Here is a 57671-nt window from a genome sequence, read left to right as displayed (position 1 = left end):
CACTTCACCAGCCCCACGAGGTAGGTCATCAAGCGGGCAATCACGGCCTCATCCAACGCCAAGCCCATCGCTTGGATGCCTTCGCGTAAACGCGCTTCCGCTGCATTTGGCCAATCCGCCGCTAACCGTTGCTGCGCCATAGTTCGCCCTTAGACCGTTTGGGGCGTGCGCACACGCCCGTGCTTTTTCAGCGTAATTAACAACAGTGATACGGCGGCGTGGGTGATCCCCGGAATACGACCCGCTTGCGCCAAAGTTTCCGGCCTGGCGGCCTTTAACTTGGCGCGCACTTCGTTCGATAGGCCTTGCACAGCGTCGTAGTCAAAATCGAGCGGCAAAGCCAAGCCTTCTTGAGCACGCAGACGAGCCACTTCATCACTCTGGCGATCCACATAACCGGCGTATTTCACCGCAATTTCAATTTGCTCACCGATCGCTTCACGCATTTCCACGGCTTCTACGGCCATGGCACCCGGATCGGCTAAGCCGCCCGTGTCTGGCACTAATTCAGCCAACTGCGCGTAGGTCACTTGCGGGCGCTTGAGCAGATCATGGAGATTGCTTTCGCGATTCAATTCCTGGCCGGTCAATGCCGTAAAGGCCTGCGCTCCGGTACTGCCCGGATGCAACCAAGCGCTTTTCAAACGCTGACTTTCGCGCTCAATGGCTTCCTGTTTCGCGCAATAGGCAGCCCAGCGCACATCGTCCATCAAGCCCAAGGCACGGCCCTGCTCGGTCAAGCGTTGGTCCGCGTTGTCTTCACGCAGCATCAGGCGATATTCGGCTCGCGAGGTGAACATGCGATACGGCTCTTTCGTCCCAAGCGTGATGAGGTCATCCACCAACACCCCGAGATAGGCCTGATCACGCGTCGGGTACCAGCCCGGCTTGTCCTGCGCACGCAGTCCCGCGTTAACGCCCGCGAGCAAGCCCTGCGCGCCAGCCTCTTCATAACCCGTGGTGCCGTTAATCTGGCCCGCGAAAAACAAGTTATGAATCACGCGAGTTTCTAAGGTGTGCTTGAGGTCACGCGGATCAAAATAATCGTATTCAATGGCATAGCCGGGGCGCGTGATGTGCGCATTTTCCATGCCGCGTATTGAGCGCACCAAGGCCATTTGAATATCAAACGGCAGGCTCGTGGAAATACCGTTGGGGTAGAGCTCGTGTGTACTCAGGCCTTCCGGCTCGATGAAGACCTGATGCGAATCTTTGTCGGCGAAGCGATGGATTTTGTCTTCAATCGATGGGCAGTAGCGCGGCCCCACACCCTCGATGACGCCGGTGTACATCGGCGAGCGGTCAAGGCCACTGCGAATGATGTCGTGCGTTTGCAGGTTGGTGTGGGTGATCCAGCAGTTGACCTGCTCTGGGTGCATGGCACGCGTTCCGAGGAAAGACATGACCGGGCACGGCGTGTCGCCGGGCTGGGCCTGCATCACCGAGAAATCCACCGACTTGGCGTCGATGCGCGGCGGCGTGCCGGTCTTCAGGCGGCCAACACGCAGCGGCAACTCGCGCAGACGATTGGCCAGCGCAATCGATGGCGGATCGCCGGCACGGCCACCACGATGATTTTCCAGGCCGATATGAATCGTACCGCCCAAGAAAGTGCCGGTGGTCAGTACCACGGTTTTGGTGGTGAAGCGAATACCGGTTTGTGTGATCACACCCTTAACGGTGTCGCCCTCGACCACCAAGTCGTCAGCGGCCTGCTGGAAGATGTCGAGATTGGGCTGGTTTTCCAGCACGGAACGAATCGCCGCCTTGTACAGCGCTCGATCAGCCTGGGCTCGCGTGGCGCGCACGGCGGGCCCCTTGCGGCCATTGAGCACACGGAATTGGATGCCGGCGCGGTCGGTGGCCAGCGCCATGGCGCCGCCAAGGGCATCAATTTCTTTCACCAGATGCGACTTGCCGATACCGCCGATGGCCGGGTTACAGCTCATCTGCCCCAGCGTTTCCACGTTGTGGGTGAGCAGCAAGGTTTGACAACCCATGCGTGCCGCGGCCAAGGCTGCTTCGGTGCCGGCGTGGCCACCACCGATAACGATGACATCGTAAGTCTTGGGATAATGCATGGCGGTATCCACTCAACGTGAGCCGGCGCAAGGCCAAGCGGCGACCCGAAGGCCAAGAAAAAGGGACGCGATTATAGGGCGACGCTCCAGGCCTCGCCAGTACAAATTTTAAGCGCCTTGGCGCTTAGGGCGCTGCAAACTGGGCTTTTGCTTCTCGCGCTTTTACCTGCAAAACAATCTGCATTTCATCGCCAACAATGCCCAGCATTTTGTTCATGCCAAAATCGCTGCGACGAAAACGACTTGTCGCCGTTAGGGCGCCGGAACTTAGTGGATTGCCCTGACCGTTGTGTGCCACCTTTGCACTCAGCACGACCGGCCGCGTGATGCCATTGACCGTTAACTCGCCGATCAAACTAAATTCTCGCGTGTCCTTCTTCAAATGCATCATTTCAGTACTACGAAAATGCATATACGGAAACTTATCCGGCTGAAAGTAATCGCCTGTTCCGAGTAAGGTGCGGTCAATCACCGGCATAAAGGTCTTCAAGGTCGCCACCGGAATGCGCACATCCACTTTCGCCGCCTCTGGCTGATCCAAGTCGCAGAGAATGGTGCCGGTGGCTTGGCTAAACTGGCCTCGCGGACTCAGCATGCCCATATAGGTCCAATGAAATCCGATACGCGTTGAGTCTGAGTCGATGACATAGGTCACCCAACGCTCGGCTTGCGCAGAGCCAATGCCGAAGGCCAGTGCCACCGCCAGTAGCCAAGGAGCGACAACGATGGCTCGCGGGCTCAGGCTAGCGCCACTGACTGGGGCGTACTTCAATTTGACGACCATCCACACTAATCCACGTCGTACCATCTTGAATGGTGACTTGCCAATCCAAACCGCGAGACGCAGAGCTCGCTAAGTCCATCGTGACCGCTTCGGGCAGATGCAACACCGTGAGATTTTCAAATCGTTGAACGCTGGAGCGTAATTTTTCCCACCAGATTGGCGGCGCACGATCACCATAGGTCACTACAGTGCAGCGCTCGGCACGATTGCAGCCTTTACGAATGCGCGTTTCGTCGGGCATGCCCAGAATAATCCAGTGCTTTACTTCGCCAGTCAGGTCTTTCTGCCAAAGATCAGGCTCGTCTTCACTGCTTAGGCCACGGGTAAACTGCATGTCATCACTGGCAAACAGGGCAAACGTCAGTAGCCGAACCATCAGCCGCTCCTCGGTTTCCGAAGGGTGGCAGGCCATGGTCAACACGTGATCGGCATAGTAGTCACGATCCATGTCCGCCACATTCAGCTGGACTTTATAGACCGTTGATTTAAGCGCCATGATGACCGCCTTTACGCCAGCACGCGGGCTTTAAAATTGCGGCCCTTCACGCCCGCCTCAGCAAGACGTCGCAACGCCGCAGGCGCCACTTCGCGATCCACGGCCACATAGGTGTGGAGATCGAAAATATCAATCTTGCCCACGTTTGCGCCGGGCACACCGCCCTCGCCAGTTAACGCGCCCAAGACATCACCTGGGCGCAACTTATCTTTACGACCGCCGTTGATTTGCAAGGTAACGCGGCGCGGCGCCGGGATTTTCGACAACACATTAATCGTCGGCAAATCCTGCCAAATCGGCGTGATGTCTTGGTATTCGGCGATGGCTAAGGTGCGATGCGACTCCGCAGGCACACACAAGCTCAATGCCAATCCGGTTTGACCCGCGCGACCCGTACGGCCGATGCGATGTACGTGCGTTTCGGGGTCAAAAGCCATTTCCACGTTAATCACTGCGGCCAAATCCTTCACATCAAGACCGCGCGCGGCCACGTCCGTAGCCACCAACAGCGGACGACTCCGGTTCGCAAACTGCACCAACACTAAATCACGATCGCGCTGATCCAAATCGCCATGCAGCGCCGAAACGGGGAAGCCCTGCTCGCGCAGTGCCGTCAGTACCTCTTCACAGCGCTGCTTGGTGTTACAAAAGAGCACGGCAGACTCCGGCTGATAGCGTCGTAGCAACGCCATGACCGCGGCCACACGCGCCTTTGGATCGACCTCAAAAAACACTTGTTCAATAGGCGAAACGGCTGCTTCGGAAACGACGGTGACTTCCACCGGATTGCTTTGAAAGCGGCCACTCAAAGCGCGTACTTCTTCGCTATACGTCGCCGAGAACAACAGGGTCTGCCGTTTGACAGGCACAAACTCTAAGACTTCAACCATGCTGGCATGAAAGCCCATATCGAGCATGCGGTCGGCCTCATCCAGCACCAGTGTTTTCAGCCCGGTTAAAGACAAAGAGCCTTGCTTAAGGTGCTTAAGAACACGGCCAGGTGTGCCCACAATGACTTGTGCGCCGAACTCTAAGGAATTCAGCTGCGGGCCCATGGCCATGCCGCCGCAGAGCGTCAGCATTTTAATATTGCCAAAGCCACGCGCATATTGACGCAGGGCTTTGGTGACCTGATCGGCGAGCTCACGCGTAGGGCAAAGCACCAGTGCTTGCGGCGTAAAGTCACGCACCACCAATCGGTTTAACAGCGAAATACCAAAGGCGGCGGTCTTGCCGCTACCGGTCATGGCCTGCGCGATGACATCGCGGCCAGCCAGCAACGAAGGCAGGGTTTCAGCCTGTACAGGGGTCATGTGCTCATAGCCCAGTTCGCTCAGCGTGGTGAGCAACTCAGGCAAAATGGCGAGCTTGTTAAACAGCGGTAATTTCGATGACACGGCACATAGACCCCTAAAAACGAGGCGCTATGTTAACACTGACGCCTCTTATCCGCGGCCTTCGTTTATATCGTCCGGAAACCAGCGAAGATTCGGGAAGAAAATAATGCGGATAATGCCGATCAGCATCCACAAGTAAGCCCCACCATAAACGGCGCCACAAAACATGGTGACGTAGTCGAAGTTGGGTGAAATGTACTTAATGCCCCACCATGAAATGATATCGGTGAGTGCGGCAGCCAAGCCCGCAGGAAACACCCACTGATACGTTTGTACGCGGTGAAAGTGCATGGAAAACGGAATACCGATAATAAAAAACGCCGTGGTAAAGCCAAACAGATGCGCATGAGTAAAGGCAATCAACTTGCCTTGCGTCATGTTTTCAAAATACGCGTCTGTACTTCCGTGTACGCCCAGCTGGTAATGCACCTCTGCTAAACCAAAAAAGAAAGCGATTCCAAAAAGTATCGTGGATAAACCAATGCCCCGCTGTGCCGCTACGGGTAAGTCTCTGAGATTGAAGTGCAACGGGGTATCGCGAAAAGGAATAAACCAACGCAATAAGAAGCAAATCAACAGAAAGAAAAACACTAAGCCAATCGGCCCGCCCAATGTCAGCCACGCGGATGGCTCAGCCGCAACTTGCACTATGGCGGGATCTACCACCGGGGCATCGCTGAAAAAATCAAATTTCTCGGACACAACTATGCTCCTTTGAGCCGCACATAGAGCAGTGCACTCGCCTGCTTCACGGCCATGGAAATGGCTCCGTCTAAGGTGCTGGCATTTGACACCGGTAGCGTTTGTACGGTTTTGCCGACAAAGCTGCTAAAAATTTTGCTGGATTTAGCGCTAGGCATGGCATCGGCATGAAGTACCGACACCGAAGAAATAGACAGCATTCGGTCCGTGGTCATCAGCAAAAAAAAGGTCTTGCCCTGATAGCTTGCCGGAAAAATAAGCGCCGTACCTGCTGGACGTTGGTTTTCCAAGGGAATGTAGATGGTGTTTTCGTCACTGGCCTTGAGCGTGGCGCCCAGTGCTTTTGCGGCGGCGATGTCGGCACTGGTTAACAGGGCATCTTTGGGCAGCCACGTCAGGACTTTGGGAAATTTTGCTCGGACTTCGCGAGGAATCAAGCTGGCCATATCCAGCCAGTTGCCTGGCTTGGATGGCGTCGATAGCTTATCGGACGGATTGGATTTAGCCGCAGACTCGGCGCTATTCGGGACGCCATCCCCATCGCTATCTTGGTCCGCAATTTTGCTAAACGCCGCGAGGTTTTTACCGGCTGCTTTAAACGACTTGCCGTAAGTATTAAGTGTCGACCCGCCGCCCTGGCTATGACAGGCATTACAGGATGGCATATAGCCATACTCGCTTTTATACGCCCGTGCCAAGGTTGGTGTGGCTTGTGCTAGCCCCGGCAACATGGCACCGACTAGCCCCACAACGGCGGTCATTTTTTTAAGATTTACTGCCGTCATAATTTTTCTCAGTATTAAAACCCGAATAAGTTGGGCACAACATCGCGCATTCGAGTCAGCACTGCAGCATCTTTTGTTACAGCCTCTTTCATGGCCTGATACTGCACAGAATCTTCGGGCGGCATCAGCTTGCTGGCTTTCTCCGTCCCGGCGTAGCGACTCCAATCTAAAGCCTCACGAATTTCTACCTTATTTTGTATATTCGCCAGCACTTCATCTTCCGTTGCACCTGCCATAAAGTTCAAGCGTTTCGCCGGATTGCCCCGATGACAGGCAAAGCAGTATTCCTCATAGGGCTTTAACGCGGGGTGCTTCTTAATGGCTAAGGGCGGAACGCCAGTGGCTACAGGCGGCGACATCTCCGTGGTGTCCAAGCAACAATAGTTAGTTGGTTGGCCTAACAACGCTCGCATCATGTTTACGCGAACAAAGGGCTTGGCATCGAACAGCGCGCTAGGCAGTACATCCACTTTACGCTCGAGCGTCGCCCCATTAAAGCCAGTAACCGCACCCAGGCTGGCTAAATCCGCCTCACTGAAATAACTCGCTAGGCCATAGACGCCCGCCAGTTCATTACTTTTTATGATTTGCTTGGGCGGTCTTAATGTCAGCGGATCTAATCGCACGGGCAGCTTTGGCAGTTGGTCAAAAGCGGATAAGTCTTCGTTATCTTTAGCGCCTTCTCCGAACTTAATGTCACGAGTCCACAGGCTCCGCCACCATCCTTTTAAACCCTGTTTCTCTGCCATTGGGTCTCGATTGAATAAGTCGGATTCGGGCACCGAAATGCCCTGAGTCGGGAAGGTCTGGGCTTGCAGCTTCAGCAGTTGTTTAGCGTCCACTGAGTTCACGTCGAAGCTACCAGGACTATCGGCATAGCGCAGGGCCAACTTCAGCATTAAGCGACGGCAATCATTGCCTTTCACGCCACAGCCGTCTAACCAAAGCTTTTGCGTGACGTTAAAGAAATTACCCAAATCCGTGAGCTGGTCAAAACGCTCGGGTGAAGACAAGGGCTGCTTAATGGTTAGGCCCATGTAGTTAACCGCACCAACACGAGCTGCCTGAATCGCGGCGGCTGTTTCCGCCTGGCCATTGGTTTCATTCCACGGACGCTGCGGGAAAATGGGTCCGCCGCCTTGATGGCAGGTGGTGCAGATCTCTCGCCGGGCATACACGATCCGCGGCACACAGCCCTTGCAATAGTTTTGCACGAGCTGGAACTCAAATCGCCCCGCCGCTTCGTTGAAACTTAAAACTTCAATTTCATTGGCTTGCTCAACAAATCCAAGAAAGAGCTGGCCCCGCGGTGTTGCCCCTAAGCTATTGGCCTTGTTCTCGCCTTGAAAGTCCGCCGCAATCAATACCCGAGGATGCTGCTCATTGGCTTGCGCCTTCAGCAAAGATCTTCCGTGCGGAATCATGACGGAAATCGGATCCTCCGCTTTGGGGTCTTGGTCTTGAATCAGTTTTACGAGCTTTTCAAACGGATAGGGCAAGCCATCATTTTGTGCCATTAGGTGGTCGAACAACGAGCGTGTTCCGGCCGGTGGTAAGTCTGAGGCCGGCACTAGTTGATCATAGAGCCCCGACTTTTTGGATGTCGTCGACGCGGCTAATTGGCTAATTTCGGCGTCGCTATGCTGAGGCTTTAACCACAGCACCATCGCTAAAGCGATGATCGATACCATCAGGCTTAGCCCGATTTTTTTGGTTATACGCACCCTGCCCTCCACGACAAAGGCCGCCCGCAGGCGGCCTTTGACAGCTCAGCTAGATCACATCATTTTCAAAAATTCACGTAGAGCGTATTTGTCTTCTTTCGACAAACTCACGCCAAATTGGTGACCCTTGTTTTCCACGGGATCGTCACAGCCCATAAACAATGGGTTATGTGGATTCTGCGATGCGAAATTCGCAACGGGCGTCCCTTTCTTCACCGGAATCTTAGGATAGCCCTGCATATCTTCCCGTGGCGTGACATGCATATCTTCCGTCGTTTTCAGCGTCTTCTGTGGGCGATGGACGGCGTCTTTTGGGTTATCCGACATCATCAACTCGTCATAGGCCATTTCAAACTGCTTAATACGACCCGCCACCGTGTAATCCGGCGATCCGTCTGGCAAGTAAGTTACTTCCCCTACGGCATTGTTATGCAGGAAAGGGGCGGTAGCCCAAACCGATAGCAGGGAGATATTGCGCAGATAGCCAGGACCGCCCTCTACTTTACGCTCGCCCAGTTTCGTGCCGCCAATAAACGGAATCATGCGATTCAAGACATTAGGTATTGAGCCGGGAGAAGGCGTTTTCTTGTAAGTTTCTGAAGAGAACTCTTCCCAGATATGACCCTGGTTGTGGTTATTGTGCAGCGCACGGCACATGTTCGTTCCGACAATATTGAACGGCACGCGCTCGTCATTGCCTAACCAGTCTTGACCAAAAATTCCCTTTTCGGCGAATTGCTTAGGACGAAGCTGGCCCTTTGCATCCTTCGCCATAAAGCGTGCGATGAACTTTGGATCTTTGCGCTCAGCTTCGCTGTACTCAAACGTCCAATAGTCTTCTTTACCGAAGATATGGCCTTCGTAGAACTTGCCCAGCGCATTTTTATCGTTACGAATGTTTTCCGGCGCCATCAAGGTACTGTGGCAAGCGGCACATTCACGAGCAAATACCTGACGACCTTTTGGTACGACTTTGGTGTCTACAAATTGACTACCGGCGCCTGTCGAATCCTTTGCTGCCATAACGTAAGTTGGACCGCCAGTGATGAGGAAAGCTGTTAAGTCCTCCATCTTCGCATCAGCATAGTTCCAAGGATCGCACTGTGCGGCGCACTGCATGATTCGCATTGGGCTTTGCTTTGTTCCACGACCAATGAGACGGCCTGGATATGGGAAGTTCGGCGTCCAGCACTCTTCCGTACACATACCGATGTTCACGTAAACTCGAATCAGCGCTAAATGCTCGCCCACGCTGTCTTCACCGCCCTTCAAGACATGACGCGTATTTGCTGTGCTGATTTTTCCTGTTACTGGATCCTTCATCTCATGCGAGAACATCCGCTTGTTATGGAAGTCCATGATGTTGTTCTGCGTGCCTGGGTTGTGCATCCAGTCCGAGGCAACCAACGAAGTATCAATCGTGCCTAAGCGTCCACCTTTCAAGATTTGACGCGCAGGACTATTTGTTGGGGCGCCATGGAAAAAGGCATCAGGCTGTACGATGTGTTGGTTGCCTATCGTGGCATTCAAGTTAGCCCACGTTGGTTGATTCGGGTTTTTTGGCGCGTTTGTCGGATCAAAGCCTACGTGACACTGAACACAAGGGTGTCCGATAACAAAGCGCTTATTTTGCTTAATTTCATTGACATCATACGGCGCTGTCTTAGGGTCATAAATAACCTTGCCTGACGTATCTTTGATGGGATCCGCATAATATTTACGGTAACCGAGAACGCCAGAGGAATGCGGATCTTGGCACTTGTCGTACCAGTTTGTGGAAGCATCGCCTTGAACACAGTCCGGGTCATTGATCAAACCCCATTTGCTAAAGCGATACGGCCGTGTGCGCGTATCCAGCCATGGGTAGTTCATATTTTCCTTACCAACCACACGCGATTGCAGCAGGTAATTTTCATCTTGATTGCCAAAGGTGCCTTTGAACCAAACATCACGTCCTCGGCGGACTTGTTCACGTAATGCCGTAGCTTTTGCAGGATCTTTCGCTTCAACGTCTTTAAAGAGCTGCAATACATAACGGCAGCCTTCAGCGTCATAGCCGGTTGGCTGTGCTTCGGTGCAGGGCGGTGGAACGTATTGCGGAATAGGTTCTGATGTCCACGTAACGGGGTCTCCCCGCTTGTGGGTATCTGGGGATGTTCCATCCTTCCACACTTTGCGTGAGGCTAAGGTGTCGTAAAAATGATCCTTAAACCATTGTTCGCGCTGTTTCCAGTAAGGAGTACCAGAGTAAACGCCCGTGTTTAGATTTCGCTCGGATAAGTCTTCGAGAGAAACACTACGGAACGTTGAAAAATAGGGCTCGTTACTCACGGGCACGTTACCCGTAGGCATATCGTAGGCCGTTAGTGCCGGAGGCTTAGGAAGCGGAATGGTTTCTGGAACCGCAGGAATCTCAAACGGTTTAGGTGGCAATGTAGCTACCTGAAAAACCCCCAAGACTGCGACCACAACGAGTGCGCCAATACCTAGCTGCTTTTTGTTCATTATTGCTCCTGCTTGAGCCTTTTTTTAAGTCTAGTCCGGTTGGGTCAGGCTCACAACTTGTACTATAGTACCAATTAAAGATATGGTCAATTTCTAGTCGAATTTCTCTATTAAAAATCCGATGAGTGGAAAATTGAGTTACTTACCGATGCAAAACGAGGAAAAGATTCTGCCCAACAGATCATCCGAGCTAAACGCGCCAGTGATCTCCGATAAACACTGTTGCGAGATACGTAAATCCTCGGCAGCAAGCTCTCCTGCTCTGTGCAATCTGAGCATTGTTTCGGCATTTTCTAAGGCTTGCTGAGCGCGTTTCAGGGCATCCACATGTCGCCGTCTGGCTGAAAATTGACCCGTGCCTTCTGCTTCATAGCCCATGAGTTGTTTCAAGTGCTGCTTAAGTTCGATTAAGCCATCACCTTCTCGTGCAGAAACTACTATGAGTGGATGGTTTTGGCCATGTAGTTCATACGCCCTTTTACCCGGAAGCCAAGCGCTGGCATCACACTTATTAGCAATTAGAGTGAGTCGTTCAGGGCAGTGAGGGAAAAATTGCTTGAGCTGGGAGATGGGATCACTGTCTTCACGGCTGCAGTCCCAAACAAATAAAACCTGATCGGCTTTCTCAATTTCGACTAATGCACGGCGTATACCTTCACGCTCAACTACATCGGGACTTTCGCGCAAGCCTGCGGTATCAATAACGTGTAATGGCATGCCATCGATTTGAATTTGCTCTCTTAACACATCGCGTGTTGTGCCGGCGATGTCCGTCACAATGGCAATTTCTTCGCCTGCTAAAGCATTTAATAAACTGGATTTACCCGCATTAGGTAAGCCAGCAATAACCACACGCATACCTTCCTGCTGTATTACGCCTTGTTCGGCCGTTTTAAGCACTACTTCAAGTTGAGCCATCAACGCCACAAGTTGCTTTAGCAAAACCCCATCAGCCAGAAAGTCGATTTCTTCTTCCGGAAAATCAATTGCAGCTTCAATGTGCAAACGCAACAAAATGAGGCTTTCCAGTAGTTCATCAATACGCGCTGAAAACACCCCTTGTAAGGACATCAGCGCTGAACGAGCCGCTTGTTCACTGGCCGCTGAAATAAGATCGGCAACCGCCTCAATCTGCGCCAAATCCATTTTGTCGTTTAAAAACGCTTGCTCAGAAAACTCACCCGGTCTAGCCAGTCGTGCTCCCGCTGAAACGGCGGATTGCAGAATCCATTCCAACACAATGGGGCCACCATGTGCCTGAAACTCAACAACGTTTTCACCGGTAAAGGAATGTGGTGCGGCGAAGTAAAGCAAAATGCCTTGATCTACGCGCTCGCCTTCAAGATTGTTGAAAGTGGTGAAAATGGCGTTACGGGGGGAAATAGGCCAGTTCAGACTATGTGTCAGTTTGGCTGCAATTTCTGGCGCTTTCGGCCCGGAAATACGAACGATGCCAACGCCGCCTTTTCCGGGCGGCGTTGCAATGGCGGCTATCGTATCCATAGTCCGCCAGTCTGATTACTTAGACTTAGCTGCAGCTTTTTCAATTTGACGCGTAATTGCCCATTGCTGCGCAATCGACAACACGTTGTTTGAAAGCCAGTACAGCACCAAGCCCGCTGGGAACCAGAGGAAGAACACCGTGAAAATGACCGGCATAAACTTCATCATTTTTGCCTGCGTAGGATCTGTTGGCGCAGGATTTAGCGATTGCTGAATGTACATCGTGACACCCATCAGCAATGGCAAAATGTAGTACGGATCGAGCAGTGAAAGATCCTTAATCCACAAAATCCAACCAGCATGACGAAGCTCTACAGACTCCATCAAGGTCCAGTACAAGGCAATAAACACAGGCATTTGTACCAAGATGGGTAAGCAGCCACCCAACGGATTAATTTTTTCCTTTTTGTACAGCTCCATCATCGCTTGAGACAGTTTGGCTCTGTCATTGCCAAATTGTTCTTTCATACGCGCCATTTCTGGCATCACTCGACGCATGTTGGCCATTGAGCGATAGCTTGTGGCGGACAGATGATAGAACGCGGCCTTTACAACAATCGTGAGGACAACAATTGACCAACCCCAGTTGCCTAAGAAGCCATGAATTGACTTCAGTAACCAAAACAAGAACTGAGCAATAGGCCATAACCAACCGTAGTCCACTGTCAGTTCCAAGCCTGGGGAAAGATCTTTCAACTTATCTTGGATTTTAGGACCAGCGTAGAGTTTTGCTTCGGTTACGCCAGTGGCGCCTGGATTAACCACAATCGCTGGTGAGGTAAAGCCAATAAAATTTTCACTGCCATTGGAGGAAACACGAGTAGACACCACATTTTGTGTTTTCGCGTTAGGAACCCATGCGGCAACAAAATAATGCTGAACTAAAGCAACCCAACCACCGGTCACCGTGGTGTTCAAGGGTTCTTTAGCAAAGCTATCTAGAGAGACTTTGTTGTAAGTTTTCTCTGGGGTCCACCAAGCACCACCAAGGAAGGTCACCATGCCGAAGGAGTGAGTATCAGCACTGGGATCCGTACTGTTGTCACGCTTCAGCTGGCCAAACATAAGGCCTGTCCAAGGTTGAGTACCTTCGTTTTTCACCACATAACGAACATTGACTTGGTATTCGCCACGTTTAAATTCGAAAATCTTCTGAACAGTAACGCCTGCTTGATTGGTCGTGGTTAACGCAACTTCCAGAACCTCTTGACCGTCTGGAAGTGAAAACTCGGTTTGCGTTGCTTTATATACGGGTCGACCACCGGCCTGGTCATCTAAACCGCCCGGTTGACCTGCCACGCTAATCAAACCGCTTTGCGCAATGTATGTTCTTTCAGGGCTTTGATCTAAAAGTATCAACGCATCTGTGCTGTCTACCTTTTTGGTGTATTTAGGTAAGGCTACCTGAGTGATGTCGCCACCCTTCAAATCAATCCGTAAGTTCAACACATCGGTTTTTACGTTAATTGCTGATGTATTGGTGGACGTTTGCTCCGGTGTATCAACCGAAACAACTGGGGCGACAACCGGAACTGTGGCAACTGGCACGTCCGTGGTTGCAGGCGCTGTAGCCGTTGGAATTTCATTCGTTACCGTTGGAGCCGGCGCATTGAGACTGCTGCTCATTGAGCTTGAAGCAGCGCTAGACGTAGGAACGGCGTAATCGCGCTGCCAGCTTAAAAAAAGAAAATAACTGACGATCGCTAAGGCGACCAAGATCAGTGTGCGACGGATTTCCATTTTTACGGTTCCTGCCGAAGTGATGAAGGATTTTCAGGTACGGGATCATACCCACCTGAGCACCCTGGGTGACACCTTCCAAGGCGATGTATCGTTAAATAAATTGCTTTCCACCAGGGCCATTGCTGAAACGCTTGAAGCGCATAGTTTGAACATGAGGGTTCGAAACGGCATCGAGGTGGTAGTAAAGGACTGATGAAATATCGATAAAACTTAATCAGCGCGATAAAAGGCCACTTCACGTTGCCACCTTTAACTGTTTTTCGGCTTTTCTTTTTAGTTGACGAAAGCCCTCGTCGAGCAATGTGCGTAGGGCTGCATTGTCGAGAGTTTGGAGGTTTTGTCTGGCAAGGTAGACGATGTCAAGCGCAGGAAAATCGGCTTGATGATGTCTGAAGTGATCTCGACACACGCGCTTAATTCGATTTCTATCGAGGGCACGTTTTACTTTCTTGCGCGCTATAACGAACCCGATGCGTGATCGTTGAGTCGTGGAAGGTATTGCGAGCAATAAAAGTTGATTGAGATTTGATTTGAAAACAGCGTTGTCCATTACCGCTTTGAAGTCTGCTGGTGTTAGCAGTCTAGCAGTCGGTGGAAAACGCTGTTCGGTCACGATCTCAGACTGGAATGCCTCAGACAGTCAGACGCTTGCGACCTTTAGCACGACGACGTGCGAGAACGGCGCGACCGTTTTTGGTGGCCATGCGTGCACGAAAACCGTGAGTACGCTTTTGTTTGATAGTGCTTGGTTGGAAAGTACGCTTCATGATCTGTGATCCGATCTGTTCAAGCCCGACTGGGCGGAAAGGTGCGAGATATTAGGCGTTTCGGTACTCCTTGTCAAACATCTTAGCGAGTTAAGTTGTTGATCGTTGTGAAACTTATGAACAGATCGTGTTGATCAACCTTCTTATATAAAGATATTTAGATTTTAAGAGCTTTGGTTATGGTTATAGGTTGCCACTGTTTTTGTTGATAAGTCATTTATTTTCAATAAAAACAATTACATATAATTTTAAAAAGTTGTCTTTTTATGCCCTTGTATGACGTCTTTAACCCTGTGTAGAAATGTGGATGAATTCATTGTGTGGACTTTTTAACATCTTTGACTGTGCTCGCTGTCTTGGTTATCACCAATCTTATCTACAGCAAGGTTTAGCTTGTGGATAATTATTCTCATGCTACCCTACGATGCTTATAAGCGCTCACTTTAACTTGTGGATAATTTTAGATGTCAGTCAGTGTTTGGGGTCAAGTGCTTTCTGTTTTAGAAAGTGAGTTTCAGTCTAATCTTTTCCAAATGTGGATCCGTCCCTTACAGGTGGACGAGTCTCCAGACAGTCTTGTTCTACTTGCACCTAACCCTTTTTTTGTTAAACACATTCAAGATAAGTTTTTGGCACGTATCCAGGCGCTCGTGCTGGATATCAGTTCGGGCCGCATTGAGTCAGTGTCGATTCGCGTAGGTAGCCGAGGCGATCGCGCTGCTTCTAACGTTATGACGCGCCCGACGACGAGTTCAGGGGCATCAGCTTCCGCTGCGGTTAAGCCTGTGGTTGAGCCACTACCGCGTCCTGCGAGTAGCCTGAATCCGTTATTTACCTTTGACAACTTTGTTGCCGGTAAGGGTGCTCAGTTAGCCCATGCAGGCTGTTTGCAGGCCGCTGATAACCCTGGCGCACCGCATTCCAATCCTTTGTTTATCTATGGCCCTACTGGTCTTGGTAAAACGCATTTAATGCATGCTGTTGGTAACGAGATTTTGCGACGTAACCCTTCAGCTCGTGTCATGTACTTAACATCAGAGCGGTTTGTGGGGGATTTCATCACCGCTTTGCAGCGCAATATGATGAATGACTTCAAGCGTCTGTATCGCTCGCTAGATGCGCTTTTGATTGATGACATCCAATTTTTTGCTAAGAAGGAAAGTACGCAGGACGAGTTTTTTCATACCTTCAATTCATTGCTTCAGGAATCACGTCAGATCATCATGACCTCTGATAGAATTCCTAAAGAAATCAATAATATGGATGATCGCCTCAAATCCAGATTTTCTTGGGGCTTATCTATACAAGTGGATCCGCCGGATAAAGAAACCCGTGTAGCGATTCTGCTGAAAAAATCAGGCTCCATTGGTATGGGCCTGCCCGTTGAGTCAGCCCATTTTATTGCTGAGCATGTTCAGGGTAATGTGCGAGAGCTTGAGGGAGCCTTGAATAAGGTCATCGCCACAGCTCGTTTTCGTGGACTACCCGTCACTTTAGATTTAGTTAAAGAAGCGCTGCGTGACCTGCTGCTTGTGCGCGCTAGGCAGTTTAATATCGACAATATCCAGCGTGTGGTTGCTGAGTACTATCGAATCAACTTGCGTGAGCTGACGGGTAAAAAGCGCAATCGCGGTTTTGCTAGACCGCGTCAAATGGCGATGGCGCTTTCGCGTGAACTAACACAGAACAGTTACCCTGAAATTGGGTTGGCTTTTGATGGTCGGGATCACAGTACCGTGATTCATGCATGTGAAAAAGTACGCGAGTTGAGAGCAGAAGAGCCTCAATTCGACGAAGATTACAACAATTTGCTACGCCTGCTGCAGGCTTGATTTAGGAAAATGACGATGAAATTGTCGATGACACGTGATCAGTTACTTAAACCCCTGCAACAAGTTTCAGGCGTTGTTGAAAAAAGACAAACCCTGCAAGTGCTTTCCAATGTCTTGATGGTAGTTGAGTCTGGTCAGTTGGCTATGACAGGTACCGATCTTGAAGTGGAATTGGTTGCTCGCCATGAGCTGACTTCCGACGCTAGTGATGGCCGCATTACAGTGCCTTGTCGCAAATTGTTAGATATTTGCCGTGCCCTGCCCTCCACAGCGACTGTAGAGCTCTCCTTGGATGGTGCGCGCCTGTTGCTCAGATCTGGAAAGAGTCGCTACACCCTTTCCACCTTGCCAGCCAATGACTTCCCAAATTTGGACGACACCCTGTCAGGCTCGTTAACCATGACGCTGTCGCAAAAGTCGCTTAAGCGCCTGATCGATAAGACGTCTTTTGCCATGGCCCAGCAAGATGTGCGTTATTACCTGAACGGCATGTTGTTTGAAGTTACAGAAGGACGTTTGCGTGTGGTCGCTACCGATGGCCATCGTTTGGCCCTCTGCGACGGACCGATTTCTGGTCAAGTATCTGAAAAAACTCAAGTTATTGTGCCCAGAAAAGGTATTCAAGAGCTTGCGCGCTTGCTTTCCGATGATGATTCGGAGGTCACACTGACTTTGGGCAGCAATCATCTTCGTGTGACCGTTGGCGCGGTCACGTTTACCTCGAAATTAATCGATGGTCGCTTCCCTGACTATGAGCGTGTACTGCCTAAAGGTGGTGACCGTATTTTGGTGACGGGCCGTGAAGAACTTAAGTCTTCACTCCAGCGCGCTGCTATTTTGTGTAATGAGAAATTCCGTGGTGTTCGATTACAGATTGCTGGCGATCAGTTAAAAATTCTAGCTACTAATCCGGATCAGGAAGAAGCCGAAGAAGAAATCCAAGTCGAGTACAACGGTAAGGACTTAGAGATTGGCTTCAATGTGAGCTATGTTCTTGATGTATTGAATGCTTTGAATGGGGCTTACACCAAAGCAATTTTGGGCGACACCAATAGTTCGGCATTGATTCAAGACAACGATGACGAGCAGGCTGATGCGCTCTATGTTGTTATGCCCATGCGGTTGTAATTGTGACGTTTAAACCGTGAGCTTGGCTAAGCTGGATGTTGTTCAGTTAAGAAATCTTGAACATGTTTCTATTGAGCCAGGCTCACGGTTTAATTTGATTTATGGTGAAAACGGGTCTGGAAAATCGTCTCTTTTGGAGGCGATTTTTGTTTTAGGCTTGGGACGATCTTTTCGAACCCAGCGAGCTCGTCGTATTGTTCAAGATGGTCATGACGTCGCCACGGTGTTTGCTGAGCTTGCCAATGGATCTCGGCTAGGCGTCTTAAAGCGTTCTGCTGGTATTACGGAGGCGCGAGTTAATGGCCATAATGCTAGTGCTCTCTCTGAGTTAGCTCAGCATCTTCCCCTTCAACTTTTTGATCCAGAGTCATTATTGTTGATTTCTGGGCCGTCCTTGGCGCGTAGGCAGCTTTTAGACTGGGGCGTGTTTCACGTGGAACCAGAATTTTTAGCTGTTTGGTCCCGTGCAAAGCGCGCGCTGGCACAACGGAATTCCCTGCTTAAATCTGCTAAAATTTCGATTCCTGAATTAAAATTTTGGGAGCTTGAGCTTGCGGTTGCTGCGAATGATTTGAGCAGTCAGAGACGATTGCTTGCAACTCAGCTGCTGCCCGAGCTAGAGCGCGTGTTGTCCCAATACCTCCCTGCCAGCAACTTAACCGTTTCGTATTATGCGGGTTGGGAAGAAACGTTGGATTACTCTGACCTGCTTGAGGCATCACGGGGTAAGGATCGGGAAAGAGGATTCACGATTTACGGTCCTCACCGTGCGGACTTAAAGATTAGGTCGCACGGTACGGCGGCTGATGAACGACTTTCTAGGGGGCAACTGAAGCTATGTGCTTGCCTGGTGAAGTTGGTTTTAAGCCAGTGGTTGCAAAGTAATTGCGCTGTTCAACCAGTTTTTTTATTTGATGATCTTTCGTCCGAACTGGACGATGCAGCCAGGTTACATATTGCTGAGTTTGTAGGGTCTATGTCGGTGCAGTCTTTTTTTACGAGCATCGATAGGCATCAGTTAGAAATGATGCTTCCCTTGGGGGAGACCAAAATGTTTCATGTGGAACATGGCGCCGTAAGTCCAGTCCAAAATTGATGTGCCAGGAGTAATAAAATGACAGAAGAATCCACTTACGACTCGTCCAGCATTAAAGTTCTACGCGGGCTAGACGCTGTTCGTAAACGCCCTGGTATGTACATTGGCGATACAGATGACGGCACCGGTCTGCATCATATGGTGTTTGAAGTCGTAGACAACGCAATTGATGAGGCCTTGGCTGGTCACTGTACTGAAGTCAATGTCATCATTCACGCCGATGAATCGATTACGGTCACCGACAATGGTCGCGGAATTCCAGTCGATATTCACGAAGAAGAAGGCGTGTCTGCAGCCGAAGTCATTATGACCGTGCTCCATGCCGGCGGAAAATTCGATGAGAATAGCTATAAGGTTTCTGGCGGCCTTCATGGCGTAGGTGTTTCAGTTGTAAACGCCCTCTCCAAAGAATTACGTTTGACCGTTAGGCGTAATGGATTGGTATACGAGCAAACCTACCGACACGGTGTGCCGGAGTTCCCGCTGCGCGAAGTTGGTAAAACGCAGGGTCGTGGTACTGAAGTTCGCTTTTTCCCTAGCGAAGAAACTTTTACCAACATCAAATACAGCTACGACATTTTAGCTAAACGCCTTCGTGAACTGTCCTTTTTGAACTCTGGCGTTCGTATTGTGCTTAAGGATGAGCGCGATGAGAAAGAAGAGGTTTTTGAGTATGAAGGCGGTCTGGCGGCGTTTGTTGGCTACTTGAACACCAATAAGTCACCCATCAATAGCGTCTTCCATTTTATGGTTCCGCAGTCCGAAGGGCCTAATGGGATTGGCGTTGAAGTGGCGCTTCAGTGGAATGATAGCTATCAGGAATCGGTCTACTGCTTTACCAATAATATTCCACAGCGCGATGGTGGCACCCATCTTCAAGGTTTCAGAACAGCACTAACGCGTACGCTGAATAACTATGTGGAAAAAGAAGGGCTACTCAAGAAAGAAAAGGTCGTTACAGTGGGCGAAGACATGCGCGAAGGCTTAACCGCCATTGTGTCTGTAAAAGTTCCAGACCCTAAATTCTCCAGCCAGACCAAAGATAAGCTGGTTTCTTCCGAAGTAAGCAACGCCGTTGCCTCTGTGATGAATGAGAAGTTTGAAGAGTTTCTGTTAGAAAATCCTTCGGCGGGTAAAACCATTGTCGGGAAGATTCTTGATGCCGCACGCGCACGTGAGGCGGCCAGAAAGGCTCGTGAAATGACGCGCCGTAAGGGTGCGTTAGATATTGCTGGATTACCTGGGAAGCTGGCTGATTGCCAAGAGAAAGATCCCGCGCTGTCCGAACTGTACTTGGTGGAGGGTGACTCTGCCGGCGGCTCCGCCAAGCAAGGTCGAAATCGCAAGATGCAGGCTATCCTGCCCTTGAAAGGAAAGATCCTTAACGTTGAGAAGGCTCGCTTCGATAAGATGCTGTCCTCTCAAGAAGTTGGAACGCTGATTACTGCCTTGGGCTGCGGCATTGGTCGTGATGAATATAATCCGGACAAGCTGCGTTATCACAAAGTCATCATCATGACCGACGCGGACGTTGACGGCTCCCATATTCGTACTTTGCTACTGACCTTCTTCTTCCGTCAGATGCCTGAAATCATTGAGCGCGGCTATATCTATATTGCGCAGCCGCCGCTCTACAAGGTCAAAAAAGGCAAGCAAGAGCAGTATCTGAAAGATGACGATGCGATGGAGGTTTATCTGACCTCTGTTGCACTGGATGGCGCGGAATTGCGCGTGAATCCAGAAGCGCCTGCTGTGGCTGGGCTGGCCCTTGAAGCACTCATTAATCAGTACCGTGAGTTCTGCGTACTGCAAGACAGACTTAAGCGTCGCTACCCTAGCCTGCTTTTGGAGCAGCTGCTTAAGCTCCCAACCTTATTGCCGGCAGAGCTATCTTCCGCTGAAGCGGTAACCGTTTGGGGTCAGCGCTTACAGGCATCGCTCAATATGGCAGCGGACCCTAGCCAGCGCTTCTTGGTGCAAACCGTTGATGATCCAGAGCATCAGCGCTTCTTCCCGCAGGTTGAGCTCATGGCGCATGGTGTGCCGTATAGCTACCCGCTGCGCTATGACTTCTTTAGTTCATCTGAATATCGTCAGGTCGATGCGCTTGCGCGCGCATTAGAAGGTCTGATTGAGCCCGGCGCTGTGATTAAGCGTGGTGAGCGTCAAATGAAGGTTGATACCTTCAAGCAAGCGTTCGAATGGCTGATGCAGGAGTCAAAGCGTGGTCTTGGCATTCAGCGTTACAAAGGTCTCGGTGAAATGAATCCGGATCAACTGTGGGAAACCACAATGGATCCGGAATCCCGCCGCATGTTGCGCGTCACCATTGACGACGCCATTGGTGCCGATCAAATGTTCACGACCTTAATGGGCGACGCTGTTGAGCCACGTCGCGAGTTCATTGAGAAGAATGCGCTCTTAGTTTCTAACTTAGACGTCTAACGGCAATAATGTGATTGTTCCACGTGGAACTATGAATGGGAGGGGGTCCGAAAGGCCCCCTTTCTGCATTTATGACTAGAATCGTGCTCGCGCCCATGGAGGGTCTGACAGACTTCACCATGCGACATGTCCTCACACAGCTCAGCCCCTATGACTGGTGTGTTACGGAGTTTCTGCGTGTCACTGACAGGGTCTTACCCAACTCCGTCTTTTATAAACACTGCCCTGAGTTGATGAGTGATGGGCTAACCGCCAATGGGACGCCCGTGCATTTCCAGCTGCTGGGGAGCAACGCTGAAATGCTGGCAGAGAACGCGAAACGGGCAGTTGAGTTAGGCTCTCCCGCCATTGATCTAAATTTTGGATGCCCGGCGAAAACCGTTAATCGCCATGGTGGTGGTGCAAGCTTGTTGGTGGATAGTCGAGTGTTACATGACATTGTCCGTAGCGTGCGTAAGGCTGTGCCTGAGCACATCCCCGTCACGGCAAAAATGCGCCTAGGTATAGACTCCACCGATGAGCTTATGGATAACGCCAGCGCTATCTATGAAGCGGGTGCGAACTGGTTGACCATCCACGCACGCACTAAAGCCCAGGGATATCGCCCACCTGTTAATTGGGAAGCCATCGGCCAAGTTAAATCGACATATCCAGAGTGGGAAATCATCGCAAATGGGGATATCTCCTCCTTGCCTGCCTTGCAGGCCTGTAGGGAGGCCAGTGGATGCGATACGTTTATGGTCGGACGCAGTGCGGTGTCTGAGCCCGATCTGGTTGCGCGGCTAAAGCAGCCACACCTCAAGGCCATGCCTTGGGATGAAATAAATAACTGGCAGTTGCATTTTCTGCGGAAATTAGTCGGCAGCGAAGACGGCTTGGTTGGACGCTATAAGCAATGGTTGGCCATGACAGCGACGCACTATCCAGAAGCAGCAGCGCAATTCCAGCGCATCAAGCGACTAAAGAAAATTGCCGAGATAGAGGCGCTTTCGTCGTTTGTTGAGATAGATGGCGAATAATTGTTCTCGCCTGTAACAAAGCGCAAGATGTGAAGTCTAAGAACAACACGCTAACAGGATTCGCCACATGCTGCCTACCCTTGCCTTGCTCGAAGCAACGGACTTTCCCGCTATTCGCCGCCAGTCTTTAACGACGCTGCAAATGAACCTTGGGTATCTCTGCAATCAATCCTGTGTACATTGCCACGTTAACGCGGGTCCGACGCGCAAAGAGCTCATGAGTGATGAGCTCATTGATCTCGCCATTGAGGTCATGGAAAAAAGAAACATCCAAGTACTCGATCTCACAGGTGGTGCACCGGAAATGAATCCGGCCTTCCGCCGATTGGTTATTGCTGCACGGGCACTGGGCGTAAAAGTGATCGATCGCTGCAACCTGACCATATTGTTTGAACCGGGCTATGAGGGCTTGGCTGAGTTTCTGGCTGAACAAGGTGTTGACGTGGTTGCCTCGCTGCCGTGCTACTCAGCAGAGAATGTCGACAAGCAGCGCGGTAAAGGTGTTTTTGAGTTAAGTATAGAGGCGCTTCAACGTCTGAATGCGTTGGGCTACGGCCAGGCAAATAGTCCCTTACGGCTAAGTCTCGTTTATAACCCGCAGGGCCCTGTGCTGCCGCCCAGCCAGAAAAAGCTTGAACAAGACTATAAGCGGGAGCTCTTTGAGCAGTTTGGTATTGTCTTTAACGAGCTATTCACGATAACCAATATGCCCATTCAGCGCTTTGGCAGCATGCTGATTTCGAAAGGGCAGTTTGATGACTATCTCACCTTGTTGAAACACAACTTCGCCGCCGCAAATCTTAAAACGGTGATGTGTAAAACCATGGTCAGCGTGGACTACCTGGGCTACTTGTATGATTGTGATTTCAACCAGCAATTGGGAAAAGCTATTCCTGTAGAGGGGGCTCAAGGCCGGCCTCACCTAAAGGACTTACTCACACAAGACTTTGTTCAGCAGCCGATTTGGGTGGCAGAGCATTGCTACGGCTGTACTGCAGGGCAAGGCAGCAGTTGTGGCGGTGCCTTAGAAGGGTAAGATCAATTTTTACCAACAAGGACGCCGCATGACACGCTCCAAACTGTTCACCGCAGCACTCATTACTACTGCCTTTGGCCTGTTTTTCGGCCTAGGGCTACATCATGAGCTGACATTGGCAAACCTACAGGCGTCACGTGCCGAGCTATTGATAGAGTATGAGAGCAATCCGGTGGCGTCGTTGGCCATATTCTTCGCTGCCTATGTGGCTGTGACCGCGTTGTCGTTGCCAGGTGCGGCGATCATGACTTTAGCGGCAGGCGCCTTATTTGGCGTCACCGTGGGTACGGTGCTGGTGTCATTTGCCTCTTCAATAGGGGCGACGCTCGCCTTTTTAGCGTCACGTCATCTATTGGCGGACTGGGTGGGAAAACATTTTGGAGCGAAGCTTGCAGCCATACATGAAGGCGTAGAAAAGCGCGGTGCTCGCTACTTGTTCACCTTACGGCTAGTCCCGTTATTTCCCTTCATGTTGATTAACCTTGTCATGGGCCTGACGCGAATGCCACCGTTGCGGTTTTACTGGGTTAGTCAGCTCGGCATGATGCCGGGAACGTTGATCTATGTGAATGCAGGCACCCAATTAGCCACGATTACCAGTGCCCAAGGCATTCTTAGTCCCGGGGTGATGGCTTCCATCGCTTTACTGGCATTGTTCCCCTTTTTAGGTGCTTGGTGCGTGTCCCTGTGGGAGCGCTATCAGCTCTATAAGCCGTGGAGCAAACCCCAACGATTTGATCGCAACTTGATTGCTATTGGCGCCGGTGCCGGTGGCTTGGTATCTACCTATATTGGCGCAGCCACCAAGGCGAAGGTGACGTTGATCGAGGCCCATGAAATGGGCGGCGACTGTTTGAACTATGGCTGTGTGCCTTCAAAGGCGTTGATACGAACAGCGTCACTGATGCGCGACGCACGCCATGCCAGCACGCTGGGACTGAGCTCAGTTACGGCAGAGGTGGATTTTAGCGGTGTGATGGAGCGTGTTCAGCGTGTGATCGCTCAAGTCGCCCCACATGACTCTGTAGAGCGATACACCGGCTTAGGTGTCGAGGTACTGAAAGGGCATGCTGAAATCACATCGCCTTGGACTGTTAAGGTAAACGGTCAAACGCTGACCACGAAAAGTATTGTCATTGCGACGGGAGCGTCGCCCACGATTCCAGACTTGCCCGGCCTTGATCAAGTGACCTATGTCACTTCAGACACCCTGTGGTCGCTGCGCGGTAGCCCTCGGGAAGTCGCCGTATTAGGCGGCGGGCCGATAGCCTGTGAGCTCGCGCAAGCTATGGCCGAGCTAGGACTTAAAGTGACATTGGTGGGCCGTAATAAGCGCCTCCTTCCCCGTGAAGATGCCAGCGTAGGCGATGTGGTCTTAAGGGCACTGCAATCTTCGGGTGTGCGTGTGTTATTGAATGCTCAAGCGATGTCAGCCGAGCGAGAGGGTGCGCAACAGCGACTCTGGGTTCAGCACGGTGGTGAGACAGAGACGATTCATTTTGACTTCCTTCTGCTCGCCATTGGGCGCACAGCAAGAACCAAGGGTTTTGGCTTAGAGACTTTGAATATCCCGCTGACAGCGCAGGGCACCGTCGCCACAAACGAGTACTTGCAGACCCGCTATCCCAATATTTATGCCTGTGGCGACGTGGTCGGTCCCTACCAATTCACGCATGTTGCGGCGCATCAGGCGTGGTATGCCGCCGTAAATGGCTTGTTCGGCCTGTTCAAGCGCTTTAAAGCGGATTACCGCGTGATTCCAGCCGTGACCTTTACTCACCCAGAGGTTGCGCGGGTGGGCCTAAACCAACAGGAGGCTCGAGCTCAGGGTATTGCTTTTGAGTCGACCCGCTTCGAGTTAGAAGAGCTGGACCGCGCCATCACCGCCGATGAGCGTGAAGGCTTTGTGGAAGTGCTGACTGTGCCGGGTAAGGACACCATTCTAGGCGCTACGATTGTTGCTGCCCATGCAGGGGAAATGTTGGCTGAGTTCACTTTAGCGATGAAGCACGGGCTAGGCCTGAAAAAGATTTTAGGCACGATACATCCTTATCCGACATGGTCTGAAGCGGCTAAGTACGTGGCCGGTGAGTGGCAAAAAGCCCATGCCCCGCAGGCGGCATTGCGTTGGGCTGAGCGCTATCACCGCTGGCAACGGGGTGAGTGAGATGAAAAGTACTGGCGTGCCTTGGCTGAGCATTATTGTGCCGACGCTGAACGAAGCGTCGCAGTTGGCACGGACGCTAAGCAGCGTCCAGCCATGGCGCGCTCAGGGCGTTGAAGTCATTGTCGTGGATGGAGGGAGCCACGACGAAACGGTTGTCCTCGCGAATGACTTGGCAGATAGCGTGCTGACATCTCCCAAAGGTCGAGCTCGACAAATGAACCAGGGCGCAGTACATGCGCGTGGGCCAACGTTTTTGTTTCTTCATGCCGACACGCGGCTCGACGACAGCGCGATCAGTGCATTAAAGCAGTTGCTTACAGACAAGCCGGAAGCCTGGGGGCGTTTTGATGTGCGTATTGAAGGCCGATCAGCCCTATTTCCCATAATCGCGTGGTTCATCAACAGGCGTTCGCGCTGGAGCCAAGTATCGACCGGAGATCAGGCTCAGTTTTTTTCTCGCGACCTGTTTTACCGCGTCGGGAAGTTTCCGTTGCAACCCTTGATGGAAGACGTCGAAATTTGCCTGCGCGCCAAAAAGATCGCTAAACCCGTGTGTATGCGGCAAAGCGTCACCACATCGGGGCGGCGCTGGGAACGCTTTGGCGTCTGGAGAACCATCTGGTTGATGTGGAGCCTGCGCTATCGCTACTGGCGCGGCGTTCCAGCCAGCGTGTTGGCAAAGGCTTATCGATGAAAATTGCACTAGCCATCGTGGCGAAAGCGCCCTTGCCCGGGCTCGCCAAAACGCGTCTAGCACGAACGGTGGGTGACGAAGCCGCTGCTGCGGTGGCAGAGCAACTCCTGCGTCATACGCTGCAAACGGCAGTGAGCACAGGCCTAACGGTAACGCTTTATGGCACGCCTACGCAGCACCCCTTGTTGTGTGAGTTAACTGAGCAGACCGGAGTGCGCCTTCGCGATCAGGTTGAGGGGGATTTAGGTGACCGACTCGCCGTACTGGTAACGCAGGAGCTTTGTCAGCATGACGGTGTGCTGGTGATCGGCAGTGATTGCCCAGCGCTCACCTCAGAACGGTTACAACTCGCGGCGCAAGAGTTGCGCCATCACGATGCCGTGATTTACCCGGCACTGGATGGTGGCTATACCCTGATGGGTCTAAAGCACTGCCCGCCAGGTTTTTTTCACGAAATGCCGTGGAGCACAGCGGAAGTCTTGCCCGTCACATTAGACCGGATGCAGCGCTTAGGCTGGAAGGTCTGGCAGGGCCCCGCCCTAGCCGATATTGATAGCTACGAAGACCTTATCTATCTCCCTCAAGACTGGCCGCGCCCTAGAGCGCTTGTGGAGCAAACAGGATGATGACGAGCCTGACTAGGCTGATACTGGCAGCGGCATTGATCTGTCCGCCCCTCGCTCACGCGAGCTTTAAGGCCGGCGCGGATGGATTGCCCGAAGGCTGGAAGCTCTTTCGCATCAACGAAAAAGTAGCGGCCACGCAGTTCAAGCTATTGGCTGAGCCAGAGTCCGCCGTATTGCATGCGGTGGCCAATAACAGCATGGCCGGTGTCATTCGTAAGCAGCACATTGATCTCGACAAGACCTCCCTGCTCTGTTGGCGATGGAAGGTGAAAGCCAGCGTGGCGAAAGCTGACCTAAGCACCAAGTCGGGCGATGACTATGCCGCGCGTCTATATGTTTTCTACGATGTGCCGGCGAGTCAGCTGGCCTTTTCCGATCGCGTGAAAATCAAATTAGCCAAGTCACTTTACGGCGCTGAAATTCCCACGGCGGCATTGAACTACGTGTGGGACAACAAATACGCCATCGGCACGATGCGGGCCAACGCTTACACCGACCGCACCCGCCTCATTGTGTTGCAGTCCGGCAACAGCAAGGCCGGGCAATGGCAAACCGAAGTCCGCAATGTAAAACAGGACTACGTGGCCGCATTTGGCAGCCCTGCCCCGGATGTTGTGGGGCTGGCCATTGCTACGGACACCGATAACACGCAAAGCACTGCTGAGGCTTGGTACCAAGAGCCCCGTTTTGTAGCTAAAGCAGATCAGTGCAGTTCGAATTAAGGTTTAAGAGAAAGGAAAATTAGCGATGCATGAACTGGTTCAAGACTATTACGGCAAGCAGCTACAAAGCACGGCCGACTTAAAGACCTCAGCATGTTGCGATGCCTCGTCCATGCCTGCGTGGCTGAAGCCACTGCTGTCTAACGTGCATGATGAAGTGATGATGCGCTATTACGGCTGCGGGCTGGTCTGCCCACCCAAGCTGCAAGGTTGCCAAATTCTCGATTTGGGCTCCGGCTCTGGGCGAGATGTGTATGTTCTGGCGCAGATGGCTGGCCCCACCGGTCATGTGCTTGGAGTAGACATGACTCGCGAACAACTCGACGTCGCGACCAGTACCTTGGATTGGCATGCCGAGCGCTTTGGCTACGCTAACGTGAGCTTTAAAGAGGGATTTATTGAGCGTCTAGATGCGCTGGGCCTAGAGGATGAGCGCTTTGACGTGATTGTTTCCAACTGCGTGATCAACTTGTCGCCAGACAAAGACGCTGTGTTACGCGAGGCCTATCGCCTGTTGAAAACCGGGGGTGAGCTCTACTTCTCAGACATCTATGCAGATCGCCGTGTGCCTGCTGAGATGGTCGCGGACCCGCTGCTTTACGGGGAGTGCTTGAGCGGTGCGCTGTATTGGAACGACTTCTTGAGCCTGGCCAAAAAGCATGGATTTGCGGACCCCCGCTTAGTTGAAGATCTGCCCATTGAAATTACCGACCCGGCGCTGAAGGCCAAGTGCGGTAACGTCAAATTTTATTCGGCGACCTACCGCTTATTTAAGCTGCCTGAATTAGAGCCGGATTGTGAAGAGTACGGTCAGGCGGTGATTTATCACGGCACAGTACCGGAATGTCCGGATGTGTTTGTGCTCGATAAGCACCACAGCATTGAAACGGGGAAAGTCTTCTCTGTTTGTGGCAACACGTGGCGCATGCTGCACGACACGCGTTTCCGTGAGCACTTCACGTTTATCGGCGACTTCAGCCGGCACTATGGGATTTTTGAGGGCTGCGGTAAGTCATTACCGTATGACAGCAGCGCCGCTGCATCCAACGCAGGCGGCGCTTGCTGTTAAGCCATGTCTAAGCCTCGTCAGTCGGTTTTCGTATCGACTGGCGGGGACAGCACGGGTTGCGCCAACCATTCCTGCCAAATCGCCACCACAACAGCCAAAATCACCGGGCCCAGAAATAGCCCGATCATGCCGAAACTGGCCAGCCCGCCAAGCACACCAAACATCACCAGCAAGAATGAGATATGCGTGGCGTTGGAGATCACTAACGGACGAACAATATTGTCGATCCAGCTCACCACAAACAGCCCCCAAAGCACCAAGCCCAAGGCCTCAAAGGTTTGACCGTTGGCGAATAGCCATAGCGCCACGCCGCCCCACGCAAATGGGGTGCCGAACGGTACGAGGGCAATCACGAAAGTAACGAGGGTCAGAAACACAGGGTTGGGTGCGCCAGCCACGGCATAGCCAATACCGGCCAAGGTGCACTGACCTAAAGCAGTTAAGACAATGCCAAACACCACGGCGCGCGTCATATTGCCGGCGGCCAGTAAGTAGCGCTCCCCTTGCTTCTGCGTCATGTGCGCTAAGGCTTGGCGTAATTGTCCCAATACCGCTGGGCCATCGCGGAAAAAGAAGAACAGCGCAAATAAGGTGAAGGTGAACTTTGCTAAGTTTCGGCCAATACCCCCAGCGACCAGTCCAAACTGGGCAAAGCCCATGTTGAGCACACTCTGCAAGCTACCGCGCATGGCCGCGGGATCTTCGTGCGCGACACTCCATAAACGCGTTAACTCGTTTGCTATCGCGGGGAAATGCAGTTGTAGAAAGGGTGGAATGGGTAGCGTATCGCGAGCGATAAACTCCGCTGCAAGGCCATAGAGCGTGCGCAGCTCGCTTTGCAACACCACCAGCAACCAAGCCAGAGGACCGATCAATGTGGCGGCCAGAATAAACGTCATCACCGCGGCCGTTAAATTTACGCGTCCACCGAAAAGGCTTAATAGGCGCGTTCGAAGAGGCCAAGTCACAAAGGCCAGGATGGCGGCCCAGGCAACGGGAATGAGAAAGGGACTGAGAATGGCGTAGGTAAGGTAGGTTAAGGCACTCAGGCCCAGCAATAGCGGCAAACGCGCCCACAAGGAATACTCGCGCAACATAATCAGCTCCTAATTAAGTTTGGATGCTAGCACTGCGATGCGGGCAAGGGTGAAAACAAAAAGCCCCCGTTGCAGGCAACGAGGGCTTTCGGTTCACATCACTCAGGCTTAGCCGAAGTTGAAGTGCTCAGCATCCATCTGCATAACCGACTTGGTCGGCTTCAGCATGCTGTCGGCATGGCCCTTGGCACGTGGCAACAGGCGTTCGAAGTAGAACTCAGCGGTTTGTACCTTGGCACGGTAGAACGCGGGCTCTTCATTGCCGCCCTTCTCGAGCTTCTCGAAAGCCACTGCGGCCATTTTCGCCCAGAAGTAAGCGAGCATGGCGTAGCCCGAGTACATCAGGAAGTCATTAGCAGCAGTGCCAACGAGGTCACGGTCTTTGCGTGCTTGCAGCATGATGCGCACGGTCAGGTAGTTCCATTGCGTGGCGATCTTGGTCAGCTCCCAAACATAGGGACGCATTTCCTTGTTGCCTACGTGGTCGCGGCAGAACTTGGCGATGTCCGCGGTGAAGTCACGCACAGCCTTGCCCTTAGACGACAACAGCACTTTACGGCCGAGCAGGTCGAGTGCTTGGATGCCTGTGGTGCCTTCATACAGCGTGGAAATACGGGCATCACGGGCAACCTGTTCCATGCCGTGTTCTTGGATGTAGCCGTGGCCACCGAAGACTTGCATGCCGAGGTTGGCTGCTTCTAGGCCGAGTTCAGTCAACACACCCTTGAGAATAGGCGTGTAGAAGCCGAGCTTGTCATCCCAGAAGTCGTAGGTTTCTTTGTCGCCGTTGGTGATGCCTACGGCCATGTTGTCGGCGAGCTGTGCGGCGAAATAAATCATGGCACGACCGCCTTCAGCGACAGCCTTCTGAGTCAACAGCATGCGACGAACGTCGCCGTGGTGAATCAATGCGTCTGCGGGCTGGTTAGGCTCTTTCTTGCCGGACAGGGCGCGCATGGAACGACGTTCTTTGGCATAAGGCAATGCGCCTTGGAAAGACTGCTCAGCATGTGCAACACCTTGTACTGCAGTACCGATACGAGCGGTGTTCATGAACGTGAACATGCACTCCAGGCCCTTGTTGGCTGGGCCAATCAGATAGGCCGAAGCGCCGTCGAAGTTCAATACACAGGTGGCGTTAGCGTGAATGCCCATCTTGTGCTCAATCGAGCCGGCCTTCACTGGGTTGCGCTCACCGAGGCTGCCGTCAGCATTCACGTTGAACTTTGGCACGATGAACAAGGAGATACCGCGAGTGCCAGCAGGCGCATCCGGTAAGCGGGCCAGAACGATATGAACAATGTTTTCTGAAAGGTCATGTTCACCGGCAGAGATGAAAATCTTTGTGCCGTAGAGCTTATAGCTGCCATCGGCCTGAGCTTCGGCCTTAGTTTTTACCTGACCCAAGTCAGTGCCGCACTGTGGCTCGGTTAAGCACATGGTGCCTAACCAACGGCCTTCCACCAGCGGTGGCATGTAAACAGCTTTCTGTTCTTCTGTGCCGTGCAGCATGATGGTGTTCATGCAGCCCAGCGACAGGCCAGGGTACATGGTGAACGACCAGTTGGCCGTACCCATCATTTCTGCCTTGAGCAGCGCCAAGGACATGGGCAGGCCTTGACCGCCGAATTCAGTTGGGTAGTTCAGACCCTGCCAGCCGCCAGCAACATACTGGTCGTAGGCTTCTTTGAAGCCCTTTGGCGTGGTGACTACGCCGTCTTCAAAGTGGCAGCCTTCTTGGTCGCCGGACTGGTTGATGGGGGCGAGCACTTCTTCACAGTACTTGGCGCACTCATCCAGAATGGCATCGATCAGGTCTGGCGTAGCATCTTCGCCGCCAGGCAGGTTGGCGTAATGCGTTGGGTAGTCGAACACTTCGTTCATCAAGAAGCGTACGTCGCGTAAGGGGGCCTTATAAGCTGGCATGGTCTATCACCTGAGAGGTTTGTCGATAACGAATTGATTAAACTGAATTGTAAGCAAATGTGCATTGGCACAAAGCGATGAAAGACGCGGCAGTTCGGTAAATTGGACAAAAATGACGTTTTGTACAACCCAAACGCCAACTATCAGCTGACTGGTGATTTCCCTAGCCTCAATTTCTACGACTGAGGCTAGGGCAGCACGCGTTAAGACAGTTGCGAAATATCTGCGACGCGCAGGAAGAGCGCACGTAACCAAGATAGCAGGCGTAAACGATTGGCGCGAACCGCGGAATCATCCGCCATCACCATGACATCGGTGAAGAAGCGATCGACCGGCTCACGCAAGCTCGCTAGCGCGGTGAGTGCAGCAGCGTAATCACCGGCGGCATACAGGGGCGCAACCTGAGCAGACAAGGCTTTTACAGCAATAGCCAGGTCTCGCTCAGCGCCATCCTGTAGAAGTTCGGCTTGAATTTCACCTGCGGATGCCGCTTCTTTTGCCAAAATGTTAGACACGCGTTTGTTGGCGGCGGCCAATGCCGTAGCGGCGGGTAAGGTGCGGAAGGCCGCAACGGCTTTCACGCGACGGTCAAAGTCACGCGCCACGGTGGGGCGACAGGCTTGCACGGCCTGAATCACATCCACCGAAATGCCCTGTTCTTCATACATGGCGCGATAGCGGGCGAGTAAAAACTCGAATACATCTGCGGCGGTCGTGCTAACGCTGAGCGCGCTGCCGTGTCCGTCGCTGGCGAGCTGAACCAGCTTTTCTAAATCAATGGCTAGCTCGCCCTCAATCAAAATACGCAGCACGCCTAAGGCGGCACGACGGAGCGCGAACGGGTCTTTCGAGCCGGTGGGTGGTTGCCCGATGCCAAAAATGCCGGTCAGCGTGTCAAGTTTGTCTGCTAGGGCAACGGCTTGACCGGTTTTAACCGTGGGCAACACATCACCGGAAAAGCGCGGCAGGTATTGCTCGTTCAGGGCCAAAGCGACTTCGTTAGGCAAGCCTTCATGGCGTGCGTAGTGATATCCGGCAATACCCTGAAGTTCGGGAAACTCACTCACCATCTCAGAGGCCAAGTCAGACTTACATAACAGGCCAGCGAGTCGGGCTTGCTCTACATCTCCGCCGATTTGCGCGGCAATTTGTGCGGCCAGCGCTGAGACACGCTCCGCTTTGGCGTAAACCGTACCGAGCTGGGCTTGGAAAACGATATTTTTCAGGCGCTCATTGCGCTCGGCGAGAGTGATTTTTTTATCTTGATTGAAAAAGAACTCTGCATCGGTGAGGCGTGGTCGTACCACCTTCTCATTGCCCGTCACAATTTTCTCGGGCGCAGGCGAATCGATGTTGGCCACCGTGATAAAGCGCGCCAAAAGCTGGCCCTGTTGATCGACCAAACAGAAATACTTTTGATTATCTTGCATGGTGGAGATGAGGGCTTCTTGCGGTACGGCTAAGAAGCGTTGCTCAAACGAGCACACCAATGGAACTGGCCATTCAACCAGCGCAGTGACTTCATCCAATAGGCTGGTGGGCATTAGGGCAATGCCGCCCTCCGCAGCCGCTAAAGCATTAACGCGCTGCTCGATTAAGCTGCGGCGCTCAGCGAAATCCGCCACAACATGGGCGCCGCGCATTGCGTCGCGATAGTCCTGCGCGTGTCTCAGCGAAACGGCCTCGGGGTGATGAAAGCGATGGCCGTAGCTGGTGCGTCCACTTTGAATATCGAGCAATTTAGCGGGTACTACGTCGGTGCCGTAGAGCATGACCAGCCAATGCATGGGCCTAACGAATTCCACACGGCTCGCGCCCCAGCGCATGCGTTTGGCCACCGGCAAGGTTTTCAAGGCATGGTCGAAAATGCTGGGCAGTAAGTCGATGGCGGCTTCGCCTTTAACTTCGCGAACGTAACGGAGCTTTTCGCCGCTGCGATCCACTTGGCTGATGTCGATGCCATTCTTTTTTGCAAAGCCTAGGGCGGCCTGTGTTGGCTGGCCATCGGCTGAAAAGGCAGCTTTCACCGGCGGACCATCAACAGCAATCGTGCGATCGGGCTGTTGAGCGACCAGTTGCGAAACATAAATGGCGAGTCGGCGCGGTGCGGCAAAAAACGTAACGCCTGCGTGGGCAAGCCCGGCTTTTGCTAGACCCTCAGTGACGCTGTCCTGTAAGGCCGTTGCCAGCGTTAGCAGTGATTTTGGTGGCAGTTCTTCGCCACCAATTTCAAACAGAAAATCTTGCGCGCTCATGCTTGCGCCTCCTTCTGAGCGGCCGATGCAGCCAACTGAGCTAAAACTTCATCACGCAAAGCGGGTTTGGCTAGTGGGAAACCGAGTGCCGCACGGGCATCTAAATAGCTTTGTGCGATAGCGCGAGCCAAGGTGCGAACACGGAGGATGTAACGCTGGCGCTCGGTCACCGATATCGCCCGACGGGCATCAAGCAAGTTAAAGGTGTGCGAGGCTTTCAAGACAAACTCATAAGCCGGCAGAGGAAGCTTCAACGCCATAATGCGATTGGACTCGGCTTCAAATAAATCAAACAACTTGAAGAGCTCGGGCACATTGGCGTGCTCGAAGTTATAGGTCGATTGCTCCACTTCGTTTTGATGGAAGACGTCGCCGTAGGTCACTTTGCCGAAGGGTCCATCTGTCCAAACCAAATCGTAAACCGAGTCGACGCCTTGCAGGTACATCGCCAAACGCTCAAGGCCGTAGGTGATTTCGCCGGTGACGGGGTAGCACTCAATGCCGCCCACTTGCTGGAAATACGTGAACTGAGTGATCTCCATGCCATTCAGCCACACTTCCCAGCCAAGACCCCAGGCACCCAGCGTAGGCGATTCCCAGTTGTCTTCAACAAAACGAATGTCATGTATCGTGGGGTCCACGCCAATGCGACGTAAGGACTCCAAATACAGCTCTTGGATGTTGCTGGGGTTAGGTTTTAACACCACCTGAAACTGATAGTAGTGCTGCAGACGGTTGGGGTTCTCACCGTAGCGGCCATCCGCAGGACGCCGAGAAGGCTGAACATAAGCAGCATTCCACGTTTCAGGGCCGAGGGCGCGTAGAAACGTCGCCGTGTGAAACGTGCCCGCGCCCATTTCCATGTCATAGGGTTGCAGCAGTACGCAGCCTTGTTCGGCCCAAAAACTCTGCAGCGCCAAAATCAAACCTTGAAAGGTTTGGATGGGTTGTGATGTTTCACTCATGTTGTTAACCCTAAGCCGCCAGCTCTGGCTAGCATCCCCTGAGGCGCGGACACGTCTGCCAGCGCTTTAAAATTGAACGCTGGAGTATAGCTGAGCCTTAACATGAAAAAAGCCAGCAAAAGCTGGCTTCTTTCAAAACAAGTGTTCGCCGCGATAACCGATTAGATGCTGGCAACGTCCAGCACAATGCGGGTCTTGCTGTCTAAACGTACAACGCGATCACCGACTTTAACCAGCTCAGTGCCCTTGGGCTGTGCGCTCAGCTCTTTCACGAGGCTGACATCAATGGCAGTAGCTTTGGTGGCGAGTTTGGCGTCTAGCTTAGCGCCAATCACGAGCTGCTTTTCATAGCCCTTAGGCAGGTCATTGCTGTTGGCACTGGCACCGAAAATAGCACCAAAGGCTTTATTAGTAGCTTTGCTCACGCCAAAGTGCTTGCCCAAAGCAACGCGGTCTTTCAGCGCGATTTTCTGCTCAGCGGTTTGTTTGTAGCCGGCAACAGTGGCTTGAGCAGTGCCCATGCGAGCGGCGGCGTCTGCTTGTGCCTTTTCGGCAGCCGCTTTCGCTTCGGTTGTAGCTGCTGCGCTGGCGGTTTTGGCGGCTTCAGCGCTGGACTTGCCGCTGACCATGGCGCCTACACCCGCAGAAATTGCTGCATCACGGGAGCTGGCAGCGGCTTTTGCAGCGGCCTCTTTGCTAGCCTTGAGGTCAAATGCCGTATTCACTGAAGCACCCGCATTCACGTTAACACCGGGTGCAGAAACAGCGGCATTGGCCTGAACGTCTGCAGCTTGGGCAGAGGCGACGAAAGAGGTTGCGATAACGGCGGCAGTAATAAGGGAAATACGGGTCATGTGAATCATCCTTTGATGTGAACTAAGTGGCGATGAAAACGCGTCTTATATTAGACGGTTTACGCAGCAATCAAACTTTTCTGCTTAAAGGCTTTTCGTCAAACACTATACCGATCCAACCGTGACGCTGGAACTGGCGGATATTGGCATGGCTGCTCCCCTGTGGGTCGTTTAAGACATCGCGCAAATGCCGGCCAAAAAGGTAGAGTGTGTCTTCAGGGCTGAGTTGCTCGAGCATCCCGAGAGCGAACACGCGACACGCACCTTCGTTCTGCCCGGCGGAATTCGACACCGCGTGGGCATCCAATCCATTTTTGAAGGCGCTGGGTTGGTACACATAATGTTCAGCAACAAAGGCCAGCGTATCTTCAAAGTCTAAAGTCTCGGCGCGTAAGCCGGTCAGTAATTCAGCCAGTGTCATGGTTAAGTCTCTGCGTAGGGTCTGTGTATTGCCGGTAGCACGCAATGCCACCGAGTAAAATTGGATGACATTTGTTCTATCGGTTATGACAGTCTCTGTCATAAAATACGATTTTAGCCGCACATACGCTTATTAAGAGGGATATCCATGTCTATTGATCACGCCGAACTCGAACTTTTTCGCGATAACGTCAAACGCTTTCTCGAAAACGAAATTGCCCCTCACTATGTGCAGTGGGAAAAAGACAGTTGGATGCCTCGCGAATTCTGGAACAAGCTCGGCGAGAATGGCCTGCTCTGTGTAGACCAGCCGGAGCAATACGGTGGTGTAGGCGTGCCGTTCCAATACTCCATGGTGATTCTCAATGAAATGGCCAAAATGGGCCTTTCCTCGCTGGCTACCGGCGTCAGTGTGCATTCCGATATCTGTGCGCCGTATGTAGAGCATCTGGGTACGCAAGCCATTAAAGATTACTGGTTGCCCCGCATGGCGTCGGGCGAGGCCGTGTGTGCTATTGGTATGTCGGAACCCGGCGCAGGCTCGGACTTGGCCGCAATCCGCACCACTGCTGTTCGTGATGGCGATCACTATGTGGTTAACGGTTCCAAGACTTTTATTTCCAACGGCCAACATGCCGACATCGTGGTTATGGCAGTGAAAACCGATCCCGCCAGTGGCGCAAAAGGCGTGTCTTTGCTGCTGATCGATACCAGCCTGCCCGGCTTCAACAAGGGTAAGAAATTGGAGAAGATGGGTCTGCATTCGCAAGACACGTCTGAGCTGTTCATGGATAACGTACGCGTACCCGTTGACTGCCTGCTGGGTCAGGAAGGCAAGGGTTTCGCTTACATGATGAATGAGCTGCCACGTGAGCGTTTGAACATTGCCGTGATTGCGGTTGCCGCATCCGAAGGCACGCTGGAAGAAACCATCAAGTACGTGCAAGAGCGCAAAGCATTCGGCAAGCCTTTGGCGCAACTGCAAAACACTCGATTCACGCTGGCCACCTGCAAGACCGATATTTTGGCTGCCCGTGCCTTTGTTGATAACTGTGTTGATCTGCATGCTGAAGGCAAGTTGGACATTCCAACCGGTGCCGCCGTTAAGCTCTACACCACTGAGCTGCAGGGTCGCGTCGCCGACGCTTGCTTACAGATGCACGGTGGCTATGGCTACATGTTGGAGTACGGAGTTGCCCGTGCTTATGTAGATGCGCGTATTCAGCGAATCTACGGTGGCGCCAGCGAGATCATGAAGGAAGTGGTGGCGCGCGAGATTCTGGGCCGCTAATCCGCTGTTGTGGGCCATAAAAAAACCGGGCTCGTTAGCCCGGTTTTTTTATGGCGACTTAGCGCTGAGGCACTTTCATCAGCATGGCGAAATAAAAGCCGTCGTAACCATCGGACTCGGGCAGTAGCTGCCGCCCTTGCGGACGCCATTGGCCCGGCATGTCGCCACCCGGCAGTTGCAGCGGAATGCATTGTGCATCGGGTGTGCGTGCGAGGAAACCGATGATCTGATCTTCGTTTTCGGCCTTGAGCAATGAGCAGGTGGCGTACAGCAAACGACCACCCGGCTTCAGCGTGAGCCAAAGTCGCTCTAGCAGCTCGGCCTGAATGGCCACGGTTTGCGCAATATCAGTGGAGCGACGCAGCAACTTGATATCTGGGTGACGACGAATCACGCCCGTGGCGCTGCAGGGGGCATCGAGCAAAATGGCATCGAATTTTTCGCCATCCCACCAGCTGTCTAGATCGGCCGCTTCCGCGCAGGCCACGCGAATATTCACGCCGGATGTTGGGTGGTCGGTTGCAAAGCCCGCACGCGCTAAGTTCTCTTTCACTCGCACCAGACGCTGCGGGTCATTGTCTAGCGCGATTAGGCTATGCAGGGCCGGCTGAATTTCCAGCAGGTGCGCGGTTTTTCCGCCGGGTGCCGCACAGGCATCCAGCACACGCTCACCGGCCGCCGGCGCGAGAAAGCAGGCTGCGAGTTGGGCAGCTTCGTCTTGAACGGACAAATCGCCACTGGCCAGACCCGGAAGGCTGTGGATAGGCACGGGTTCGGTCAGGCGCAGACCATCTGGCGAGAAATGCGTTGCCACCACGGGCAAGCCATCATCCACCAGATGCGCGAGCGCTGCCTCGCGGGTTTGGCGACCCCGGTGCACACGCAGCGTGGTCGATGCCGGGCTGTTGTTGGCGGCAATGATGGTGTCCATCTGTGCCGGCCAGTCCTTTTCCAGCGCGCGTAGCAGCCAGGCTGGGTGGGCATGGGTCATCAGCTTGGCGGCATGCACCAGCTCCGCTTCGCGACGCTGAAGGTTACGCAAAACGCCATTAATGAAGCCGGTGAGCTTATCCATGCCCAGTTGCCGGGCAGCTTCCACGGTTTCAGCCAGCGCAGCGTGATCTGGAATGCGCATACCCAATAACTGGTGAGCGCCAAGCAGCAGCAGCGCCTCAACCGTATGATCTTTGGTTGCGCGCTCGAGCAGCGGTTTAATCAGCGTGCGGTAATAAATGGCGTGGCGAGCGGTGCCCTGAACCAATTCTTGCAGCAAGCCCACATCTTCGCTGCGGCAGGCTTTCTGCGCCGGCGGCAAGGTGCTGCTCAACGAGCGTTCACCCGCGAGCGTCGGCGCTAAAGCTTGAGCGGCAAGCGCACGTACGCCCAATGAGCGCGGTTTAGCAGATGCACGCGAGCGTGTGTTGGAGTAGTGACGCGGAGCGGTCATGAGCCAAAGCCTTTGCCGGGCTGTAAAGCGGCCGGTCGAGAGTTAAGTAGCAAGGATGCCGACATGGCTTTGCCACCCGCCATCTGTAAAGTATCAATGAGTAAAACAGTGCCCTGGCCTGCAGCCACCGCCAATCCGGTTTTGTCGGCGCGCAAAATCATGCCGGGCGGGGCTGTGGTGGTTTCTTCTTTGCTCGCATGCGCCAACCAAATGCGCACGGTTTGACCCGCTAAAGTGCTGTGCGCGACGGGGACGGCGTTAAACGCCCGCGTGCGCCGAGCAATGTCTTGTGCCGGTAGCTGCCAATCAATCAGGGCTTCTTCCTTGCTGAGCTTGGCGGCGTAGGTCGCCAACGACGCATCTTGCGGCTCCGCCATTAGTGGCTCGCCATCGCGCAGGGCATCGGCTACAGCAAGTAAAGCATCGCCACCCAGCAGGGCCAAGCGATCATGCAGGCTGGCGCCGGTATCGCTGGAGGAAATCGGGCAAATGGCTTTGTAGAGCATGTCGCCCGTGTCTAGGCCGGCGTCCATTTGCATAATGGTAATGCCTGTTTCGCGATCGCCCGCAAGGATAGCGCGCTGAATGGGCGCAGCCCCACGCCAGCGGGGTAGCAAAGAGGCATGGACATTGATGCAGCCCAAGCGCGGTGTATCCAGTACGCGCTGCGGCAAAATCAAGCCATACGCCGCAACAACCATTAGGTCGGCCTGCCACTCCGCCAGCTCCACTTGCGCATCAGCATCTTTCAGCGAACTGGGCTGGCGCACCGGTAGGTCATGGTCCAGCGCGAGTTGCTTTACGGGGCTGGCTTTTAACTCACGGCCACGACCAGCGGGGCGATCAGGCTGGGTGTAAACCGCCACAACCTCATGCTGGCCTTGCAGCAGCGCTCGCAGACTTTCGGCAGCGAAATCAGGCGTACCGGCGAAGATGATACGTAAGGAACTATCCAAAGCGATAAACCTGCTGGGAGATGCTCAAGCGTTGGCTCGATGCAGTTTCTCAAGTTTAGTTTTGATGCGATTGCGCTTTAACGACGACAAATAGTCGACAAACAATTTGCCATCTAAGTGGTCGACTTCATGCTGAATGCAAACCGACAGCAGGCCATCGGCCTCTAATGTAAAGGGCTTGCCTTGAAGGTCCTGCGCCGTGACACGAATGACATCGGTGCGCTCAACCGTTTCATAAAATCCGGGCACGGATAAACAGCCTTCATCGTAGGTTTTGGTTTCGGCACTGACTTTTTCAATCTGCGGATTAATCAGAATCTGCGGCGCCGACTGATCTTCGCTTAAATCCAACACCAGCAGACGAATGTGGTGATTGACTTGTGACGCGGCCAGCCCAATGCCGGGCGCTGCGTACATGGTTTCCAGCATGTCTTTAGCCAGTTGCGCCAGCGCGTCATCAAATACGGTAACGGGCTTAGCCACCGTGCGTAAGCGTGTATCGGGAAATTCTAAGATGGGGAGCAGTGCCATTATTTTCCTCCGGCTGCTAGCAAAAACCGCGAACCGGTACTAGACCTATAGCAGGGCCATTTTGGCCGTTGACCACATTATAGCCATGGATGCCTCTGCCCGCTAACGCAGCGCAAGGGTTTCGTAGTGTCACAGGAGGTGACGGGTATGGAAGCTGCGGATGAAATCGCGCTGTATTTGTTGGTAGAGCAGCAGCCTGGCGCGTATCGAAAACTTGTATCGGAGTTCGGATCGGCGGCCTTAGCATTGGCAGCCAGTGCACGGGGTTGGCGAGCGCTGGGCATAAACCCGAAGCACTGTGATGCTCGTGCTGCCTGGCCTCAGGGCACGGCTTGCGAAGATATACGCCATCAGTGGCGCAAGAGTTTGAGCTGGTTAGAGGGTGAGCATCGCGGTGTGTGGCTGGATTCCGAGCGCAATCAGTTGCCTGAAGGCGCTTGGCCAAGGGCTTTTGCGGAAGTGCATAAGCGTCCTCCCCTATTGTTCTGGCAGGGTGATGAAACAGTAATGGGCCTGCCACAAATTGCCGTGGTCGGCAGCCGCGCAGCCACGCGCACAGGCTTGGCGACCGCAAATGCCATCGCCGCAGAACTGGCACAAACGGGCTTGGTGGTGACCAGTGGTCTAGCCAGCGGCATTGATGGTGCCGCCCACACTGGGGCTCTGTCGGTACAAGGCAAAACCATCGCCGTGTTGGGCAGCGGGTTGGATCGCGTGTATCCAGCACGACATCAATCGCTTGCCGAGCGCATCACGGAAAGTGGCTTATTGGTTTCTGAGTTTGCGCCCGGCAGTGCGCCCGAGCCTTGGTGCTTCCCACGGCGTAATGAAGTGATTGCGCTCTTGAGTATGGGCGTTGCAGTGATTGAGGCGGGCCCGGTGAGTGGATCCATCATTACGGCGCAGGCAGCGAATCAGCTTAGTCGCTGTGTATGGGCAGTCCCCGGCCCTATCACCAGTTTGCAGTCGCGCGGTTGTCATCGGCTCATTCGTGACGAGCAGGCTCGTTTGGTCGAGTCTGCGCAAGACATCTTGCAAGATGCCCTGCCCGTTCTGCGCGACTGGTATGGGCATGCGCCAGAGCAGAATCAGCCTAAGTCACTAACGGGCAGCGTCAAACCGCCTGCGCCCAGTCCCTTTGGCCAGCAAATACTGGCCGCAATGGAGTGGCAGGTCATGACGGTCGATAGCCTAATGGCTGAATCCACTCAGCCTGCCGATCACGTCCTAATGGCACTTGGGGAATTAGAGATACTAGGTTGGATTGCGGCTGTACCCGGGGGATATCAGCGTTTGGCCTCCTGACCAACTTTACACTGCGTGATAGACTGAAAACGTTCTTATTAAGCGGTGAAATATGGTCAGCTCACCATCAGCTATTCATCTTCAACAAGCCGTTAATGCGGTACGCGCAGGCGGTGTTATTGCGTATGCCACGGAAGCCGTTTGGGGTTTGGGGTGTGACCCGTGGAGCGCCGAGGCGGTCGCGAAAATATGGCAAATTAAACGTCGTGACCCGGGCAAGGGCCTCATTTTAATTGCTTCTCAATGGCAGCACGTAGCGCCGTTGCTCTCTCAACTCAGTGCTGAACAGCTAAAGCACTTGCAGGCCAGTTGGCCGGGCCCGGTGACCTGGTTGGTGCCGGTTTCGGATAGCTTTCCGGTCTGGCTGAGAGGTAAGCATGACTCAGTGGCTTTGCGGGTGAGTGCACACCCTGGTGTGAAAGCCTTGTGTGATCAGTTCGGCGGCCCGCTGGTGTCCACCAGTGCTAATCGTGCAGGCGCTCCGGCGGCCCGCAGCTTGTTTGATGTGCGTCAAAGACTCGGCGCCGAACTGGATTATATTTTGCCGAGCACCACCGGCAAGTTGGCCCGCCCCACTGAAATTCGAGACTTAGCCACCCTGCGGGTTATTCGTGCAGGCTGAAGGAACGTAAATGAACGCCACACATATTGAGGCTGTAAAAAGCTACTTGATGGAATTGCAGGATCGTATTTGTGCCGCGTTAGCTGAGGTAGATGGCGGAGCATTTCGTGAGGACACGTGGCTTCGTGCAGAAGGCGGTGGTGGCCGCAGTCGCGTGCTCGAAAACGGCGCGGTCATTGAGAAGGGTGGCGTAAATTTTTCACACGTCATGGGTGAAAAAATGCCCGCCTCTGCCACGGCGCATCGGCCGGAATTGGCGGGTCGTAGCTTCCAAGCGATGGGCGTGTCATTGGTGATCCATCCGCGCAATCCGTTTGTGCCGACCTCGCATGCCAATGTGCGATTTTTTATTGCCGAAGCTGAGGGCCAGGAACCGGTTTGGTGGTTCGGTGGCGGTTTCGATTTAACGCCGTATTACGGCAATGACAGTGATTGCCAACACTGGCATGAAACGGCCGCCATGGCGTGTCAGCCGTTTGGCGAAGATGTTTACCCGCGTTTAAAGCAATGGTGCGATGAGTACTTCTACATCAAGCACCGGCAGGAGCCACGCGGTGTGGGCGGACTCTTTTTTGATGATTGGCAGCGCGGCGGTTTCGACTCTGCATTTGCTTTTATGCGTAGCATCGGCGACGCCTACGTGCCCGCTTACCTACCCATTTTGAAACGTCGCAAAGACCAGCCCTATGGTGAGCGCGAGCGCGAGTTTCAGCTCATTCGTCGCGGTCGCTATGTGGAGTTCAATTTGGTTTATGACCGTGGCACGTTGTTTGGCTTACAAACGGGTGGCCGCACCGAATCTATATTGATGTCTCTGCCGTCAGCGGTGAGCTGGCGATATGACTGGCAGCCTGAACCAAGTTCGGCCGAGGCGGCTTTGTATTCACGGTATTTAAAGCCGCGCCCGTGGTGGCCAGCCATTGGATTGGCATTGGATGGCTCAGAGGCCAAATCCCATGACTGATCGTTATGTCGTCATCGGTCACCCGATTGCCCACAGTAAATCGCCCGCGATCCATCAGGCCTTCGCTGCTCAAACGGGGCAGGATCTTCGTTACGACACCCTGTTGTCGCCTTTAGATGACTTCGCTGGCACATGGCAGGCTTTTCGTGCGGCGGGTGGTCGCGGTGCGAATGTCACGGTGCCATTCAAAGAAGAAGCGTGGGCGCTGTGTCAGCAGTTGAGTCATCGCGCGAGGTTGGCGGGCGCGGTCAACACCTTAAGTTTGACGGCTACGGGCGAGTTATTGGGTGATAACACCGATGGCCTGGGCTTAGTACAAGATATCTGTGTCAACGCGGGCTGGTCCCTAGCCAATAAACGCGTTCTGCTATTGGGCGCAGGAGGCGCGGCGCGTGGCGTTATTCAGCCATTGCTTGCAGCGGGCGTGTCGACGTTGTGGATCGCCAATCGCAGTGTGGAAAAGGCACAGACACTGGCCGCACTATTTGCTCAAGAAGGCGCTGTGCAGGCCCTCGCCCTCGCGGATTTATCGCAAGTACATGAGCCGGTGGATGTCATTATCAATGCAACCAGCGCCAGTTTACACGGCGAGCGATTAGTGTTGCCCGGCTCACTGGTTCATGCCGACACCGTGGCCTACGACATGATGTATGGTCGTGACACGGCATTTTTACAGTGGGCGCGAGAGCACGGTGTGCAGCACCGCCGCGATGGCCTCGGCATGTTGGTTGAGCAAGCGGCGGAAGCATTTTTTATTTGGCGAGGCGTAAGGCCTCATACCCAAGAGACTTTACGGGCGTTGCGTCTGGAGTTGAAATGAATATGTTGTTGAATCCGCCGCTGCTTCCGGTCTTTACCGGGCTCACACCTGACTTGGTTGAGCCGGCATTAGATCAGCTATTAGCAGCGCATCGCGAGGCGATTGTGACGTTGGCAGATCAGGCCGCACCGACGTGGCAGTCGCTGGCGGTACCGCTCGAAGCCTTAGACGACAAGCTTAATGCGGCGTGGTCGCCGGTATCGCAGCTTAATGCGGTGATGAACAGCGAGGCCTGGCGCGAGGCTTACAATGCCTGTATCCCCAAACTTTCAGCTTTTGCTACCGAAGTCGGTCAGAACGAAACCTTGTTCCGTGCCTGGCAGGCCTTGCACGACTCTCCCGCGTTCGCTGAGCTTACGGTAGCCCAGCAACGCGCAGTGAAGAATGCCCTGCGTGACTTCCGTATGAGTGGTATTGGTCTGCCAGCAGAGAAAAAACAGCGCTTTGCTGAGGTCACCGAAGGCCTATCGCGCCTAACCGCTAAGTTTGCCGATCAGGTATTGGATGCCACGCAGGCGTGGTCACTGAATGTCACAGAGGCCGAGCAGTTAGCCGGTCTGCCCGACAATGCGATGGCCCTGCTGCAATCCTTGGCGGAAGCCGCCGGCGAGCCCGGCTGGCGCGTGACTTTAGACATGCCTAGCTATATCGCGGTGATGACGCATGCCCGCAACCGCGATTTGCGCGAACAGGTTTATACCGCCTATGCCACCCGAGCCTCGGAGCAAGGCCCGCATGCCAGCCAGTTCGATAACGGCCCGTTGATCACAGAGATTCTGGCCCTGCGTCAGGAGCAGGCCGAACTGCTCGGTTTTGCCCATTACGCCGCGCTCTCGCTGGAGCCGAAAATGGCGGAGTCAGTCGAGCAGGTGCTGGCCTTTTTGCACGATCTGGCCATGAAGGCGCGACCGGGCGCCGAGCGTGATCTCGCCCAGCTGCGTGAGTTTGCCAGCACCGAGCTGGGCATTACCGACCTTCAGCCCTGGGACATGACCTACGCCAGCGAGCAGCTCAAGCAGCAGCGTTACGCCCTGTCGCAGGAAGATCTGAAGCCCTATTTCCCGGCCCCGAAAGTGATAGACGGTCTGTTTGCCGTGGCGCAGCGCCTGTTCGGCATCAGCATCGTGCCGGCCCCGGAGTTGGAGAGCTATCACGCCGATGTCAGCACCTGGGCGCTGGTCGAGCATGGCGAAGTGCGTGCCTATTTCTATCTCGATCTCTATGCTCGCGCCCACAAACGTGGTGGCGCGTGGATGGCCGATGCCCGTGTCCGTCGCCGCCACGCCGATGGTACGCTGCAAAAGCCTATCGCCTTCCTGACCGGCAATTTTAATCCGCCGGTGGCGGGTCGCCCGGCCCTGCTCAGCCACGATGAAGTCACCACGCTATTTCACGAATTCGGCCACGGCATCCATCACATGCTCACGGAAGTCGAGGTCGCGGCGGTGTCCGGCATCAACGGCGTGGCCTGGGATGCCGTCGAGCTGCCCAGCCAGTTCATGGAAAACTGGTGTTGGACGCCGGAAGGTCTGGCGCTGATCTCCAGCCATGTCGATAGCGGCGAGCCCTTGCCGCAGCTCCTGCTCGACCGGCTGTTTGCTGCGCGCAACTTCCAGTCCGGTCTGATGACGCTGCGCCAGCTCGAATTCTCGATCTTCGATCTGGAGATTCATCGTCAGCCCTGCATTGATTTCAGCGGCATGCTGCGCGTGCTGGAGCAGGTACGCGATATCACCAGCGTGCTGCGTCCGCCTCAGTGGAATCGTTTCCCGTGCAGCTTCACGCACATTTTTGCCGGCGGTTATGCGGCCGGCTATTACAGCTACAAATGGGCGGAGGTGCTCTCGGCTGATGCCTTCTCAGCCTTTGAAAAAGAAGGCGTGTTTAATGCCGACACTGGTCGTCGCTTCCGTCAGGCCATCCTCGCGCAAGGCGGCAGCCGACCGGCGGCCGAGCTATTCCGCGAGTTCATGGGGCGTGATCCGTCCGCCGAGGCGCTGCTTCGTCACACCGGGCTGAGCGAAGCTATGGAGGCCGCATGAGCGTTCGCAAGCTCTTTATTGCCGGGGCTAAATGCCCTGGCTGCGAGCTCGAAGACAAGCTTCAGCTCTGTACTGAGGACGGTCGCGAGTGGATTCAGTGCGTACGCTGCGGTTATACCGACACGCGCCCACTCACTGTCACCATGAAGGAGCCGGACGAGCCCGATACAAACGGCGTGGTGCGCTTTACGCCCTGAGCCGCTGCCAGAGCATCAGCACCAGCAATGAGGTGAGGCCAGCCAGCACAATCATCGGAGCTAGCGGCAAATGCGCGGGTACGCCCACACCTACGCCAGCGGCAACGCTGAACATGCCGATGGCGCTGGCACGCAGGGCCATGGCGCCGGGGCTGCGGGCAATAAAGCGCGCCGCCGCCGCCGGAATCACTAGTAGTGCGCTAATCAGCAACACGCCCATGATTTTCGCCCCAGCCGCCACCACGCCCGCCAGCAATAGCATGAGCAAAGGTCGTAAACGCTGCACCGGCCAGCCATCGACCTGTGCCGTGTCTTCGTGGATGGCCAGCGCCACCAGCCCGGACCAGTGCCGCGCCAGCACCAGCATGACCAGCAGCAGGCCGGCGCTGATCGCCAGCAGCTGTGTCCCGGTCAGGTTGAGCAGACTGCCGAACAGATAGTCTTCCAGGCTGTGGCCGTGGCCGTCGTCGCCAAGGGCGGCGGTGAGCACCAGCGCCAGACTCAGGCCGGCATAGGCCATGATGGCCAGCCAGGTATCGGCACCGTGCTCGGGCAGCGTCATCAGCCGGCTCAGCAGCAGCGCCACCAGCAGGCACACGGCCGTCACCGCGATGCCAATCGGGAGGTCCAGCATCAGCGCGATGGCGACACCGAGCAGCGAGGCATGCGCGAGGCTGTCGCCAAAATAGGCCATACGACGCCAAAGCAAGAGTGAGCCCAAAGGTCCCGCTGCCGCTGCCGTTAATAAACCCCCAAGCAAAGGCCACAGCCAGTCAGTCATGTTGGCAGCTCTCGTTGCAACGCGTGGCATCGCCATGCAGGGTGTGATGGTGGTCGTGGTGGTGCGTATAAATCGCTAGGTCGCGACTTTCTCTCACGCCAAACAGGCGCTGGTATTCAGGGTGCTGGCTGACTGCCTCAGGATGCCCTGTGCAGCAGACATGGCCATTTAGGCAAAGCACGCGATCAGTCGCCGCCATGACCACGTGCAGGTCATGCGAGACCATGAGCACGCCACAGTGATAGCGATCACGCAGCGAGGCAATAAGCGAATAGAGCTCCGCTTGGCCAGCCAGATCCACCCCTTGCACCGGCTCGTCGAGCACCAGCAGGTCGGGCTGACGCAACAGGGCTCGCGCCAGTAGCACGCGCTGTAACTCACCTCCCGACAGACTTTGCGCGGGCAGCCGCAGCAGATGCTCGGCACCCACCTCGGCCAGAGCGGAGAGCATGAGTGGCTGGCTAAAAGGCTTTCCTAGCGCTGCCGGCAACGCCAGAAAGTCGGCCACTGTCATGGGCAGATACGGATTTAACTTCAGCGTTTGTGGCAAATAACCCACGCGCAGATTCGGCGCTATCCAGCGTTGGCCGCCGCTGGGCTTGAGCAGGCCAAGCGCGATGCGGATCAGGCAGGATTTGCCAGCGCCATTGGGACCAATGATGGTAAGAATCTCGCCCCGGTGCAGCTTCAAATCAACGCCATCCAGCACCGTACGGCCTTCATGCTGCCAACGTATTTTGTTCAGATCCAGCAGGAGATTACCCACACTCATGACGATTTAGCCTGGCAGTGATGGCAAAGACCACTGAGCTCTAATGCGGATTGCAGCACAGTAAACCCAGCGGCCTCTGTAGAGACGTTGAGCGCCGCCTGCAATGCGGGGTTATGTGTGATTTCTTCGGTATTGCCGCAGTGCTGGCAAATCAGAAAATAGCCGGCATGGGCATCGCCCGGATGGGAGCAGCCGAGAAAGGCATTGAGGCTGGCGAGGCGATGAATCAGGCGATTTTCCAGCAAGAAATCGAGCGCACGGTAGATCGTCGGTGGCGCCGGCTTATGGCCTTCCTGAGTGAGCTGATCGAGTAGCTCGTAAGCGCCCAGCGGCTTGTGGCTGACCCAAATTAGTTCCAGCACGCGCCGGCGCAGCGGCGTCAGGCGAGTTCCGTTGGCCTCGCAGACGGCATCGGCCTGGGCCAGCGCACTACGAATGCATTGTGCATGGTCGTGACCGAGCACAGGCCGGCGGCTGAGCGCGGCGGCATCGGGCGATAAAGGCGTAACACGCGTGAGGCGAGCCATGGCGACCTGAAAATGCGTGGCAGACTGCGCAGGCAGGCCACCGAAAAGGGATTGCAACAGTGTAACATAACGATTGAATTTCACGGCTTTGAGCATTTCGCATGAGCGCGCGCGCCCCGTTGGTCCTTGTTGATGGTTCCTCCTACTTATATCGCGCCTATCACGCCTTGCCGCCGCTGATGACGCGCACCGGCCAGCCCACGGGTGCGATCAAGGGCGTGGTCAACATGCTGCGCAGCCTGCTCAAGCAGGTGCATCCCAGCCATGTTGCGGTCATTTTCGACGCGCCCGGCAAGACCTTTCGCGATGACATCTTTCCCGAATACAAGGCACACCGCCCGCCCATGCCCGATGACATGCGCGCGCAGATCGCGCCGCTGCATGCGCTGGTGAAGGCGCTCGGCCTGCCGCTGATCTGCGAGCCCGGCGTCGAGGCCGATGATGTCATCGGCACGCTGGCGCAACAGGGTGCGGCGGCCGGCTGGCCGGTGCTGGTGTCTACCGGCGACAAGGACATCGCGCAGCTGGTCAATAGTCAGATTACCTTGGTCAACACCATGACCAGCGTGGTCATGGATGAAGCCGGTGTGCTCAACAAGTTTGGCGTTCGCCCGGATCAGATCATCGACTACCTCATGCTCGTCGGTGACAGCTCCGACGGCATCCCCGGCGTGCCCGGTGTCGGCCCCAAGACGGCAGTGAAATGGCTGACGCAGTACGACACACTGGCCAACATCGAGGCCCACGCCGCCGGGATCAAAGGCAAGGTCGGCGAGAATTTCCGCGCGCATATGGCCATGCTTGAAATGACCCGTGCGTTGGTCACCATCAAGTGCGATGTCACACTTTCCGTTACACCCGAGCAACTGGCCTTGTCGGCGCCTGATACCGCTGTCTTGCGTGAGCTCTATGAGCAGTTGGAGTTTAGAAGTTGGGCCAATGAATTAGCAGCGTCGCCAATCGGTGCTGCCGTTCCGGGCGCAACGAGCTGGTCGCAACGTAGTTCAGATGAGTCTCCGCGCCCAGCCTATTCGCCAGCGTTTACGTTAACGAGCGGTGCCAGTGCTGAGCCTGAAAAGCCCGTCGCTTTACCGATGGCGGAAACCACGACGGTGGTGGTGAGCACGGAGTCGGAGCTCGCAGCATTAATTGCCGCGCTGAGCACGGTCGACAACTTTGCCTTCGATACCGAAACCACCAGCCTGGATTATATGCAGGCGCAAATTGTTGGCCTGTCGTTTGCGATTAAACCGGGTCACGCCTGGTATGTGCCGGTGGCTCACTGCTATGCCGATGCGCCCGCACAGCTGTCCCGTGAGCAGGTGCTGCAAGCGCTCAAGCCGCTGCTCGAAGCCGCCAAGCCGGGCAAGCTCATGCAGCACGCTAAATACGATATGCATGTGCTGGCAAATCATGGCATTGACCTTCAAGGCGTGGTTTTTGACACCATGCTGGCCTCGTATGTTCTGGATGCCACGGCCACCCGCCACAACCTCGGTGATCTTGCGAAGTACTACCTCGGGCGCGACTCCATTAGTTTTGAGGCCATCGCCGGTAAAGGTGTGAAGCAGGTTGGTTTTGATCAAATTCATATTGAGCAGGCTGCGCCCTATGCTGGCGAAGATGCTGACCTGACCCTGCAATTGGCGACCCTGCTGGCGGCTGAGCTGGCAAAAATCCCCGCGCTGGACACGTTGTTGCGAGAGCTGGAGTTGCCCACGCAGCGCGTATTGCAACAGATGGAGCGCTTCGGTACCCGCATTGATCCCGCCCCGCTAAAGCTGCAATCACTCACGCTGGCTTCACGCCTTCATTGGCTCGAGCAGCAGGCCTACGAAATAGCCGGTGAGGAATTTAATCTCGGCTCACCGAAACAGCTCGGTCTGATTTTATTTGAAAAATTAGGCATTCCCGGTGGCAAGAAAACCGCCACGGGCCAGTACTCCACGGCGGAGGATGTACTGGAGCAACTAGACCATGATTTGCCCCGACTCCTGCTCGAGCATCGCAGCCTGTCTAAGCTGAAATCGACCTATACCGACAAACTGCCCGAAATGATTCAGCCCAGCACGGGTCGGGTGCACACGTCCTATCATCAAGCCGTGGCCTCGACGGGCCGGCTGTCGTCTTCCGACCCGAACTTACAAAATATTCCGATTCGCACGGAGGAAGGACGACGCATCCGTCAGGCCTTTGTAGCCAGCCCCGGCTATGTGCTGATGGCCGCCGACTACTCGCAGATTGAGCTACGTATCATGGCGCATTTGTCTGGCGACGAAGGCTTGCTACGAGCCTTCCGTGAGGGCATCGATGTGCATCGTGCTACGGCAGCGGAGGTCTTGGGCATTGCTGTCGAGGACGTGACTCACGAGCAGCGTCGAGCGGCCAAGGCGGTGAACTTTGGTTTGATCTATGGCATGTCCGCTTTTGGCTTGGCGAAGCAGCTCAATATTTCCCGAGCCGATGCACAGGACTATATCGGTCGATATTTTGCGCGTTACCCCGGCGTGCAGGACTACATGGAGCGCACACGCGAGCAGGCGGCCAAACACGGCTATGTAGAAACCCTTTATGGTCGTCGCCTGATGCTGAAGGAAATCAATTCGAGCAAGGCAGTCATGCGCCAAGCCGCTGAGCGCGCGGCCATTAACGCGCCCATGCAAGGAACCGCCGCCGATATTGTTAAGCGGGCGATGTTGCGTGTGCAGGCTGCGTTAGCCACAGAAGGCTGTGATGCCAAGCTCATCATGCAAGTGCACGATGAATTGGTGTTGGAAGTTCGTGAAGCGCAGGTGGACAAGGTCACGGCCTTGTTACACCGAGAAATGCCTGCGGCCGGTGATCTGGCCGTGCCCCTAGAGGTGCAAATTGGCGTGGGCAAAAACTGGGATGAAGCGCACTAAGGCGCCCGTGGTTAATCTGCGGAAATGATCTCGTCGCCTTCCGATGGTGCAACGTCGGAGGGTAGTGGCATCTCTAGCCAGTCGGCCAGTTTCAAACCCGCCTCCTCAATACCCAATCGGCTGACTGAAGAAAACAGTTGGATGCTGGCATCAAAACCGAGTGCGGTCAGGCCACGGCGGACTTCCTGCAAGGCATTCATGGCCGGGCCTCGATTCAGTTTGTCGGCTTTCGTGAGCAGGATATGAACGGGCAGTGGCCGCTCCTGAGCCCATGTCAGCATGTGACGGTCAAACTCCATGAGCGGATGACGAATGTCCATCAGCAGAATGAGGCCGCGTAAACACAGCCGTTCGCGTAGGTAATGACTGAGATGGCGCTGCCACTCCAGTTTCATTTTCTCCGGCACTTTGGCGTAGCCATAACCAGGCAAATCCACTAAGCGGCGTTCTTCATCGAGTTCAAAAAAATTGATGAGCTGAGTCCTGCCCGGCGTTTTAGACGCGCGAGCCAGTTGGCGCTGTCGAGTCAGGCAGTTAATCGCACTGGACTTGCCGGCATTTGAGCGCCCTGCGAAGGCAACTTCGTGGCCGATATTGGGCGGGCACAAGGCGAGTGTGGGCGCACTGATCTGAAATTGCGCTTGCGCAAGTTTGCCTAGAATGTGTTCAGCGTCCGTCATGGTTCACGCTCAGCCATAAAAGCGGATAGTTTATAGGGCTACACCGCGTATGGGCACTGCGTTATACTGCCAACACGAACTCTTTGCACCTGAGTACAGCGAATTAGCGTACTGAGATGCATCTGTTGCATCCCTGTGGAGCGGCTATGTGGAGCTTGTCATGAAAAAGTTTCTGCTGATGTGTTGCGTTTCGTTTGTCGCGCTGACGGCTCAAGCAGCCACGACGGAACAGCGTTATGTGCAAGCCTGTGCCAGTTGCCACAATGCGGGAGTTATGGGCGCGCCGAAAAAAGGCGATGCTAACGCGTGGGGTGTGCGCTTGAAACAAGGTGACGCTGTGCTCTTGGCGCGCGTGAAAAATGGTTACAAAATGATGCCGCCTAAAGGTCTGTGCAATGACTGCACCGATGCTGAGTTCAAAGCGCTCATCAAATTCATGTCTAAGTAAGTTTGATCGGAACAGTTCTTATGAAGAAGTTTCTTGCAACGGTTGTACTGTCATTTAGCGCTGCATCAATAGCACAAGCAGCCGTAGTAATGCCCAAGGGCGATGCGGCTGCCGGTCAAGGCAAGGCCGCGGTCTGTGCCGCTTGCCACGGTGCCGATGGCAACAGTGCTGCTCCGACCTTCCCAAAGCTGGCTGGGCAAAACGCCAAATACATCTACAAGCAGCTACAAGACTTTAAAACCATGCGCCGCAATAACGCCATGATGTTGGGTTTTGCCAGCGCACTTAGCGACCAAGACATGGCTGATTTGGCGGTTTATTTCTCTGAGCAGAAGCTTGCCGGTGGCGCTGCTAAGCCAGAATTAGTCGCGCTTGGTCAAAAGCTCTACCGCGGTGGTAATAAGAATGTGGGTTTGGCCCCCTGCTCTGGCTGCCATGGTCCAGCGGGTTTGGGTAACACCTATGCCGCATTCCCGCGCATTGGTGGTCAACATGCTGATTACACGAAGGCCCAGTTAATGGCGTTTCGTGCCGCTGGTCGTGATGACAACACTGACATGAAGCGCGGAAATGATGGTGCCAAAGCAGGTGAAATGGGTCCGATGCAAATGATTGCAGCGAAGCTCTCAGATAAAGACATTGACGCGTTAGCATCCTATATCCAGGGTCTTCGTTAATTTTCTAAACCATGAATAAGCCCCGCGAATGCGGGGTTTTTTCTGCGAGAAATTTTCTTAGTATGTAGTGCGTCATCCACCTGTATTGTGTGGCGTTAAATAGCAGCATCTATGAACTGTTTAAGGAATAAAAAAATGAAGAAATGGTTGTTAGTGGCGTGTTTGGCGTTTTTACCAGCATGGGCCGTTGCCTCTACCTTAGTGGAGGGTAAAGATTACAAAGTGCTCTCGAATCCCGGCGTTGCCCCTGCAAAAGGCCAATTCGAGGTTGTCGAATTTTTTTGGTACGGCTGCCCACATTGCTATTCCTTAGAGCCTCACGTGGCGTCATGGGTTAAAACCAAGCCAGCCAATGTGAAGTTTTCGCGCGTTCCTGCGGCGTTGAACCCCATTTGGGAAGCAAATGCCCGTGGCTACTATGTGGCTGAAGCATCGGGTGTTTTAGAGGCTAGCCACATGGCCTTGTTTGAAGCTATCCAAGTGCGCAAAGAGCGTTTGTTTGATCAGGCCAGCCTGGCGGCGTTCTATGCGCGCTATGGCGTTAAGCCGGCGAACTTCAATAGCCTTTATCAATCCTTTGCAGTGAGTGCGCGTGTTGCACAGTCTCGTAACTTGGCGATTCGTTACCAGCTCAGTGGCGTTCCCGCCATGGTGGTGAACGGCAAATACCTCGTTAGCGGTGATTCAGCGCGTGTGATTGAGGTGGTGAAAGCCTTGATCGAGCGTGAGCGCAAAGCCAAGTAACTAGGTTGTATTCTTCTCGGGGCGCCATTCCAGCGCCCCGAGCATGATTAAACGTAACTGTTTAGTTGTTCGCTGTACCAGCACTTCTTCTGTTTCTTCGTTGGGCATGGCCAGTAAGTCCAACGCTAAGTGAATCACGGTATTCACAACCAGGTCCGCCAGCATCGCCAAGTCTTCGACCGGGAAACGATGAAATGCGGGCCAGTTCTTCAAGTCAGCCGCTAACTCCGCAACAAACAGACGAATTTCTGCATGAATGGCTTGGCGAACCGCCGGCGGCCCGCCAGCACGCTCGCGCGCTAAGAATTCAAAATAAAGCGGCTGTTCGCGAATAAAAACGACTAATGCTTGGACGGATTCTAAGATCGCGGCACCGCCCTGGGCGCTGAGGCGAACCTTGCGCATCATACGGCGCAAGGTTTGGCATGACTCGGCAGCGATATTGAGACCTAGCGCTTCCATATCGGGAAAATGTCGGTAAAACCCAGTGGGTACAAGTCCAGCCTGACGAGCCACCTCACGTAAGCTGAGTCCAGAAAAGCCTGCTCCTTCATGCATCAGGGTGAGTGCAGCCTCAATCAGCGCGTGGCGGGTTTGTAGTTTTTTTTCTTCGCGTAATGCCATGTGCAGCAGTCCATAGAGCGAGAGTGCATTTTAGCACCAGAGCGAAATGGCAACTAAGGTTTGCCTTAGCGGCGCCAGCTAAGTGAACGATTGTATATTTAATGCAGACTTTAGCCATCTGCCTAGCGCGGATATTCGATCTGCGATAGCTGTACCGCGCTAATAAACACGGTAAAGTCATGCACTACGCTATTCAGGAGTCATCTCATGTCCTTATTAACTCGCATCGAAGCCCTTAAAGACCTCGTTCAAGAGGCTGTGGATAAAGGCGCAACCACCGTCGAGCAGATTCATCAAACGATTGCCGCGATGCCGCTTGATGCCCTTGAGAAGCGCGGTTTGTTAACCGATAAAACCACAGGGTTACGCGAAACTCAGGCAGCGACCATCGGTACGGTCTACGACGCCATTCGCCGAATTAATCAGGAAGTGGGTGAACTGGCCTCGGGCTTGATTGAAACCATCGAAGATCAGATCGCTGCTCAAAAGAACATCGGCAAAAAGTCCTGATAAACTTGCACGTTGGGTTTAGTCGTCTTTTTAGCTAATGGGAGCACTCGTCGTGCCGCGCAAACCGCATCTGTTAATTATTTTGGATGGTTTTGGTCATAGCGAAAGCAGTGACTCGAATGCGATTCGCGCCGCCAACATGCCCCATTGGCAAGCACTGCTGGCCTCCTGCCCGAATGGCCTCATCTCCGGCTCCGGTGAAGATGTGGGTCTGCCCGATGGCCAGATGGGTAATTCAGAAGTCGGTCATATGAACCTAGGCGCTGGCCGTGTGGTGTATCAGGACTTCACGCGCATCACTAAAGCGATTCGCGACGGCGAGTTTGCGACTAACCCCGTTATTGCGGGTGCCGTTGCAAAAGCCGTTAGCCACGGTAAAGCGGTTCACATTCTGGGCTTGTTATCGCCCGGCGGTGTGCACTCGCATGAAGATCATCTCCACGCCATGGTCGATGCGGCGATTGCTCAGGGGGCGCAACGTGTTTACGTGCATGCCTTCCTCGATGGTCGAGATACCCCGCCGCGTTCGGCCGAGCCATCTCTGGTAGCCATGGAGCAGCACCTGCGCGCCACGGGTAAAGGTCGTGTCGCAACGATTATTGGCCGTTACTACGCCATGGATCGTGACAACCGTTGGGATCGCGTCGAGTCAGCCTACCGCCTATTAACCGAAGGTAAGGCGGAGCGAACGTGCGCAACGGCTGTAGAGGCCTTGCATGCCTCTTATGCGGCGGATGTAAGCGATGAGTTTGTGGCGGCGAGTGTGATTGCGGGCGCAAATGAAACGGCGGCAACCATTGATGATGGCGACGCCGTTATCTTTATGAATTTCCGCGCTGATCGTGCGCGTGAAATCACTAAAGCCTTTGTAGACCAAGACTTCAAAGGCTTTACGCGAGTGAAAACGCCGGTGCTGGCGGATTTCGTCATGCTGACTGAATACAGCGCAGCCATTAAAGCGCCGGTAGCGTACCGTCCGACGTCGCTGGTGAACTCCTTAGGGGAATATTTGGCGAGTCTTGGCAAAACCCAGCTACGCATTGCCGAGACGGAAAAGTACGCCCATGTCACCTTCTTCTTTAGTGGCGGCCGAGAAGAGCCCTATGACGGCGAAACGCGTATTCTGGTGCCCTCGCCCAATGTCGCGACCTACGATTTGCAACCGGAAATGAGCGCAGCCGAAGTGACGGATAAATTAGTCGCAGCGATTGCCAGTGGCGACCATGACGTCCTTATTTGTAACTATGCGAATGGCGACATGGTTGGCCATACCGGCGATTTCGATGCGGCCGTAAAAGCGTGCGAAACACTAGACCAATGCGTGGGTCGTTTAGCAGAGGCCGTGCGTGCAGCGGGTGGCGATATGTTAATTACCGCTGACCACGGCAATGTGGAGCAAATGCGCGATAGCGAAACTGGTCAAGCGCATACCGCGCATACTTGCGAATTAGTGCCCTTTGTCTACCTCGGCCAGCGTCATGGCGTTGAGATTGCCTCAGGCGGGGTTTTGTCTGACGTTGCACCGACTTTGTTACATTTGATGGGCCTGCCACAGCCTGTCGAAATGACCGGCCGTAATCTTGTGGTAACGGTCTGACCCAGCATTAAGGATGTTCCATGCGGTTTTTTTCCATACCAGCGTTAGTTTTTGCGCTCAGTTGTAGTTTGTCTTTGACGGCTTGGGCCGAATCCACAGGCCAGCTACGCGCACAAGCACAGTCAGCTAAGTCAGACTTGGCCTCAGTGCAGCGTGAAATCAAAACGGCGCAGAAAAAATTGCGTCTTACGCAGGCTGAGCGCAATAAGCAGCTTGCTGCATTGCAAAAAGCGCAACTCCAAATTAATTCGTTGGAAAAGTCGCTGGCGGCAAGCGCAAAGGAAAAGCGTCAGCGCGAAGATCGAATGGTGGTGTTGAAGCAGCGCCAAACCGAGTTATCCGCGGCCAAGCGCGCCCAGTTGGCGCAGCTGAAAGAGGATGTACAGCAATCGTATCGTGCCGGGCACGATGACTATTTCAAGTTGCTGTTGAATCAAGAAAATCCTGCCCTGTTTGCGCGGCAATTGCGCTATTTCAATTATTTACAGAAGGCACGAACTGAGCGTATCACCGAGCTGGATGGGACATTGACCGAGCTAGCAGCCCTTCAGGTAGAGGAGAAAGAGCAGATTGCGCGTCTTGAAGAGCTGGGGATCAAATTGACCCAGGAGCAAGCGCAATTGAATGTGGCAAAAGAGCAACGCTCGGCTGCACTCAAAATTTTGAATAGTGAAATTAGGCAACAGGATAAAAATTTAAAGTCCTTGAAGCAGGACCAGGCGGCGCTGCAATCGTTGATGAGACGACTAGAGCGGGTGGCGCGTGAGCAGGAGCGTCAAGAATTGCAACGCCGCCGCAATGAAGAGCGCGCTGCGAAGGAAGCGAACAAAGGCTCCAATAAGGTCGTTAAGCCGGCACCGGCGGAAAAGGAAAAAGAAACGGTTTGGAGCCAAGAGCCAGACTATGCCTCGCCGTATCGTGGCAACTGCAGCTTGCCAGCCTCGGGCGGCATTCGCGCCCAATTTGGATCGGCGCGAGGTGGTGGCCTGCGTTGGAACGGTATTGTTATTGCCGCACCCGCGGGCGCACCGGTTAAGGCCGTTAAGTCAGGCAAAGTACTTTATGCCGATTTCCTGCGCGGCTACGGCAAGCTGGTGATCCTCGATCATGGCAAGGGTTTTATGTCGCTCTATGGCTATAACCAGAGCCTGCAAGTCCAAGTGGGTGACAGTGTGTCGGCCGGCGAGGTTCTAGCTTCGGTGGGCTCAGGCACTGGCGATACGGAATCTGGCCTGTACTTCGAAACCCGTCTGCGCGGTCGTCCGAGTCAGCCGGGGAACTGGTGTAATTATTGATCATCAGTGCCAGGTTGGGCGGGAAACTGTTTTCTGCGGGCTAAGATGCCCGCTGAAAACAGTTTCCCACCCACCGTATTGCTGCTGCGAGTTTTAGAGA

At 54.0% G+C, this 57671-nt stretch carries 53 protein-coding genes (1 of these 53 running past the window's edge); 25 read left to right on the top strand and 28 right to left on the bottom strand.

Features of this window, described 5'->3' with window-relative positions; genetic code table 11:
* The 14 genes from rsmG to rpmH all read right to left on the bottom strand — a co-directional run.
* Positions 1 to 140, bottom strand: partial view of a 16S rRNA (guanine(527)-N(7))-methyltransferase RsmG gene (rsmG, locus tag AC14IB_RS10155; RefSeq protein WP_484231764.1) — the 5' end (the start) only. 514 nt of this gene lie to the left of the window's left edge; 140 of the gene's 654 nt are visible here — the first part of the coding sequence; the start codon lies at positions 138 to 140; the stop codon falls past the left edge of the window.
* Between the two features lie 9 nt (positions 141 to 149).
* Complete coding sequence (gene mnmG / locus AC14IB_RS10150; RefSeq protein ID WP_484231763.1) at positions 150 to 2081, bottom strand: tRNA uridine-5-carboxymethylaminomethyl(34) synthesis enzyme MnmG; 1932 nt, start codon at positions 2079 to 2081, stop codon at positions 150 to 152.
* A 124-nt stretch (positions 2082 to 2205) separates the two neighbouring features.
* Positions 2206 to 2865 (bottom strand): YceI family protein, encoded by a 660-nt coding sequence (locus AC14IB_RS10145; RefSeq protein WP_484231762.1) that lies wholly within the window; start codon positions 2863 to 2865, stop codon positions 2206 to 2208.
* Positions 2825 to 3361: a YaeQ family protein gene (locus AC14IB_RS10140; RefSeq protein WP_484231761.1), complete on the bottom strand. Its 537-nt coding sequence runs from the start codon at positions 3359 to 3361 to the stop codon at positions 2825 to 2827. The genes AC14IB_RS10145 and AC14IB_RS10140 overlap by 41 nt, the downstream gene beginning before the upstream one ends.
* An 11-nt stretch (positions 3362 to 3372) precedes the next feature.
* Complete coding sequence (gene dbpA, locus AC14IB_RS10135; RefSeq protein ID WP_484231760.1) at positions 3373 to 4758, bottom strand: ATP-dependent RNA helicase DbpA; 1386 nt, start codon at positions 4756 to 4758, stop codon at positions 3373 to 3375.
* Positions 4759 to 4806: 48 nt separating this feature from the next.
* A complete protein-coding gene (locus AC14IB_RS10130) occupies positions 4807 to 5460 on the bottom strand; it encodes a hypothetical protein (protein ID WP_484231759.1) in 654 nt (217 codons plus the stop codon).
* 2 nt (positions 5461 to 5462) lie between these two features.
* Entirely contained in the window at positions 5463 to 6245 is a 783-nt protein-coding gene (locus AC14IB_RS10125; RefSeq protein WP_484231758.1) for a hypothetical protein, read from the bottom strand.
* A 14-nt stretch (positions 6246 to 6259) separates the two neighbouring features.
* Entirely contained in the window at positions 6260 to 7969 is a 1710-nt protein-coding gene (locus AC14IB_RS10120; protein WP_484231757.1) for a hypothetical protein, read from the bottom strand.
* A gap of 54 nt (positions 7970 to 8023) precedes the next feature.
* Positions 8024 to 10474 carry a hypothetical protein gene (locus tag AC14IB_RS10115; protein ID WP_484231756.1) on the bottom strand — a complete coding sequence of 817 codons (2451 nt, stop codon included), beginning with the start codon at positions 10472 to 10474 and terminating at the stop codon, positions 8024 to 8026.
* Positions 10475 to 10612: 138 nt separating this feature from the next.
* Positions 10613 to 11977, bottom strand: coding sequence for a tRNA uridine-5-carboxymethylaminomethyl(34) synthesis GTPase MnmE (mnmE, locus tag AC14IB_RS10110; protein ID WP_484231755.1), 1365 nt, complete (start codon positions 11975 to 11977; stop codon positions 10613 to 10615).
* A gap of 15 nt (positions 11978 to 11992) precedes the next feature.
* A complete protein-coding gene (yidC, locus tag AC14IB_RS10105; RefSeq protein WP_484231754.1) occupies positions 11993 to 13717 on the bottom strand; it encodes a membrane protein insertase YidC in 1725 nt (574 codons plus the stop codon).
* Positions 13718 to 13719: 2 nt separating this feature from the next.
* The gene (gene yidD / locus AC14IB_RS10100; RefSeq protein ID WP_484231753.1) at positions 13720 to 13959 is read right to left on the bottom strand and encodes a membrane protein insertion efficiency factor YidD; all 240 of its coding nucleotides are present in this window, start codon (positions 13957 to 13959) and stop codon (positions 13720 to 13722) included.
* The gene (gene rnpA, locus AC14IB_RS10095) at positions 13956 to 14333 is read right to left on the bottom strand and encodes a ribonuclease P protein component (protein ID WP_484231752.1); all 378 of its coding nucleotides are present in this window, start codon (positions 14331 to 14333) and stop codon (positions 13956 to 13958) included. Before rnpA ends, yidD begins: the two co-directional genes overlap by 4 nt.
* A 19-nt stretch (positions 14334 to 14352) precedes the next feature.
* The gene (gene rpmH / locus AC14IB_RS10090) at positions 14353 to 14487 is read right to left on the bottom strand and encodes a 50S ribosomal protein L34 (RefSeq protein WP_068857706.1); all 135 of its coding nucleotides are present in this window, start codon (positions 14485 to 14487) and stop codon (positions 14353 to 14355) included.
* A gap of 464 nt (positions 14488 to 14951) precedes the next feature.
* Here rpmH and dnaA point away from each other — a divergent pair, with 464 nt between their 5' ends.
* The 11 genes from dnaA to AC14IB_RS10035 all read left to right on the top strand — a co-directional run bounded on the left by dnaA (position 14952) and on the right by AC14IB_RS10035 (position 28321).
* Positions 14952 to 16319 carry a chromosomal replication initiator protein DnaA gene (gene dnaA, locus AC14IB_RS10085; RefSeq protein WP_484231751.1) on the top strand — a complete coding sequence of 456 codons (1368 nt, stop codon included), beginning with the start codon at positions 14952 to 14954 and terminating at the stop codon, positions 16317 to 16319.
* A gap of 15 nt (positions 16320 to 16334) precedes the next feature.
* A complete protein-coding gene (gene dnaN, locus AC14IB_RS10080; protein ID WP_484231750.1) occupies positions 16335 to 17447 on the top strand; it encodes a DNA polymerase III subunit beta in 1113 nt (370 codons plus the stop codon).
* Between the two features lie 16 nt (positions 17448 to 17463).
* Positions 17464 to 18543: a DNA replication/repair protein RecF gene (recF, locus tag AC14IB_RS10075; RefSeq protein ID WP_484231749.1), complete on the top strand. Its 1080-nt coding sequence runs from the start codon at positions 17464 to 17466 to the stop codon at positions 18541 to 18543.
* An 18-nt stretch (positions 18544 to 18561) separates the two neighbouring features.
* Complete coding sequence (gene gyrB, locus AC14IB_RS10070; RefSeq protein WP_484231748.1) at positions 18562 to 20988, top strand: DNA topoisomerase (ATP-hydrolyzing) subunit B; 2427 nt, start codon at positions 18562 to 18564, stop codon at positions 20986 to 20988.
* 83 nt (positions 20989 to 21071) lie between these two features.
* Positions 21072 to 22007: a tRNA dihydrouridine synthase gene (locus AC14IB_RS10065; protein ID WP_484231747.1), complete on the top strand. Its 936-nt coding sequence runs from the start codon at positions 21072 to 21074 to the stop codon at positions 22005 to 22007.
* A 67-nt stretch (positions 22008 to 22074) separates the two neighbouring features.
* Positions 22075 to 23043 (top strand): arsenosugar biosynthesis radical SAM (seleno)protein ArsS, encoded by a 969-nt coding sequence (arsS, locus tag AC14IB_RS10060; RefSeq protein WP_484231746.1) that lies wholly within the window; start codon positions 22075 to 22077, stop codon positions 23041 to 23043.
* Between the two features lie 28 nt (positions 23044 to 23071).
* Positions 23072 to 25210 (top strand): FAD-dependent oxidoreductase, encoded by a 2139-nt coding sequence (locus AC14IB_RS10055; protein ID WP_484231745.1) that lies wholly within the window; start codon positions 23072 to 23074, stop codon positions 25208 to 25210.
* 1 nt (position 25211) lies between these two features.
* Complete coding sequence (locus tag AC14IB_RS10050; RefSeq protein WP_484231744.1) at positions 25212 to 25904, top strand: TIGR04283 family arsenosugar biosynthesis glycosyltransferase; 693 nt, start codon at positions 25212 to 25214, stop codon at positions 25902 to 25904.
* Positions 25901 to 26530 carry a TIGR04282 family arsenosugar biosynthesis glycosyltransferase gene (locus AC14IB_RS10045; protein WP_484231743.1) on the top strand — a complete coding sequence of 210 codons (630 nt, stop codon included), beginning with the start codon at positions 25901 to 25903 and terminating at the stop codon, positions 26528 to 26530. The genes AC14IB_RS10050 and AC14IB_RS10045 overlap by 4 nt, the downstream gene beginning before the upstream one ends.
* Positions 26527 to 27252 (top strand): DUF3047 domain-containing protein, encoded by a 726-nt coding sequence (locus AC14IB_RS10040; RefSeq protein ID WP_484231742.1) that lies wholly within the window; start codon positions 26527 to 26529, stop codon positions 27250 to 27252. Before AC14IB_RS10045 ends, AC14IB_RS10040 begins: the two co-directional genes overlap by 4 nt.
* 25 nt (positions 27253 to 27277) lie before the next feature.
* A complete protein-coding gene (locus AC14IB_RS10035) occupies positions 27278 to 28321 on the top strand; it encodes a methyltransferase domain-containing protein (RefSeq protein ID WP_484231741.1) in 1044 nt (347 codons plus the stop codon).
* Between the two features lie 17 nt (positions 28322 to 28338).
* On the opposite strand, the gene AC14IB_RS10030 is transcribed toward AC14IB_RS10035, so the two are convergent.
* The 6 genes from AC14IB_RS10030 to AC14IB_RS10005 form a co-directional block, all read right to left on the bottom strand.
* Positions 28339 to 29418 carry an AI-2E family transporter gene (locus tag AC14IB_RS10030; RefSeq protein ID WP_484231740.1) on the bottom strand — a complete coding sequence of 360 codons (1080 nt, stop codon included), beginning with the start codon at positions 29416 to 29418 and terminating at the stop codon, positions 28339 to 28341.
* A 108-nt stretch (positions 29419 to 29526) separates the two neighbouring features.
* The gene (locus AC14IB_RS10025) at positions 29527 to 31344 is read right to left on the bottom strand and encodes an acyl-CoA dehydrogenase C-terminal domain-containing protein (protein ID WP_484231739.1); all 1818 of its coding nucleotides are present in this window, start codon (positions 31342 to 31344) and stop codon (positions 29527 to 29529) included.
* A 203-nt stretch (positions 31345 to 31547) separates the two neighbouring features.
* Entirely contained in the window at positions 31548 to 33599 is a 2052-nt protein-coding gene (glyS, locus tag AC14IB_RS10020) for a glycine--tRNA ligase subunit beta (RefSeq protein ID WP_484231738.1), read from the bottom strand.
* Positions 33596 to 34564 carry a glycine--tRNA ligase subunit alpha gene (gene glyQ / locus AC14IB_RS10015; protein WP_484231737.1) on the bottom strand — a complete coding sequence of 323 codons (969 nt, stop codon included), beginning with the start codon at positions 34562 to 34564 and terminating at the stop codon, positions 33596 to 33598. Before glyQ ends, glyS begins: the two co-directional genes overlap by 4 nt.
* A gap of 161 nt (positions 34565 to 34725) precedes the next feature.
* Complete coding sequence (locus tag AC14IB_RS10010) at positions 34726 to 35418, bottom strand: hypothetical protein (RefSeq protein WP_484231736.1); 693 nt, start codon at positions 35416 to 35418, stop codon at positions 34726 to 34728.
* Positions 35419 to 35488: 70 nt separating this feature from the next.
* Complete coding sequence (locus tag AC14IB_RS10005) at positions 35489 to 35839, bottom strand: HopJ type III effector protein (RefSeq protein WP_484231735.1); 351 nt, start codon at positions 35837 to 35839, stop codon at positions 35489 to 35491.
* 147 nt (positions 35840 to 35986) lie between these two features.
* Here AC14IB_RS10005 and AC14IB_RS10000 point away from each other — a divergent pair, with 147 nt between their 5' ends.
* Complete coding sequence (locus AC14IB_RS10000; protein ID WP_484231734.1) at positions 35987 to 37129, top strand: acyl-CoA dehydrogenase family protein; 1143 nt, start codon at positions 35987 to 35989, stop codon at positions 37127 to 37129.
* A 58-nt stretch (positions 37130 to 37187) separates the two neighbouring features.
* Here AC14IB_RS10000 and rsmB read toward each other — a convergent pair whose 3' ends face one another.
* The 3 genes from rsmB to def are packed head-to-tail and all read right to left on the bottom strand — an operon-like array spanning position 37188 to position 40063.
* Positions 37188 to 38576 carry a 16S rRNA (cytosine(967)-C(5))-methyltransferase RsmB gene (rsmB, locus tag AC14IB_RS09995; RefSeq protein WP_484231733.1) on the bottom strand — a complete coding sequence of 463 codons (1389 nt, stop codon included), beginning with the start codon at positions 38574 to 38576 and terminating at the stop codon, positions 37188 to 37190.
* Positions 38573 to 39532 (bottom strand): methionyl-tRNA formyltransferase, encoded by a 960-nt coding sequence (fmt, locus tag AC14IB_RS09990; RefSeq protein WP_484231732.1) that lies wholly within the window; start codon positions 39530 to 39532, stop codon positions 38573 to 38575. Before fmt ends, rsmB begins: the two co-directional genes overlap by 4 nt.
* Before the next feature lie 24 nt (positions 39533 to 39556).
* Positions 39557 to 40063, bottom strand: coding sequence for a peptide deformylase (gene def, locus AC14IB_RS09985; protein WP_484231731.1), 507 nt, complete (start codon positions 40061 to 40063; stop codon positions 39557 to 39559).
* Between the two features lie 147 nt (positions 40064 to 40210).
* Between def and dprA the strand changes: the two genes are divergently transcribed.
* From dprA to AC14IB_RS09955, 6 genes are read left to right on the top strand one after another with little or no spacing between them, the layout of a single operon-like run.
* Entirely contained in the window at positions 40211 to 41368 is a 1158-nt protein-coding gene (gene dprA / locus AC14IB_RS09980) for a DNA-processing protein DprA (protein ID WP_484231730.1), read from the top strand.
* A 52-nt stretch (positions 41369 to 41420) separates the two neighbouring features.
* The gene (tsaC, locus tag AC14IB_RS09975; RefSeq protein ID WP_484231729.1) at positions 41421 to 41990 is read left to right on the top strand and encodes an L-threonylcarbamoyladenylate synthase type 1 TsaC; all 570 of its coding nucleotides are present in this window, start codon (positions 41421 to 41423) and stop codon (positions 41988 to 41990) included.
* Between the two features lie 10 nt (positions 41991 to 42000).
* Positions 42001 to 42954: an oxygen-dependent coproporphyrinogen oxidase gene (gene hemF, locus AC14IB_RS09970; RefSeq protein ID WP_484231728.1), complete on the top strand. Its 954-nt coding sequence runs from the start codon at positions 42001 to 42003 to the stop codon at positions 42952 to 42954.
* Entirely contained in the window at positions 42947 to 43774 is an 828-nt protein-coding gene (gene aroE / locus AC14IB_RS09965; protein ID WP_484231727.1) for a shikimate dehydrogenase, read from the top strand. The genes hemF and aroE overlap by 8 nt, the downstream gene beginning before the upstream one ends.
* Positions 43771 to 45816 (top strand): M3 family metallopeptidase, encoded by a 2046-nt coding sequence (locus AC14IB_RS09960; protein ID WP_484231726.1) that lies wholly within the window; start codon positions 43771 to 43773, stop codon positions 45814 to 45816. The genes aroE and AC14IB_RS09960 overlap by 4 nt, the downstream gene beginning before the upstream one ends.
* Positions 45813 to 46013, top strand: coding sequence for a YheV family putative zinc ribbon protein (locus AC14IB_RS09955; protein WP_484231725.1), 201 nt, complete (start codon positions 45813 to 45815; stop codon positions 46011 to 46013). Before AC14IB_RS09960 ends, AC14IB_RS09955 begins: the two co-directional genes overlap by 4 nt.
* On the opposite strand, the gene AC14IB_RS09950 is transcribed toward AC14IB_RS09955, so the two are convergent.
* The 3 genes from AC14IB_RS09950 to AC14IB_RS09940 are packed head-to-tail and all read right to left on the bottom strand — an operon-like array spanning position 46003 to position 48093.
* The gene (locus AC14IB_RS09950; RefSeq protein ID WP_484231724.1) at positions 46003 to 46794 is read right to left on the bottom strand and encodes a metal ABC transporter permease; all 792 of its coding nucleotides are present in this window, start codon (positions 46792 to 46794) and stop codon (positions 46003 to 46005) included. The two genes, AC14IB_RS09955 and AC14IB_RS09950, sit on opposite strands and share 11 nt — an antisense overlap.
* Positions 46787 to 47560 (bottom strand): ATP-binding cassette domain-containing protein, encoded by a 774-nt coding sequence (locus AC14IB_RS09945; protein WP_484231880.1) that lies wholly within the window; start codon positions 47558 to 47560, stop codon positions 46787 to 46789. Before AC14IB_RS09945 ends, AC14IB_RS09950 begins: the two co-directional genes overlap by 8 nt.
* Positions 47561 to 47562: 2 nt before the next feature.
* A complete protein-coding gene (locus tag AC14IB_RS09940; RefSeq protein ID WP_484231879.1) occupies positions 47563 to 48093 on the bottom strand; it encodes a Fur family transcriptional regulator in 531 nt (176 codons plus the stop codon).
* A gap of 101 nt (positions 48094 to 48194) precedes the next feature.
* On the opposite strand from AC14IB_RS09940, the gene polA reads away from it, so the two are divergent.
* Entirely contained in the window at positions 48195 to 50996 is a 2802-nt protein-coding gene (gene polA / locus AC14IB_RS09935) for a DNA polymerase I (RefSeq protein WP_484231723.1), read from the top strand.
* 11 nt (positions 50997 to 51007) lie between these two features.
* Here the strand turns inward: polA and yihA are convergent, their stop codons facing one another.
* Positions 51008 to 51676, bottom strand: coding sequence for a ribosome biogenesis GTP-binding protein YihA/YsxC (gene yihA, locus AC14IB_RS09930; RefSeq protein ID WP_484231722.1), 669 nt, complete (start codon positions 51674 to 51676; stop codon positions 51008 to 51010).
* A 160-nt stretch (positions 51677 to 51836) separates the two neighbouring features.
* On the opposite strand from yihA, the gene AC14IB_RS09925 reads away from it, so the two are divergent.
* The 3 genes from AC14IB_RS09925 (at position 51837) to AC14IB_RS09915 (ending at position 53545) form a co-directional block, all read left to right on the top strand.
* Entirely contained in the window at positions 51837 to 52124 is a 288-nt protein-coding gene (locus AC14IB_RS09925; protein WP_484231721.1) for a c-type cytochrome, read from the top strand.
* A gap of 20 nt (positions 52125 to 52144) precedes the next feature.
* Positions 52145 to 52801, top strand: a complete 657-nt coding sequence (locus AC14IB_RS09920; RefSeq protein WP_484231720.1) for a c-type cytochrome — start codon at positions 52145 to 52147, stop codon at positions 52799 to 52801.
* Between the two features lie 135 nt (positions 52802 to 52936).
* Complete coding sequence (locus AC14IB_RS09915) at positions 52937 to 53545, top strand: thiol:disulfide interchange protein DsbA/DsbL (RefSeq protein ID WP_484231719.1); 609 nt, start codon at positions 52937 to 52939, stop codon at positions 53543 to 53545.
* Here the strand turns inward: AC14IB_RS09915 and fabR are convergent, their stop codons facing one another.
* A complete protein-coding gene (gene fabR / locus AC14IB_RS09910; RefSeq protein WP_484231718.1) occupies positions 53546 to 54169 on the bottom strand; it encodes an HTH-type transcriptional repressor FabR in 624 nt (207 codons plus the stop codon).
* Between the two features lie 207 nt (positions 54170 to 54376).
* Here fabR and AC14IB_RS09905 point away from each other — a divergent pair, with 207 nt between their 5' ends.
* The 3 genes from AC14IB_RS09905 to AC14IB_RS09895 are packed head-to-tail and all read left to right on the top strand — an operon-like array spanning position 54377 to position 57571.
* Complete coding sequence (locus tag AC14IB_RS09905) at positions 54377 to 54679, top strand: hypothetical protein (protein WP_068857673.1); 303 nt, start codon at positions 54377 to 54379, stop codon at positions 54677 to 54679.
* A 52-nt stretch (positions 54680 to 54731) separates the two neighbouring features.
* Positions 54732 to 56276 (top strand): 2,3-bisphosphoglycerate-independent phosphoglycerate mutase, encoded by a 1545-nt coding sequence (gene gpmI / locus AC14IB_RS09900; RefSeq protein ID WP_484231717.1) that lies wholly within the window; start codon positions 54732 to 54734, stop codon positions 56274 to 56276.
* A gap of 20 nt (positions 56277 to 56296) precedes the next feature.
* A complete protein-coding gene (locus AC14IB_RS09895) occupies positions 56297 to 57571 on the top strand; it encodes a murein hydrolase activator EnvC family protein (RefSeq protein WP_484231716.1) in 1275 nt (424 codons plus the stop codon).
* The last annotated feature ends 100 nt before the right edge of the window (positions 57572 to 57671 follow it).

This window comes from Perlucidibaca sp. (assembly GCF_057084925.1).
Note: the sequence above shows the minus strand (reverse complement) of the source record. Positions and strands in the feature narration are given on the sequence as shown.

What these genes read in the sequence shown, in the direction of transcription:
- mnmG (WP_484231763.1), bottom strand. Translation starts at nt 2,081, where the DNA reads ATGCATTATCCCAAGACTTACGATGTCATCGTTATCGGTGGTGGCCAC.
- AC14IB_RS10145 (WP_484231762.1), bottom strand. Translation starts at nt 2,865, where the DNA reads ATGGTCGTCAAATTGAAGTACGCCCCAGTCAGTGGCGCTAGCCTGAGC.
- AC14IB_RS10140 (WP_484231761.1), bottom strand. Translation starts at nt 3,361, where the DNA reads ATGGCGCTTAAATCAACGGTCTATAAAGTCCAGCTGAATGTGGCGGAC.
- AC14IB_RS10125 (WP_484231758.1), bottom strand. Translation starts at nt 6,245, where the DNA reads ATGACGGCAGTAAATCTTAAAAAAATGACCGCCGTTGTGGGGCTAGTC.
- AC14IB_RS10115 (WP_484231756.1), bottom strand. Translation starts at nt 10,474, where the DNA reads ATGAACAAAAAGCAGCTAGGTATTGGCGCACTCGTTGTGGTCGCAGTC.
- mnmE (WP_484231755.1), bottom strand. Translation starts at nt 11,977, where the DNA reads ATGGATACGATAGCCGCCATTGCAACGCCGCCCGGAAAAGGCGGCGTT.
- yidC (WP_484231754.1), bottom strand. Translation starts at nt 13,717, where the DNA reads ATGGAAATCCGTCGCACACTGATCTTGGTCGCCTTAGCGATCGTCAGT.
- rpmH (WP_068857706.1), bottom strand. Translation starts at nt 14,487, where the DNA reads ATGAAGCGTACTTTCCAACCAAGCACTATCAAACAAAAGCGTACTCAC.
- dnaA (WP_484231751.1), top strand. Translation starts at nt 14,952, where the DNA reads ATGTCAGTCAGTGTTTGGGGTCAAGTGCTTTCTGTTTTAGAAAGTGAG.
- dnaN (WP_484231750.1), top strand. Translation starts at nt 16,335, where the DNA reads ATGAAATTGTCGATGACACGTGATCAGTTACTTAAACCCCTGCAACAA.
- gyrB (WP_484231748.1), top strand. Translation starts at nt 18,562, where the DNA reads ATGACAGAAGAATCCACTTACGACTCGTCCAGCATTAAAGTTCTACGC.
- arsS (WP_484231746.1), top strand. Translation starts at nt 22,075, where the DNA reads ATGCTGCCTACCCTTGCCTTGCTCGAAGCAACGGACTTTCCCGCTATT.
- AC14IB_RS10055 (WP_484231745.1), top strand. Translation starts at nt 23,072, where the DNA reads ATGACACGCTCCAAACTGTTCACCGCAGCACTCATTACTACTGCCTTT.
- AC14IB_RS10050 (WP_484231744.1), top strand. Translation starts at nt 25,212, where the DNA reads ATGAAAAGTACTGGCGTGCCTTGGCTGAGCATTATTGTGCCGACGCTG.
- AC14IB_RS10045 (WP_484231743.1), top strand. Translation starts at nt 25,901, where the DNA reads ATGAAAATTGCACTAGCCATCGTGGCGAAAGCGCCCTTGCCCGGGCTC.
- AC14IB_RS10040 (WP_484231742.1), top strand. Translation starts at nt 26,527, where the DNA reads ATGATGACGAGCCTGACTAGGCTGATACTGGCAGCGGCATTGATCTGT.
- AC14IB_RS10035 (WP_484231741.1), top strand. Translation starts at nt 27,278, where the DNA reads ATGCATGAACTGGTTCAAGACTATTACGGCAAGCAGCTACAAAGCACG.
- AC14IB_RS10030 (WP_484231740.1), bottom strand. Translation starts at nt 29,418, where the DNA reads ATGTTGCGCGAGTATTCCTTGTGGGCGCGTTTGCCGCTATTGCTGGGC.
- AC14IB_RS10025 (WP_484231739.1), bottom strand. Translation starts at nt 31,344, where the DNA reads ATGCCAGCTTATAAGGCCCCCTTACGCGACGTACGCTTCTTGATGAAC.
- glyS (WP_484231738.1), bottom strand. Translation starts at nt 33,599, where the DNA reads ATGAGCGCGCAAGATTTTCTGTTTGAAATTGGTGGCGAAGAACTGCCA.
- glyQ (WP_484231737.1), bottom strand. Translation starts at nt 34,564, where the DNA reads ATGAGTGAAACATCACAACCCATCCAAACCTTTCAAGGTTTGATTTTG.
- AC14IB_RS10010 (WP_484231736.1), bottom strand. Translation starts at nt 35,418, where the DNA reads ATGACCCGTATTTCCCTTATTACTGCCGCCGTTATCGCAACCTCTTTC.
- AC14IB_RS10005 (WP_484231735.1), bottom strand. Translation starts at nt 35,839, where the DNA reads ATGACACTGGCTGAATTACTGACCGGCTTACGCGCCGAGACTTTAGAC.
- AC14IB_RS10000 (WP_484231734.1), top strand. Translation starts at nt 35,987, where the DNA reads ATGTCTATTGATCACGCCGAACTCGAACTTTTTCGCGATAACGTCAAA.
- rsmB (WP_484231733.1), bottom strand. Translation starts at nt 38,576, where the DNA reads ATGACCGCTCCGCGTCACTACTCCAACACACGCTCGCGTGCATCTGCT.
- def (WP_484231731.1), bottom strand. Translation starts at nt 40,063, where the DNA reads ATGGCACTGCTCCCCATCTTAGAATTTCCCGATACACGCTTACGCACG.
- dprA (WP_484231730.1), top strand. Translation starts at nt 40,211, where the DNA reads ATGGAAGCTGCGGATGAAATCGCGCTGTATTTGTTGGTAGAGCAGCAG.
- tsaC (WP_484231729.1), top strand. Translation starts at nt 41,421, where the DNA reads ATGGTCAGCTCACCATCAGCTATTCATCTTCAACAAGCCGTTAATGCG.
- hemF (WP_484231728.1), top strand. Translation starts at nt 42,001, where the DNA reads ATGAACGCCACACATATTGAGGCTGTAAAAAGCTACTTGATGGAATTG.
- aroE (WP_484231727.1), top strand. Translation starts at nt 42,947, where the DNA reads ATGACTGATCGTTATGTCGTCATCGGTCACCCGATTGCCCACAGTAAA.
- AC14IB_RS09960 (WP_484231726.1), top strand. Translation starts at nt 43,771, where the DNA reads ATGAATATGTTGTTGAATCCGCCGCTGCTTCCGGTCTTTACCGGGCTC.
- AC14IB_RS09955 (WP_484231725.1), top strand. Translation starts at nt 45,813, where the DNA reads ATGAGCGTTCGCAAGCTCTTTATTGCCGGGGCTAAATGCCCTGGCTGC.
- AC14IB_RS09950 (WP_484231724.1), bottom strand. Translation starts at nt 46,794, where the DNA reads ATGACTGACTGGCTGTGGCCTTTGCTTGGGGGTTTATTAACGGCAGCG.
- AC14IB_RS09940 (WP_484231879.1), bottom strand. Translation starts at nt 48,093, where the DNA reads ATGGCTCGCCTCACGCGTGTTACGCCTTTATCGCCCGATGCCGCCGCG.
- polA (WP_484231723.1), top strand. Translation starts at nt 48,195, where the DNA reads ATGAGCGCGCGCGCCCCGTTGGTCCTTGTTGATGGTTCCTCCTACTTA.
- yihA (WP_484231722.1), bottom strand. Translation starts at nt 51,676, where the DNA reads ATGACGGACGCTGAACACATTCTAGGCAAACTTGCGCAAGCGCAATTT.
- AC14IB_RS09925 (WP_484231721.1), top strand. Translation starts at nt 51,837, where the DNA reads ATGAAAAAGTTTCTGCTGATGTGTTGCGTTTCGTTTGTCGCGCTGACG.
- AC14IB_RS09920 (WP_484231720.1), top strand. Translation starts at nt 52,145, where the DNA reads ATGAAGAAGTTTCTTGCAACGGTTGTACTGTCATTTAGCGCTGCATCA.
- AC14IB_RS09915 (WP_484231719.1), top strand. Translation starts at nt 52,937, where the DNA reads ATGAAGAAATGGTTGTTAGTGGCGTGTTTGGCGTTTTTACCAGCATGG.
- fabR (WP_484231718.1), bottom strand. Translation starts at nt 54,169, where the DNA reads ATGGCATTACGCGAAGAAAAAAAACTACAAACCCGCCACGCGCTGATT.
- AC14IB_RS09905 (WP_068857673.1), top strand. Translation starts at nt 54,377, where the DNA reads ATGTCCTTATTAACTCGCATCGAAGCCCTTAAAGACCTCGTTCAAGAG.
- AC14IB_RS09895 (WP_484231716.1), top strand. Translation starts at nt 56,297, where the DNA reads ATGCGGTTTTTTTCCATACCAGCGTTAGTTTTTGCGCTCAGTTGTAGT.